The sequence below is a fragment of the Maribacter spongiicola genome (assembly GCF_004364165.1).
Taxonomy (GTDB): Bacteria; Bacteroidota; Bacteroidia; order Flavobacteriales; family Flavobacteriaceae; genus Maribacter; species Maribacter spongiicola.
In genome coordinates this window covers 1,614,528-1,672,198 of record NZ_SOAY01000010.1, presented here as the reverse complement: position 1 = coordinate 1,672,198, position 57,671 = coordinate 1,614,528, and the positions used below count along the sequence as shown (strand labels likewise).

Below are 57,671 nucleotides of genomic sequence, written 5' to 3'. Positions count from 1 at the left end.
AAAGCATAATCCATTAAATGCACACCCCAATCTGTCATTAATCCGCCTGCATAATCCCAAAACCATCTAAAATCGAAATGAAATCTATTCTTGTTAAATGCTCTATCTGGCGCTGGACCTAACCACATTTTATAATCTACTCCCGCAGGAACGGATGAATCTGCCACCACAGGCACAGGTTTCATCCACCCTTGGTATGCCCAAGCTTTAGCCAAACGTATTTCGCCCAATGCTCCCGAATGAACATATTTAATAGCGTCGACAAAATGTGGCTGACTACGTTGCCACTGCCCTATTTGCACCATTCTATCGCGAGTCTGCACAAAGTCTAACATAATGTTCGCTTCTTGCACAGAGTTGGCAATTGGTTTCTCACAATACACATCTTTACCTGCCTGTAAAGCATCCGTTAATTGAAGGCAATGCCAGTGATCTGGTGTACCAATGATAACGACATCAATATCTTTATTCTCGTACATTTTTCGATAATCGCTATACCATTTTGGCTTTTTGATTCCTGCTTTTTCCAAATCGGAAGTTCTCTCTCTTAGAACATTCTCATCAACATCACACAAAGCGATAACATTAATTTCGCTCATTTTAAGGAAAGAAGTCAAATCTGAAAACCCCATTCCTTTACAACCTACCAAACCAACATTAATAGTATCGTTGGCTCCTACACTCTTTCGCATCATTGATAGTAATTCCATAGGTAACATAAACGATGCACCTGTCATAACTAAACCTGCGGTACCTTTTCTAATAAAACTTCTTCTGTTGTGTGGCATATTGTTGATTTCAAGTGTACTTAAATATACCAAATTTGGGCATAAAAAAACACCGATGTTTCCATCGGTGTTTTTTATATGAATTCAGAAAAAATTATTTCTTTTCTGGAGCGTTTAATTTAGCGCTCATTTCCATGGATATGGCAGATCTATCAAACTTTAACTTCCCGGCCATTGTTTCCAACACACAAGAAAAATCATTATCGTTCAAATCTACTACTTTACCGTGCAGACCACTTTTGGTAATTACACGATCACCACGTTTTAATTCTGCCGAAAATTTCTTTTCATCCTTCTGTCTTTTCATTTGAGGTCTGATCATAAAAAAATATGCGACCACAAAAATTAAAATCATCGGAAGAAACTGCCCTATATCACCCATTTTTGGTATATCTGTTATTTATAATTATTTAACAGGTCCTAATGGAGCTGCTCCTTTTGGGTTAACGAAAGCTTTAATTCTTAAAAGCTCTGAACCTTTTTCAGTATTTGCTGTAACTGTAATTGTTTTAGTTACTTGATTTTGACCAGAACCATTAAAGTTTACTTTTAACTCACCGGTTTCACCTGGCGCAATAGGATCCTTTGGAGGATTAGGTACTGTACAACCACAGCTACTTTTTGCATCGGTAATAATTAATGGAGCATTACCTGTATTGGTAAAAGTAAATACGGTCTCTTGTGGAGTACCTTGCTCAATTGTACCAAAATCATGCTCTGCTTTCTCGAAAGACATTACAGGTACTGCTTTAGCAGCCTCATCTCTTACCGCAGCCTCTGCTACATTATCAGTTTTAATCTTACTTGATGCATTGTCTTTACAAGAAGTAAAAGCTACCATTGATACAAGACCAACAATTAGAACTATTTTTTTCATACTATTTAGATTTATCAATTATTTGTAAAATTATAAAATATTTTTATAATAGACCTCTTCCCATTTTATTAAGCTTTCCTTCTGACTTGTATTCTTTAGTAAGCTTATCAAGAATTCCGTTTATAAATATGCTACTTTTTGGTGTAGAGTATTCTTTAGCAATTTCTAAATACTCATTTATGGTTACCCTTTCTGGTATAGAAGGAAAATGTAATAACTCGCAAATAGCCATTTTTAATAGAATACTATCAATACCGGCGATACGATCTTTATCCCAATTCGGCGTTTTACCTTCAATCTCTTTTTCTAAAGCATCGTTTTTTAATAATGTTCTAGATAGCAATTGCATGGCAAAAGTCATATCATCATCATCTTTTAATAGACTTGGCAAAAAGTAAGATTCTGGGTGTACCTGTTTCGCTTTCTTTAAATGCTTTAAGATAAAGGTATTGACAATAGGTATATCATCTACCCAAGTTAACTTATCATCTTCAAAGTAATCGTAAATTTTATCGTTAGGCGCTATAATGTTCTTGAACAAATTCAGTACTAATTCTTTATCTGCTGCATAGTCGCTTTCTGGTGTAGACATGTATTCTTGATATGCCTCGCTCTCAATAATCTCTTTATAGATGAGTTTTACATACTCTTCGTTCAAGTACCAGTTATCTAACTTTCTATGTGTAATTTCTTCCTCTAAGGTCTTGTTCTCAACAATTTGCAACAGCAATCTGTTTTGAATAAACTTTTTAGGATTTGGGAAAGCTGCCTTCTTGTCGCTAATGTATTTATTGGCAGATAAAGAAATTTGGTCTGCAGCTCTTTTTTGTAACTCTACAAAAAGACTTAGCCACAACAAGTATAGCGTATAGGTATTCTCTATGCTTACCTTTAAAAACTTCTCTTGTTTTTGTAATGAATCGTCCTTAGACTGAATTAGAGCGTAAATACTCTGCATTACCTTAACCCTAATGTGCCTTCTTGTAAGCATTTGAAAGAACTTATTTAATATATTAGTAAATAACCTCGGGGCAAGCCCTTGGAGCATTAAATCTCGATTATCGAATAAATAAAGCCGCAAAGGTAAGTATCTATTTAAAGGGTCACAATAGCAATCGTATTTATCTTAGCTTATTTATAACATATCGTTTTAGGTCAAAAAACTATCTTTGCCCATAAAAATTTACACTATTACCTTTTCTACCACTTATGAAAGAACTTAAGCATCTAAATAAATACTTTAAAAAATACTGGCTTAAGCTTTTTTTCGGGATTATTATTACTGTTATAGCCAGGCTATTTCAATTGATCATGCCTTCTTACGTCAATAATTCTATTACCGTAGTTGAGCAATATATAAAAGCTGAAATAGAAAAATCTACCGCGCAAGATTTGTTGATGGAGTATATTCTTATAATTATTGGTGCCGCTTTTCTCTCTGGGTTCTTCACTTTTTTAATGCGCCAATTAATTATCAATATTTCTAGATATATAGAATATGACCTTAAAAATGAAATATTCGATCACTACCAAAAACTAAGTCTGAACTTCTATAAGAAAAATAGAACAGGCGATTTAATGAACAGAATCAGCGAAGATGTAAATGAAGTACGTATGTATGCGGGTCCGGCTATCATGTATGGCATACAGACACTAACATTATTTGCCTGCTTAATTCCGTTAATGTTCATTAAAGCACCAACCCTGGCAGCATATACCTTACTACCATTGCCTTTTCTATCAGTTTTAATATATCAAATAAGTAAGGTAATACACAAGAGAAGTACTATAGTACAACAGTATTTATCTACGTTATCGACTTTTACACAAGAAATATTTTCAGGTGTATCGGTTATAAAAGCATATGCGTTAGAGCCACAAACAAATAAGGACTTAGAAAAACTTGCCATTGAAGGCAAAGAAAAGAGTGTTAGTTTGGCTAAAGTAAATGCTTGGTTTTTCCCTCTAATGATACTCTTAATAGGTATCAGTAATATTTTAGTCATTTATATAGGAGGAAAACAATACTTGGCGGGTGAAATTGAAGTTGGATTGATTGCGGAGTTTATATTGTACGTAAACATGTTAACATGGCCTGTTGCAATTGTAGGATGGCTTACATCTATTGTACAAAGAGCTGCTGCCAGTCAAGAACGCATCAACGAATTTTTAAATCAGGAATCGGAAATTAAAAACATGCCCACCCACGAGCATACCGTAAAAGGTAAAATTGAATTTAAAGATGTAGATTTTACTTATCAGGACACCAACATCAATGCCTTAAAACATTTATCATTTACCATAAATGAAGGGGAGACGACTGCTATTATTGGCAAAACTGGTTCGGGTAAATCTACTATTCTAGATTTAGTAGCTAGATTATACGATACTACATCAGGCGAAATTTTAATAGATGACGAGCCTATTAAAAATATTGACCTAACTAGTTTAAGAGAATCTATTGGTGCCGTACCACAAGATGCTTTTCTGTTTTCCGACAGTATAAAGAACAATATTAAATTCGGAAAAGAAGACGCTACAGACCAAGAAATCATGGACATTGCCAAAGATGCCGTTGTTCACGAAAACATAATGGGTTTCTCTAAAAAATACGATACTATTTTAGGCGAAAGAGGTATTACCTTAAGTGGCGGACAAAAACAACGTGTTTCAATTGCGAGAGCATTAATAAAGAAACCACAAATTTATTTATTCGATGATTGCCTTTCTGCGGTTGATACAGAAACGGAAGAAGAAATTTTAAGCAATCTTAAAAAAGCATCTAAGAATAGAACTACATTAATTGTAAGCCATAGAGTTTCTTCGGCTAAAAATGCAGATAAAATATTGGTGTTAGATGACGGCAGACTCATTCAAGAGGGCACGCACGACGAATTAAATACCCAAGAAGGGTATTATAAAGACCTCTATAGCAAACAGCTCTCAGAGAAAGAAAGTTAGAAAATTGTTGTCGGATAACGATTTTTTTTTCATTTTTGATAGCATAACGACACTAAACATTAGAAATGAGCGAAAGAGATTTATCAGATCAGGAAGAAATTCACTCCAAAGTTTTACGCGCAGGTAGAAGAACGTACTTTTTCGATGTAAGAAGTACAAAGGCCGGGGACTATTATTTAACGATTACAGAAAGTAAGAAATTTACACATGACGATGGTTCATTCCATTACAAAAAGCATAAAATTTATTTATACAAAGAAGACTTCGACGCCTTTAAAGAAAATGTAGAAGAAATGATGGATTTCATCATTAACGAAAAAGGTTCTGAAGTAATTTCTGAAAGACATCAAAAAGATTTTAAGAAAGAAGATTCTGAAACAGAAGTTGAAATGCCCGTAGAAAATACCACTACTTCTTCTAGTTTTACAGATGTTAGTTTTGAAGACATTTAATTTTAAAACTATCTTTTTAAAAATTAACGACTCTTTTTAAGGGTCGTTTTTATTTTGTGGATATATGATCATTACCGAAATGCATATTTCACCAACACTAAATTCAATAAAGTCAAAATACAGATACTTATTACTGCGATATATGGCGTAAATACAAATGCTATCACTGTAAACAAGAAGAGTATATAAATAGGATAAGATATCATCGCAAATGCAAACCTAAACGTACCCATAAACTCATCTTCTGGTACTTTTGACTTCAACCACAATTTCCAAATTAATACAATAGGGAAATTTAGTAATATGAATATCCACTTGAATATATTGAAACCTTGCGTTTCTGAAACAGTCTCAAATGAACTATCGACACCTTGTTTGGTCAACATCTTTATCTTTTTGTTGACAGCGGTAGGATTAAGAAAATCGACCTTTTCCGACTTCAACTTATTTAAAATGGCATCATAATCTTCATTACTTGGTATGTGGGTAGTTAGATCCTCTAGACTAGAAGCAACCTCATTTTTTATAGTATTGACAGATGTATTTAAATCATTCTCATCATATAAACTTCTTGCCGAAATTGGCTTTCCATAACAAATAGCCACCTCATCTGTAAAATGAGCTGCATGCTTATAATTAAACCCAACAGGAATCAACTGAACATCTAACGCAGGGTACATTTCAAAAGTTCTAAAGAGTATTCTGGTAAAACCCTTACTTAATGGTCTAACGCTACGTTTAAGACTATGATTTGCTTCGGGAAACAAAAGCAATGCTTCTCCCCTACTTAAAATTTCTGCACATGAGTTAAAAATGGCATCGTTATTAGAAAGCGTATCTCTACCATCTCGCATTCTGTAAATTGGTAGCATTTGAAAATAAGAGAACATACGTTTTAGCAGTTTGCCATTAAAAACGTCTGAACGGGTTAGAAAATAGGGTTTTCTATTACAATCTGTTGCAATTAGCAATACATCAATCAAAGCACTTTGATGATTAGGCAAAAACATTACCGGTTTATCTTTGGGTATATGCTCTAGCCCAGAAATATGAATTTTCTTATGATAGCTATAGAGTCCGGTTTTTATAACAAATTTTACCAATGAATATATAAATCCACTCACGCTATTGTTTCTTTAGCAACTGATTTTTTATTCCAAAAAGCAGCCAAAATTAAACCCGAAACAATATGCCAAATACCCCAAAAGGCAGCAAGAAGCGCCATACCGCCTAATCCATCGAAAAAAGTAAAAATCAATAATAATCCTAATCCAGAATTTTGTATTCCTGTTTCTATAGTTATTGATCGAAGGCTATCTTCAGGTAATTTAAAAATTCGCCCAAGGCTGTATCCCGTAGAAAATGCAACTAGATTATGAATTAAAACAATCCAAAAGACATAAAAAATATAGTCCATAAAGATGATGCGGTTATTATATAATGCAATAAAAACCAGACAGATAAAAAACACTAAGGATACCACTTTAAGCTTCTTAGCTATTTTCAAAGCTATTTTTGGTTTTTTATAATTGACATACATACCCAAAATTAAAGGCAGACCTAGTAATAGAAAAACCAATTTTATCATTTCTATAGGTGCTATGGAAATGTCTTGAATAAGATTAGAGCTTGGCTCATATAACATTGCATAAAAATGAAAATTTAATGGTGTCATTATCACCGCTAACATAGTAGCAATGGCAGTAAGGCTAATAGATAATGCCGTATTTGCTTTAGATAGGTAAGATATGAAATTAGAAATATTACCTCCTGGGCAAGCAGCCACCATAAACATACCCAAAGCAATGCTTGGTAAAGGTTCAATGATAAATACCAATAAAAAAGTCAATGCGGGTAATACAAGAAACTGACTACATAAGCCTACTATTAATGCCTTCGGTTTTGACCATAAAGGCTTAAAATCTGATATTGATATTTCTAAGGATACACCAAACATGACTAAACTTAGAACAATGTTCATAATCCATAATGAACCTGAATCAAAATTAATATGAATGCTATCTAAGATATTATCAGTCAAAAAATTAGGAAATTTTTAATCCGTTGGGCACTTTCATTTGAGGTTGAAGAAGCACCACTGAACTATTGTCTACAGCACCTAATATAAGACATTCACTCATAAAATTGGCAATTTGTTTTTTAGGAAAATTAACTACTGCAGTAACTTGAATACCTATAAGATCCTCTTTTTTATACCTTGCAGTTATCTGAGCAGATGTTTTTTTAATCCCAATTTCATCACCAAAATCTATATGTAACTTGTACGAAGGGTTTCGGGCCTCAGGGAAATCTAAAGCAGCTACTATAGTGCCCACCCTCATGTCAATTTTACTAAAATCTTGCCACGTAATTGTTTCTTCCATTAGCTCAATTTAAGCTTTTCTATCAAATCTTTAGGTACATTACCAGCATACATACCGTAAGCATCTACCAGTAGTCCCTTTTCACCGGTACTTGTTTCAATAACATATAAAATGGTATTATCATCAGGGTTGCTCATCCCTTCAAAACGATAGAATTTTACCACGTCTAATTCAGTAGCATTATGAATATGTTTCTTGCTTTTGTTTTCTACACCAGCGTCACATAAATTAAAATCTTCTGTGTAACCTTCTTCTTGTAATGCTTTAATTGCGGCGGATAAAGAAATATATGAATTTTCCATATTAGTATTTTTATAAGTTTATGAATACCATAAAGAAAAGGCAAGCTTAATATAATCGTTAACTTAGTACCATAAATTATTAGTTGATATGGCAAGAACAGAAAGCAAAATGTTAGCATTGGGTACAGTAGCTCCGGAATTTAGCCTGTTAGATACGGTCAGCAAAAAAACAATGAATCTTCACTCTTTAAATGGTAGTAAAGGAACAGTAATTATGTTCATTTGTAACCATTGCCCATTTGTTATTCATGTAAATCCTGAAATCACTAAAATGGCTTTAGAATATCAGAAGCAAGGTGTTCACTTTATCGCTATATCTAGTAATGATGTAGAAAAGTACCCAGAAGATGACCCTCAGTTCATGAGAATAAAAGCAAAAGCCGAAAATTATACCTTCCCTTATTTATATGATGAAGACCAATCGGTAGCCAAAAAATATGACGCTGCTTGTACACCAGATTTTTTTCTTTTTGACGAAGGATTAAAATTGGTTTACAGAGGTCAATTAGACGATTCTAGACCGGGGAACGGATTGCCGTTAACAGGTAAAGACCTTAGAGATGCCATTGAGAAGCTTATAAAGGGAGAAGAAATTAATCCTGTTCAAAAACCAAGTATAGGCTGCAATATTAAATGGAAATCTAACGCTTAATTATAGTAGTTTTTTTTTGAATTATGGAGAATAGTATTCAGTTTTTACTACTAAAGCCAGAAGATTACAACATCTATATTGAAATAGGTACAAAAGCCTATAATCAACATTACACACACCTCTGGCCTGATGGTGACACAACTACTTACATTAAAAATAGTTTTACCAAAGAAGTACTCTTACATGAAGAGAAAGACGAAGACACTACTTTGTATCTGATAAAATTAAATTCTGACTACGTGGGTATATTGAAAGTTACATTACACAAACAACTACAAGATTATAGCAAGGTGGATGCTTTATATCTTGATAAAATCTATATTCTTAACGAGTTTTCGGGCCAAGGCGTAGGTTCCAAAACCTTGAAATTTGTTGAGCAAATTGCTACAGATCATTCTAAAAAGGCAATTTTTCTAGAGTCAATGCAAAAAGGATTGGCACTTCCCTTCTATTTATCACACTCTTTCTTTATTGTTGCGAACACGCAAGTACCTTTCAACAATGTTATTGAAGAGGAAAAACCAATGTATTTGCTTAGAAAAGATGTATAAAATTTTACCAACCTTTACTTAAAGCTAAATTTTCTATATGTGCAAAATGGTGATTACTATGCCATGCATATTTACCAATATTTTCTGCCACAGAAACATTAACACTCCCCTCTGGGTGAATATAACTTTTTTCAAAATCTACCGATTCAATGTGATTTAATAAATAAACCAGCTTCGCATGCAAAGCTGTTAAATAAGAAAGTGATAAAGAAATTGGTGCTGTTTTGGCATCTATAAGTTCGCTCCATAACTTTTCTTCATAGACTTTTATAAGCGGTCTATTCTCAGTCAATGCCCATTTGAACCGCGTATAACTATGGTGATGACTATCTGCCATATGATGAATCACCTGCCTAACCGTCCATCCGCCTTCGCGATAAGGTGTATTTAATTGTTCTTCAGAAAAATTATGTACAAGGTTTGACAAACGTTTTGGCAATGTATCTAATACAGTTATCCAATTTGCAATATCATCTTTTGAAATCTTTTCAGGACATTCAAAATGCCCGATCGGATACTTTAATTTTTCTAAATCTTCCATATACTAAAAATAGAAAATTTTAATAGACTTTTAACCTAAAACCTATCCACAAGATTATATAATCTACTAATTTTATAGGATATTAAAATAAACAGACAAAATCATATTATTATGGCAACAATACGTTTAGGTGATAAAGCACCAAATTTTACTGCAGATAGCTCAATAGGCACCATTAATTTATACGATTACCTAGGTGATAGTTGGGGGATATTATTTTCTCACCCGGCAGATTTCACTCCCGTTTGTACTACAGAATTGGGCACTGCGGCAAAATTCAAAGATGAGTTCGATAAAAGAAATGTAAAGATGATTGCCCTAAGTGTTGATGGTGCAGCTTCACATGCAGAATGGATCAAGGATATTAACCAAGTGCAAAATACGGTCGTAAATTTTCCTATAATTGCGGATGAAGACAAGAAAGTATCTGATTTATATGATATGATCCACCCAAATGCAGATAATAATCTTACGGTACGTTCTGTATTTATTATTGCACCAGATAAATCTGTAAAGTTAACTTTGACTTACCCGGCATCTACTGGAAGAAATTTTTACGAATTGTTAAGAGTTATAGATTCTTTACAACTTACTGCATACCATAAAGTTGCTACACCGGCGAACTGGGAAAAAGGTAAAGAAGTGGTGGTAAGCCCTGCAATATCTACAGCTGACGCAAAAGATATGTTTTCTAAAGGTGTTACCGAGGTAAAACCATATTTAAGAATGACACCAGACCCTACTGCATAAGTCTAAAAACAAGTTCATCCTCAATACATTAGCCAAAAATTGTTAACCTTAAGATAACGTATAAGATTTTAAGTTTTTAAACAAAAAAAAACTATCTTCGTGCTTTAATTAATATTTAATTTTTCTATTATGAGTAAAGGAACAGTAAAATTCTTCAATGATTCTAAAGGTTACGGATTTATCACTGAAGATGGTTCAAACGAAGATCATTTTGTACACATTTCTGGCTTAATCGATGAAGTTCGTGAAGGTGATGTTGTAGAATTTGAACTACAACAAGGTAAAAAAGGATTAAACGCCGTTAATGTGAAAGTACTTGACTAGGTAACGATTTAACTTTTTTATAGTTTAAAACCCGAACCAATTGGTTCGGGTTTTTTTATGCATATTTTTTTTAAAAAATTTGTTCAATTAAAACGCAACCTTTTACCTAAATACATATCTATAGATTAAACAAGAACGGTTCCCCAACCTTATACCATGTATTTATGACCACATTTTTGACCGTATTTTTAGTATTGATGTTTGTTAACGTAGTATTGCTTTTAGGAAGTTTTATTACTCGTAAAAAATAAACATAAAAAACACCTATATTAATGCAATACAGGTGTTTATCTATAATTTTAAAGTGGTTTCTTAACCCACTTTCATTAACTCTACATCGAATATCAATGTGGCATCAGGTGGTATTACCCCGCCAGCACCTGCCGACCCATATGCTAAGTCTGAAGGAATTACGAAACGTGCCTTGTCACCAACTTTTAATAATGAGATACCTTCATCCCAACCTGGTATAACTTGACCGATACCCAATTGAAAATCGATAGGAGAATTCCGCTTGTAAGATGAATCAAAAACCTGACCATTTAAAAGTGAACCTTCATAATGCACAGAAACTTTTTTTCCTTTCTCAGCTTGCGCTCCACTACCTTTCTGAATCATTTTATAACGAAGACCAGTGGGTGTAGTTTCAAAACCTGCAGCAACTTTATCTAGCTCAGCCTCTTGCTTTGCTTTTTGTTTGGCTAATCTTTCTTCGCCAGAAGCGTTAAAATCTTTATATGCTTTTAATGCATCCCATTTTTTGGCAGCATCACCAACTCTTACAATTTCTAAAGATTCTATAACATCATCTTGTGCTATAGCATCTACTACATCTTGGCCTGACTCAACTTTGCCAAAGACAGTATGTTTATTATCTAACCAAGGTGTTGGCACGTGCGTAATAAAAAACTGGCTACCATTAGTACCAGGACCAGAATTAGCCATTGAAAGCACACCAGGTGCATCATGCTTTAATTCTGGATGAAATTCATCATCAAATTTATAACCGGCGTCACCAGTACCTCTACCTTGAGGGCAACCACCTTGGATCATAAAATCAGGAATAACCCTATGAAATTTTAAACCATTATAATAAGGCTCTCCCTTACCTTTGGCACTATTTTCTTTATTACCTTCTGCTAAGGCTACAAAATTCCCAACTGTACCTGGAGTTTTATCGTGAGTTAATTTTACTAGTATTTCGCCTTTATTTGTAGTAAACTTGGCGTAAATTCCTTCTTCCATTTTAGTATTTTTAATTATGCAGTAAAGGTAAAGAAATTTAACGATTTGTACATTTCGTTAAGTTCAAAACCCAAAAACTGCTGCAGAAAATTATTTAATTAGAATCCGTATTTGTCTACCAAGTATACCAAACTTGCCATAGAAGCAGCACCTAATTGTAGTTCGCGTCTATTTACATGTTCAAAAGTATCGTTCTCTGCATGGTGATGGTCAAAATAGCGTTGAGAATCTGGTCTTAACCCAGCAAGAACTAATCCTTCTTGTTTCAATGGACCAATATCTGCACCACTAAATCCTTTTTCAAAAGAGTGAATTAGGTAAGGCTCAAAAAGATTTTTCCAGGTCAATATTTTCTCAAAGTTCTTATCCGAACTATCTATAGTGAACCCGCGAGGTGTAAATCCCCCAGAATCACTTTCTAAAGCGAATATGTGTTTCTCGTTATTGGCATTGGCAACTTCGGCATATTTATTTCCACCTCTTAATCCGTTTTCCTCATTCATAAATAGAACAACCCTAATGGTATGTTTAGGTTTATATCCGGTTTTTTTGAAAAGGTTTAAAACCTCCATACTTTGAACACAACCTGCACCATCGTCATGAGAACCATCGCCTAAATCCCATGAATCTAGGTGTCCGCCAACAACGATTACCTCTTCAGGGTTCTGGGTACCTCTAATTTCTGCGATAACGTTAAATGACTCTACATCACTAAATTGCTTACAGTTCTGCTTAAAATAGAAGTTAATATTTGGATTAAGCTTTAACGAAGTACTCAATAATTCAGCCCCATTGGTACTAATTGCAGCAGCGGGTATTCTTTCTGATTCAGGCTGTTCCCCATAACCCATTGAACCCGTATGCGGGTAATCATCTAAGCGTAGATTCAACGAGCGTACGATTACACCCAATGCACCGTATTTAGAAGCTTCTTCTGCACCGGCATAACGCTGATCAACACAATTAGAATATGCAGTAAAGGTATCTATCTGAGTGGCATCCATCGGTTTATTGAAGAATACGATTTTACCAGAAATCTTATCCTTGCCTAAAATAGCCAACTGTTCTATACCATCAACTTCAATAATATTTGCTTTAATACCTTGTTGCGGAGTAGGTACTGAACCACCTAACGCACAAATAGCCACGTTTGTAGTTGCACCTGGGGAAGTTTCGTAATAAGCAAATTCAGGTGTACCCCTAACCCACTTTGGTACCATAACAGGTTGCAACCAAACTTTATCAACGCCTAAAGAATCTAATTGAGACTTGGTATAATTGACAGCTTGTTGAGCCTGTATAGATCCCGATAGTCGCCCACCAATTTGATTCGATAAATAATTCAACCAATTATAACCAGCACCTTCTGTCAATGCTACATCATAAAGTTTCTTTATCTGTTCTTGATTTGTATTTTGTGACGATCCCACATATGTGAAAGCGATAACAAATAATAGCGCAAGTTTACTATTCACTTTGTAGTTGTTCTTCATAGCTGTCTAAATTAGCCATTATTTTTTCGCTCAACATAGGCTCTTTGATATCTTTGTATTTTTTTAACGATTCTAATAAAATTGAAGCGATTATTATTCTTGTTGCTTTCTTATTATCTGCAGGCACTACAAACCATGGCGCATGATCGTGGGTTGTTTTAGAAATAGCTTCTTCGTAACAATGTTGGTACACGTCCCATAGTTTACGCTCTTTCAAATCTCCTGGAGAAAATTTCCAGTGCTTTTCTTTTAAGGCAAGCCTTCTTAATAAGCGTTGACGTTGCTCTTCTTTAGAGAGATTAAGAAAGAACTTAAATATTAAAGTTCCGTTTTCGGCAAGATGGCGTTCAAAATCATTGATCTGTTCAAATCTTTTATCCCAAAATTTCTGATCAATATCTTCTACTGTATGTATACCCGGTATATGTTCGTTTAAAATATATTCTGGGTGCACTCTAGTTACCAATACATTTTCGTAATGTGTTCTATTAAAAACGCCAAATTTACCTTTTGCAGGTAATACTAAGTAATGACGCCAAAGATAATTATGGCTCAGTTCTAATTCAGTGGGTACTTTAAAACTATGCACCTCTACACCGCTAACATTGAAATCTTTAAACACCTCTCGTATTAAACTATCTTTACCAGCGGTGTCCATACCTTGTAAACATACAAGAATACTATATTTGCCATGAGCATAAATAATATCTTGAAACTCCCCTAGTTCTCTTCTAATTTTTGATAATTCTTTTTTCAGTTCCTTTTCAGACTTACCAAAATCTTCAAAAGTCTCATTATCAGAGATTTTAAAGTTCTTATTGGTTCTATAATTGTCTACTTTTATTTTATCCATTCTGAAATATAAAATTTAATAGTTACGAATACTAATTTGGCAACAAAAGCTAAGTAATATAATTCTCACAATTTCCGTTCATCCTAATTGATGTGTATTGTATCGAAAATAATATTTTCAACAAGGTAAAGGATATAAATTTATCGGTGTAAGATCCCAAATTTTACATCTAAATTACCTACTTATGAAGAAAAATATCTTTTTTTTCTGTGCTATTGCACTATTATCCTTATCCTCATTCAGCTCAAATGTAGAGTGCGAATATGCAAATTCTAATATGGGTTATGCTAAATCACAAATCAACGCAGCATTACAAACACAAGATATTAATCAAGCACGGTTTTATGCTTACAAAGCGCTGAGTGCTTTAGAAAAATCTAAGAATCAATTAAATGTTTGTGGTTGTAAGTATGCAAAAGAAAGCATGCTTGAAAATATAGAAGTATTATCACTAGCTACAAAATCTACTACATTAGAAGGTACAATTAATTATTTGAACGCATCTATAGAACTTACTAACAATACTATTTTGGTATTAGAATCTCACGATACACATGAAAGCGCCTATGCTAGCGACGCACTTTCGGTGAACACAAATTCAACATCAATTAGTAAAGCATCACATAACAAGAGCTTGTTCGAAACTATTGATCTTTCCTTAGAAAAATATCGTATTTCACTTGATAAGGTAGTTGAGAGCGTAAATTGTAAAGATGCAACCGCATTCGCCCGTAGAATTCACGATGAATGTGAAGCCCAATTATTAAAACCGAATATTTCGGAAGGAAGCAAATATTACAACTTACGCACCAAAGAAATTACCCAAAAAGCATTGAATAAAATTGGTAATTGCACTGCTACTAAATAATCATAAAAGACTACTTACTGGCAAACAATTTTACATCATCTTCTGATACCACTTGACCGCCAAGTATAATTAAACGTTCTACAACATTTCGAAGTTCACGAATATTACCTGTCCAATCATAGGCTTTCAACAATTTAATTGCCGGATCAGAAAAAGTTTTGGCAGCCATACCTTGCTCTTCAGTAATTTTATTTGAGAAATGTTCTATTAATAACGGAATGTCATCGCGTCTATCATTAAGACTTGGTACTTGAATAAGAATAACCGCCAACCTGTGGTAAAGATCCTCTCTAAAATTACCTTCTTCAATTTCCTTTTTTAAATCTTTATTGGTCGCTGCTATTACACGCACATCTACTTTAATATCTTTATCTGAACCTACACGCGATATTTTACTTTCTTGAAGCGCTCTAAGTACTTTTGCTTGGGCAGATAGACTCATATCACCAATTTCATCCAAGAAGATGGTTCCTTTATTAGCAGTTTCAAATTTACCTGCTCTATCTTTTACCGCCGATGTAAATGCACCTTTTACATGCCCAAACAACTCACTTTCTATTAATTCTGATGGTATAGCAGCACAGTTCACTTCAATAAATGACCCTGAACTTCTAGGGCTTTTTTCATGCAACCAATGTGCCACAAGTTCTTTACCCGTACCATTTGATCCTGTAATTAGAACACGAGCATCTGTTGGCGCAACTTTCTCGATCATATCTTTGATAGTGCCTATTTCGCTACTCTCGCCAATCATCTCGTAATTCTTACTTACTTTTTTCTTCAAATTTTTATTCTCTACAACAAGAACTTTTCTATCTAAAGCATTTCTAACCGTAGTAAGCAGTCTATTTAAATCTGGCGGTTTTGAGATATAATCGAAGGCTCCTAACCTCATAGTATTTACCGCAGTATCTAGATCACCGTGTCCGGATATCATTATAAACGGAATTTCAGGTTTAATCTTTCTGGCAGCTTCAAGTACCTCTACGCCATCCATCTTTGGCATTTTTATATCGCAGAGCACTAAATCATAGTCATTATTCTTAATAGTTTCAATCCCTTTTAATCCGTCTTCAGCCTCCTCTACAGCGTATGAATCGTTTTCTTCGGATAAAATTTTGACCAATACCCTTCTAATTGCCGCTTCATCTTCTATTACTAATATTTTTGACATAACTGCTTTTTAAATTCCTATTCTTATTCCTGTTCTAAAATAAAGACCCGATGCATCGTTTAAGGTAAAAATATCATCTCTATCTTCATTTCGTAATGCACTATTTTGATAAATAGACCGGCCACCTATAAAGTAAACGGACATATCTTTAGTTATCTTATACTGATACCCTAATGTCAATAATAATGCCGTAGAAGATACATCGGTAGATAAATTGTTACCCGGCAATAAAATATCGTTTTGAATATTCACATAATACCCATCTAAAAATATTTCGGTCTGAAAAAAATGACCTTTTTTGGTAAAGTACTTCATACCCGATTTTGGAACCCCTAACGTGTAAGACCAGTTAGGATGAAATCGTTTCTCGAAATACACAAACGGCAAAGGAACATCTATTGGCGAAGTTCCGTTATATGAAATACCTAAAACCAACATATAGGGTTTGTCTACATCTTTTATATTTTTATATGCCCCAGCGGTATAGTTCATATTAAAATCTTCTTTCTGTAATTCTTGTACAAAATTCGAAGACCATCTTGGCGTTACAACACCTATTAATCGCCAAGTTTCAGTCAACTTATACATGTATGCCAGGTTTACATCTAGTACATGAAACTTATTTAAATCTCCTGAATTTGGAAAGAGATTATCTGGCACTTCAAAGTTGTATCGATTATACTCTGCACCCAACACCAAAAAATCTTTTTTATCTCGAACCGCAATAGGCACGTTTAAAACCAATTTTATTCGTGAAGTTTCAACATCGCCACTATTTTCTGGCATTAGCATATATTCCAACCTAAAAACATCTGGAGTTTGCGCTACTATTGAACTTATAGAAACGACCAACAAGCCTATAAACAGAAATAGTCTGCTATGCTTTATCATTATTCTTTGCATTTGAAACATTGCTATGTTGAAAAGGACCTTGTTGAAACAAATGAATATCTCTTTGAGGAAATGGTATCGAAATATTATTTTTTCTAAAAGCGGCATCAATTTTATACCGCACTTCACTTTTTACACGTGGATCAGTAAAACTATCTGTGATATAAAAGTTCACCGCAAAAATTAAAGCAGAATCTCCAAAATCTTCAAAAATGACAAATGGTTTCGGACTCTTTAAAATATTTCTTTGCGATTTAACAACTTCTAAAAGCAAGTTAGTCACCAATTCAATATCGCTACCATAAGCCACACCAACACGCACCAATTCTCTTGTCGTTTTATGATTTTGGGTATAATTATAAACGATATCACTAATAAACTTATGATTTGGTATAATGATTACCTTATCATCTCTGGTAATAGCTCTTGTAGTACGTAATTTAATTTCAAAAACCTTACCTACCTTATTATCAATTTCTATGATATCACCTACCCTTAATGACTTATCTACAATAATGAAAATACCACCAATGATATCTTGAAAAATTTCTTGTAAAGCCAATCCAAGACCAACGAATAATGCTGCCGATGCGGTAATAAGAATGGTAATATTTATACCAGCCGCACTCATTGTAAAAAGAATAACTATAACATAAACCAGGTATTTAATAAATTTAAAGATGCTAATAAACTTGAGTTTATCATCAGCTTCCATTTTTCTTGTAAAAAATCGGCGTATTGCCTGTAGAATAGTACTGGTCAATAAAAAAGCTACAGTAAGTAATAAAAGTAGCCCTATAGTTATGTTAATGGACTTTTCACCTTCGCCAAAATGATAACCTAGGTCTAAAAATCTCTTTATAGTCCCCCAAATATCATCTTCTATTATTTCTTTTATTTTCTCTGTACTTTCTTGGATCATGACGAATATTTAAGCCACTTATATAATTCTTTATAGCTTGGTTTTTTACCATACATTAAAATACCTACGCGATATATTTTTGCTGCTACCCAAACAATTCCAATAAAAGTACCTATTAATATTAAAATTGATGTAATCAATTGCCAAACCGGTACGCCACCTTCACCAATACCCCAAGGCAAACGCATTAACATTACAATAGGTGATGTTAAAGGAAAAAGGGAAAATGCAACAGCTATAGGTCCGTTCGGATTACTAAATACAGAAAAGAACCCCACATAAATTGCCAGCATCAGTGGAAGAATTACGGGGAAAATAAATTGTTGTGTATCGGTTTCGTTATCCACTGCAGCACCAATAGCCGCGTAAATAGAGCTATAAATTAGGTAACCTAAAACGAAATAGACAATGAAAAAAAACAGCATCGCAAAAATGGGCAAATCAAAAATTTCTTGAGCGTATAATTGAATATTTTGAGTAAGGGCATCAACATCTACGTTTGCACCATTAGCCACGCCCGGTGTCATACCGCTACCTTTGGTTAAACTAGCAGGATCAATATCGAAAATAGCCAGACCGATAAATAGTAGCATAGCGCCAGAGACAATCCAAATTGCAAATTGGGTAATACCAGCCAAAGAGGTACCTATAATTTTACCCATCATTAAATGAAATGGTTTTACAGAAGATATAATCACTTCAATAATCCTACTTGTTTTCTCTTCAATAACACTTCGCATAACAAAACCCCCATATATAATAATAAACATCATTATTAGATACCCAAAAGCACCACCGATTATCGCTTTAATTTCATTAATACCCTTTATGTTTTGATTACCATCAAAGGTTTCAATATTAATATTGTACCTGCGATCCATTTCAGCATATTCTTTTGGCGACAACCCCATTTCTCGCAGTCTTTCTTGCCGTAACCTACCGGTAATCGAATTTTCTAATTTATCTAGAATTGTAGCACTTGGTGCATCTTTACTATAAAAGAACGCACGTTGAGCAACTTGCTCTAAATTAGGTTCGTCCGGTAGATAAATAAGTCCGTAAAAGCCTAAACTAAGGGTAGAATCTTTTGCAGCCGCTAATGAAATATCTTTGAAGTTTATATAGGATGTGGCTTCTGATGTTACAAATTCATTTGAAAAATAACTACTATCGTTCAATACACCAATTACCTTTTTATCATTATCATTTAACTGGGTAAGGTATGCGATCAACAAAATCATACCAACCATTAAAAAAGGACTCAAAAATGTCATAACGACAAAAGACTTATTTCTAACCTTCGCGATATATTCCCGTTTTATAATTAGAGGTAACTTATTCATTGTCCAGATTTTTATTTTGGATGGTCTTAATAAAAATATCATTTGCAGAAGGTATTGTTTCTACAAAACCATTTACATTGGCTCTTGAACCTAAAAAAGATAAAATTTCGCTAGACTGATTAGAAGGTAATTGAACGGTTATGTTCAATTGTTTTTCAATGCTATTATACTCTTGGGCAAGTACATCAAACTTATCTTGCATTTCACGCACAAGTTCTTCTTGATTATCGGTCTCTAAACCAATTTTAAAAATATTGTTCTTATATGCTTTCTTAATATCTGATAGTCTGCCGTCCAATATTTTTTCAGACTTATGAATCAAAGCGATATACTCGCATAATTCTTCTACAGATTCCATCCTATGTGTAGAAAAAATTATAGAGGTACCTTTTTCTTTTAAACTTAAGATTTGCTCTTTTATAATATTGGCATTAATAGGATCAAAACCACTAAACGGTTCGTCAAAAATTAACAGTTTTGGCTCATGCAGTACAGTAACCACAAACTGTATTTTTTGTGCCATACCTTTAGAAAGCTCCTGTATTTTTTTGTTCCACCAATCGCCAATTTCCAATCTTTCAAACCAATACTTTAGGCGTTTTTTCGCTTCATCTTTAGATAAACCTTTTAGCTGAGCAAGATAAAGTGCCTGCTCGCCCACCTTCATACTTTTATACAAACCACGTTCTTCGGGCAAATATCCAATCTGTGCAATATGTTCAGATTTCAGTAGTTCGCCGTCAAAATAAACGGACCCCTGATCAGGATATGTAATTTGATTAATAATACGTATTAACGTAGTTTTACCAGCCCCATTGGGACCCAGTAAACCATAAATACTATTCTTAGGAATTTCGAGGGAAACGTTTTTCAATGCGGTATGGCTCCCAAACTGTTTGGTGACATCTTTAGCGACCAAAATGTGACTCATGTACTGAATTTATTCAAAGATATTGAAATGTTTCGACTAGCTATGCTCTTTATGATTCCTTTATAAAACAACATTTTAAATCAAAGGGAAGAGAAGTCAATTTTGACCTTAAAAGCAAAACCCACCCTTGATGACTCAAGGATGGGAAAAAAATTGCTATGAAAAAGAAAATTAATATTGGTTGCCCAATATTATCTCAAATATACGTTTTTTATTTAAAAACAAAATATTTTGGCCCTATGAGAACATATCTTTAACTTTTTCAAAAAATGACTTATCAGATTTCTCTGGTTTAGGCTCAAAATTATCATTGCCCTGCATTTTTTCAAAAAACTCTTTCTGTTCTTTATTTAATTCTTTAGGTGTCCAAACATTTACATGCACCAATATATCACCTGCACCATATCCATTTAAACTAGTAATACCTTTACCCCTAAGCCTAAGTATTTTACCAGATTGAATACCTGCTTCTAACTTAATACGAACCTTACCACCTACTGCATCAATTTCTTTAGAAGTACCTAGAACGGCTTCTGAAATACTTACATAAAGATCATAATGTAAATTATCACCTTCTCTTTTAAGTGTACTATGTTCTTGAGTTTCTATAGCAACCAATAAATCGCCTGGCACTCCGTTTCCTGGAGCATCATTACCTTTATTAGGCACCTTTAACTGCATACCTTCTTCTACACCTGCAGGTATATTGATAGAAACCGTTTCTTCGACAACCTTTAGACCTTGTGCATCGGAATCACCGGGTTTACCGTCTAAAATTTGACCACTACCACCACAAGTACTACAAACAGCAGCTGTTTGCATTCTACCTAATATTGTATTCTGAATTTTTGTAACCTGACCTCTACCATTACAGGTAGAACATGTTTTATAGGTCACCCCTTCAGCCTGAACTTTTCGTTTTACCTTAACTTTTTTCTCGACACCATTTGCAATCTCATCTAGAGTCAATGATACTCTAATACGAAGATTACTCCCTTTCACTCTTCGTTGACCGCCTCCACCGCCGAAGCCACCAAAGCCTCCGCCGCCAAAGCCGCCACCGAAAATATCACCAAATTGGCTGAAGATATCATCCATATTCATACCGCCACCGCCAAATCCGCCGCCACCGCCGCCCTCAAAGGCAGAATGACCGAACTGATCGTAACGAGCTTTCTTATCGGCATCACTTAATATTTCATAAGCTTCAGCAGATTTTTTGAATTTCTCTTCGGCAGAACTATCCCCCGGATTTTTATCTGGGTGATATTGCAATGCCTTTTTACGGTATGCTTTCTTTATTTCTGCAGCAGTTGCACTCTTACTGATGCCTAATATTTCATAATAATCTTCCTTCATTCCAATTTTTTAATTTCCTACTACTACTTTTGGATGCCTGATAATACGATCGCCCAACTTGAAACCTTTTTCAATTACGTCGATAATTTTACCTTTCATTTTTTTGTCAGGTGCCGGTATTTGAGTTATTGCCTCGTGAATTTCTGCATCGAAAACATCGCCTGCCTTAGCCTCAACCATCTCTAGACCTTTATTTTTAAGAGTCTCTCTAAGCTTAACGTTAATCAGTTCAATACCGGTAAAAGCATCTTTATCATCTGATTTTGCCAATTCTTTCATAGCTCTATCAAAATCATCTAAAACTGGTAACAATGAAACTATTACTTCTTGCCCAGCAGTCTTAAACAACTCCATACGCTCTTTAGAAGTACGTCTTTTATAATTTTCAAATTCTGCAAATAGTCTTAAAAACTTATCTTTTTCTTTTGCCAGTTCTTCGCCAAGCGTTTCTTCTGCCGACTTTTCTTCCTCTTCATTTTCATTCTCTAGCTTTTGTTCTTGACTTTCACCATCTAATAGCGCATCTTCCAAGAATTCATCATCCAAAGTGTTTTCTTTATCACTCATATTTTATTGTAATTTAAATCGCTGTTTAAAAGCAGGCAAAAGTACTGCCAATTCTTTAAAAATGTCAAAATGTCACAATGTCGCAAAAGAATAAAAAAAAATCCGCCAAAAGCGGATTTCATAACATCTGAATAAAAGATTAACTTTTAAGACACGTATTGTTTTGTCACGTTACCTTTAGAAGGTGTACATTCAGCATTGGTATCATAAATAGCCCCAAGTGCCTGACATATATTGGCATATTTAAAAATAAACCCTTCTTCTTCAATTTTTTTACTGCTTACACGCTGACTCGCGAATAAAATGTATGCCATTTCACCAAGTAGGGTATACATTACAAATTTGGGGACATTCGGTAAAATTAGCGGCATATCTAATGCCTTCGCAATTTCTTTGACCAGCTTTGCATTAGTTACGGGGTTTGGGGCAACTCCATTATATGTTCCTTTCAATTCATATTTAGCAATATGAAGAAATATGGCTGCTAGGTCTGTAATATGTATCCAAGATTGCCACTGTTGACCAGAACCAAAAGCTGCGCCAACATAATATTTAACCGGTTTTGCCATTTCTGGCAATGCACCACCGTCTTTTGACATCACCAAACCGATTCGAACTTTGGCAACCTTTAACCCTAAGGGTTTAAATTCGTTAATTTTTTTCTCCCAAACAGCAACTACCTCACCTAAAAAACTATCATCAATAGCAGCTTCTTCTTCCGTATAAAAATTACTTACCGAATCTGGATAAATACCTATCGCAGATGCAGAAATAAGTGATTTTACCGTATGATCTTCATTCGCTAAAAGAGTATTCCTAAGTAGTTCTAAAGTGTTGACCCTACTATTGATAATTTCTTTTTTATAACTAGTCGTCCATCGTTTAGAAATGCTAGAACCTGCCAAATTAATAATAACAGAAACTCCATCTAAACACTTAGCGTCTATTTCGCCCGACTTGGGGTTCCAGAAATAACCTTGGTAATTATCTTCAGAGACAATCTTATTTTTACGCGTGGTTAAGTAGTTAACTTTATAACCTTTTTCATGACATTGAGAGACTAACTCGCTACCAACTAAACCCGTCGCACCTGTAATCAATACTTTCATGGAATAAAGGTATCAATTTTGAATATTCTTGACGCACAATTTAATTCCGATTTAACATTGTCGCCGAACCTATTGATGTGCAACGCGTTAAAGTTATTTGAACAAGAAAATATTATTGTTTTTTTGCTCTCAGCATTTCTCGCTTACCTGGTGGGCCAGGAAGCCGCTCTACCAGAAAGCCAACTTCTAACATAGCTCGCCTTACACTGCCTTTAGCTGCATATGTAACTAAATATGCGCCATTTTTCATGGCATTAAACATGATTTGAAAGATTTCGACCGTCCATAATTCTGGTTGCACGCGGGCGCCAAAAGCATCAAAATAAATAAGGTCATATTCGGCGACCGCATCAATCTCTTTGAAAAACTTTTGTTCTTTAAGTAAACTGAAATTTGGACTAATTTCAACCACCTTATTCCATGGCGATGAATGCATTAAATTAAAATCTTCTTTTCTAGAAAGTGATTTTAATTCTTCTAAATAATTAAGCTGTTCTAGTTCTTCGTTTGAAACCGGGTACGCCTCTACACCGGTATACTTAATTTGTAAATTGCGTTTTTCAAATTCAATTAGTGTAATAAAGGCATTTAGACCGGTACCAAAACCAATTTCAAGAATTTGAAGTTCTCGGTCTTTGAATAAATCTAAGCCAGATTTTATGAATACATGGTAAGCTTCTTGAATAGCTCCGTGTTTAGAGTGGTACTGCTCTTGCCAATCCATGATCTGAATGGTTTTAGAACCATCGCCTGTAGTAATAACTTCTCTTTTCAAATTAATTTGGGACTATCACTCCTGATGCTTCAAAACTATATGTTCTTTTTGGAGCTGTAATTTTTGCTATCTCATCTTCTGTCTTACCACCATCTTTCGCATAATGCTTTTGATCATCAACACTCATTTCTTCAACAAATGCCAATCCGTTTAAAACAACTTCTTTATCTAGAATATCTACAGGCATAAAAAAACCGTAATCTTTAAAACGAACCATAGCCTGTTCGCCTTGTGGTAGCTCAACAATCATCCAACATCCTTTTACTTTACAGACCTCTTTCACCTTGGTTTTAAACTGAAGATTTAAAGAATCTGAGACTGGCATTGATGCAAATTGCTTCATTACATCATCTTTATTACTTAAAGAAGTGACTTTAAACTCATCGCCATAAAATTCAGCCGACCCGCTATTAGTTTCTTGCTGTCCTAAACACGAAAAAACGCCAAATAAAAACACAAGTAAAATGTTAAATCCTTTCATAAATCCTAAAAATGTTGATTTCCCTACAAAACTGATCAATTTAAAACTAAAAAAGAAGTGCTAGTATGGATATTTGTTTAATTTTAATCAACTAAAGTTACGTATTTCATGAGTATTTCAACTAAAGATATTATAGTAGAAAAGGTTAAAACTTCAAAAATTGATCAAATAGATTTTGACAATCTTGCTTTCGGATCAGTATTTACTGACCATATGTTAGTCTGCACCTATAAAAATGGTGCATGGGAAACACCAAAAATTACACCTTACCAACCAATTACGCTTGACCCATCGTCAAAGATTTTTCATTACGGTCAATCTATTTTTGAAGGTATGAAAGCTTATAAAGATAAAAATAATGATGTCTTTTTATTTAGACCATTGGAAAACCATAAGCGTTTCAATATTTCTGCCGAGAGAATGTGTATTCCACAAATTCCTGAAGATTATTTCATGGAAGGGCTAATTGCACTTCTAAATCTTGAAAAAGATTTTATACCAACACAAGATGGTAGCTCATTATATATAAGACCATTTATGTTCGCATCAGGTAATGGATTTCATGCATCGCCGGCCGACGAGTATAAATTCATTATAGCCTTTGCACCATCTGGAGCATATTTTTCTGGAAAAGTAAAAGTACTTATAGAAGAAAAATATTCTAGATCTGCCAATGGTGGGGTTGGCTATGCCAAAGCAGGTGGTAACTATGCCGGTCAGTTTTACCCAACACAATTAGCTGTAGCCAAAGGATACAACCAAGTAATCTGGACAGATGATACCAACCACGAATTCATAGAAGAGGCAGGTGCCATGAATATTTTCGTTAGAATTAACGATACCTTATTAACAGGGCCAACTAGTGATCGTATACTTGATGGTATTACCAGAAAAAGTATTTTAGAAATCGCAAAAGATTTAGGCATTAAAACAGAAGTTAGAAAAATTTCCGTAAAAGAAGTTGTTGATGCAGCTAAAGACGGATCACTAAAAGAAATGTTCGGTGCCGGTACAGCAGCGGTTATTTCTCCAATTGCAGGCTTTGGTTTTAGAGATACCGATTATGATCTGCCAGAGGTAGAAAATAGCTATGGTTTGCTACTTAAAAAGACCATAACAGACATACAATACAATAAGTCTGAAGACAAATACGGTTGGAGAGTTAAGGTAAAGGCATAAAAAAAGGGGCGTAACGCCCCTTTTTTTATTTATCTAATATGACACCAATATTTGGCTTAGAATAATTTGGCCCTTTTAACACCTTACCATCTTCACGATAAATAGGCTTACCATCTTCACCAAGTTTACTCATATTACTTCTTTGTATTTCATTGAATACCTCTTCAATCTTATACTGCATACCATGCTCTAAAATAGTACCACATAATATGTATAGCATATCACCTAGAGCATCGGCAACCTCAACTAGGTCATTATTCTGTGCAGCTTCTAAATACTCTTTATTCTCTTCATCCATTAAATTGAAACGCAACATATTCTTTGCCTCTCCTAAATCTGCTATCATATTTTCTGATACACCTAGACCAAATGAATTATGAAACTCTGCTACTGCTTTGATTTTGTTTTTCATCTTTATTATACTGTTTTCCGTTAGCTTTGCATAAAAATATAAAATATGTTTAGCACCGGACAAATCATTTTTGCAATCGCTTTTGCAGTGGTTTTCGCCATAATTATTGTCTTTACCTATAAAAAAGACTTCAAATTACACCAAAAGAATTTTAAAGGCGTTAAGTGGATTGGCATTTTCTTTGCACTATTCATAATACTTTTATTAATTATGAAGTATATCTTAAAAGAATAGTTAATTTTTTTCCTACACTACAAAAATTAACATTTTCACAACAAAACAGTGAATATCAGCGTTTAATATACCAAATACCGTAATTTTGCGTTATTCATCTATAAGGTGTAATATATTATGATGACATTTCTTACAATTTTCTTAGTATTAGTAGGTATTAACATTGCGTTAGTTGCAGTTAGCTTAATTAGTGTTTCGCAAAAAGCAAAAACACCATCTCAGAAAACAGCTAAACAACCAACATCTGTAATCTATCCGTTAGATTTACTTACTACAAGCTACAAGAAAGTAGTTTAGTTTTTACCTTTATAAGGTATGAAACAATTTTTACTGGTTTTTTTAGGTGGTGGTTTTGGTAGTATATTAAGGTATTATATATCTAAAAACCTCAACGCCTATTATTCAAATTTCTACTTAGGTACTTTTCTAGTCAATATTATTGGCTGTTTATTAATAGGTTTACTTATTGGTCTTACTCTTAAGAACAATTACATTTCAGAAAATCAAACATTATTATTGGCCACCGGTTTCTGCGGGGGCTTCACTACTTTTTCGACATTTGCATTAGAAAGTAACATATTACTCAAAGAATCTACTTTATTCCAAACTTCCCTATATATGGGTCTTAGTGTAGCGATTGGCATACTAGCCATATCCCTAGGGCTATGGATTTGTAAAATGTTATAGATTTAACATTCACTATCCACTATTTTATTTTTATTCATTTTTTTAAGTATTTGCAATTTTATTAAACAATCGTCAGATAATTACTCATTTTCCTGACGATTATTCTATGATGTAGCTCAAATCTACTTTTCCTCTTCTTGGTATCTTCAGTATTTTCATGTTTAAATAACGATACCCTAATTTTTTAGGGGTATATATTATCATACTGATAAAAATCAGTATTCAGACCCTATTATTTTTAGGGTATGAATGTTTTTAACATATATTTGGCAATATCAAAAACGTATTCAAATGAAAAAAATCGAGGCAATTATCAGAAAATCAAAGTTTGACGATGTCAAAGAGGCGTTGCATAATATTGAAGTTAACTTCTTCAGTTACTGGGATGTAACAGGGGTTGGAAATGAAAAAGAAGGTCACGTTTATCGCGGGATTTCTTATAGTACTACCGATATTCAGCGCAGGTACTTAACCATTGTAGTATCAGATGACTTTCTTGAAAAAACAGTCAACGCTATTCTTACAGCTGCCTACTCCGGTAATGTAGGTGATGGTAAAATATTTGTTTCTGAAGTACTTGAGGCATACAGAATAAGAACCAAAGAAGACGGCTTAGCAGGTATCAACTAAACCATAAAACTAAATAACTAAAAACTAAACGAAATGGACGCAGGATTATTTACAGCTAATAATATATGGATGATGTTGGCTACCGCATTGGTATTCTTCATGCATACAGGATTTGCCTTTTTAGAAATTGGCCTAACCAGACAAAAAAACACAATAAACATTTTATTTAAGAACATCTTCATTATTACAGGTGGTCTATTACTTTATTACGCATGGGGTTTCAATTTAATGTACCCTGGTTTCGAAGAAGGCGATATGGGAATTTTAAAATTTGCAGGCTTCGGTATTGCCGCACCAGAAGGCGGAATGACTCCAGAATATGCAGACGGAGGTTACACATGGTGGACAGATTTTCTTTTTCAAGGAATGTTCGCAGCAACAGCAGCAACAATTGTATCTGGTGCAGTGGCTGAACGTATGAAAATTGGTGCTTTCATGATATTTACCGTTATATACGTAGGTTTAGTATACCCTATAGTAGGCGCTTGGAAATGGGGTGGCGGATTCTTAGACTCATGGGGATTCTACGATTTTGCAGGTTCAACATTAGTACACTCAGTAGGTGGATGGGCTGCTTTAGTAGCAATATTCTTATTAGGTTCTAGAATTGGAAAATTCGGTAAAGACGGTAAGCCAAACGCAATACCAGGTCACAGCATACCAATGGCAACTGCCGGCGTATTAATACTATGGTTAGGTTGGTTCGGTTTTAACGGTGGTTCAGTACTATCGGCAGATCCAGAATTAACTTCTCTAGTATTGGTTACAACAAGTTTGGCAGCCGCAGCTGGTGGTTTTGGAGCGATGATTACATCAACAATACTTTATAAAAATTTAGATTTAACCATGTTCTTAAATGGTATTTTAGGTGGACTAGTAGGTATTACAGCTGGTGCAGATTTAATGTCACCTAACGAAGCTGTCGTTATTGGTTTCATTGCTGGTATTATCATCGTTGGTGGTGTAGCATTAGTAGATAAAATTAAATTAGATGATCCTGTAGGTGCTGTAGCAGTTCACTTGATCTGTGGTATTTGGGGAACATTGGCTGTTGGCATCTTCGGAAGCATGGCTAGTGGAGCACAATTTATGACGCAACTATACGGTGTATTAATCGTAGGCGGGTTCTGTATCGTAACCTCTGGTATCATCTTAGGCGTACTTAAAGCAACAATGGGACTTAGAGTTTCTAAAGAAGAAGAAGTTGAAGGTCTAGATATTCATGAGCACGGTATGGATGCTTATGCAGATTTTAGAATGAATCAACACTAAAAAAATACGGAGCGTTTTGCAGAACGCTCCGTTACATAACCTCTCAATAAATTACTCAAAATTAATTCATCCCAAGAGGGACAAAAATCAAAATTTATGAAAACGATTATTAATACAAAGTACGTAAAAAATATTTTCGCAACAGGTCTTATGCTTTTTGCAGCTGCTGGTGTAGTAGCACAAGAAGAGGAAGAAGAGAAGAAATTCACCCTAAGTGGATCAATTGATGCTTACTGGAGAACAGCTTTTAAAGATGGTGGTGCTGCAACAACAGCAACAGGAACATCTTTTGCTAATCAAACCGGTTTTGCATTAGGTATGGCCAACATTGTAGGTAGCTATGAAATGGAGAATACTGGAGTTGTTGTCGATTTAGTTTTTGGACCTAGAGGAACAGAGGCTACTTTTGAGAACGACGTTTTAAATGGTGTTATAAATCAAGCTTATGCTTATTGGAATGTCTCTGACAAAGTTACACTTACAGCTGGTCGTTGGAATACATTTTTAGGTTACGAGGTAATAGCACCTGCTGCCAATTTTAACTACAGTGTTTCTTATTTATTTTCAAATGGACCTTTTTCTCACTTAGGTGTTAAAGCTGATATCGCTTTATCAGATGATGTTAGCTTAATGTTATCGGTTTCAAATCCTTGGGATGTTAATGACACAAGTACCACAGGTGAATACGCGTATGGCGCACAGCTAGGTGTTTCAGGACAGTACCTTAATTTATACTACGATAATGGTACTAGCGGTGGTCTAGGATTTGAAATAGATTATACGGGTGGATTTGATATTTCTGAAGATTTCTTCTTTGGCATCAATGCAGCTTACAATGACAACTCAGAAACTGGAACTGGTTTTTATGGAGCAGCGATTTACCCACAATTAACAACTTCAGAGAGTTTTGCTATTGGTTTAAGGGGAGAATATATTGCATTTACTGATGATTTACTTGATGATGATGTTCCTGTTCTTGGATTAACTCTTACAGGAAGCTTCACAAAAGATAATTTAATTATTAAGCCAGAAATTAGATTAGATAGTTTTGGTAACGATGTTGAGCCATTTATTGAAAGTGACGGTATCGGTACAACTAATAGCCTATCTACTTTTGCAGTAGCTGCTATCTACTCTTTCTAAGTTGAAAATTAAAATTAATGGTTGATTTTATAGTTTAAGTTTTAAAACCTCGGCAATACCTGCCGAGGTTTTTTATCATCTATTATTAATGTTCAAACGCCTTTACCCCTACTTTAATTTCAGTATCTAAATTATTTACGGCAGGTACAAGAGGGCAACTAAATTTCTTGTTATATGCGCAGTATGGGTTGTATGCTTTATTAAAATCAAGAATAATTGTATTGCCATCAGGTATTCTTAAATCCAAATATCTCCCACCACCATAAGTTTCTTCGCCATTTGTATTATCTGTAAAAGGCAAAAACAAATAATCCTTATATTTTTCTTGAGTAATTAAATCTGGAGATTGGTAAATTTCCAATTCATAAGCTTTACCATTAATAGAAAACTTAGCAACACCATAAACAACCTCTGTAGATTCTCTACCAGTAGTAGTTGGCATTGAAAACGGCAATGCTTCGGGTGTTCTTACCAACTGTGCTTCAATTACATAATTAGTATCTGGCGCAAAGAAATCTAAAGTTTCAAATTTTATTCTGAAACGATCCGCTAATGGAGAAGTTTCTGGATCTTTAAATTCAGCATTCAATTCCTCTTGAAACAATAAAATATCGGCTAATTTATCTGATGTTACGTTAGCTGCAATATCGTTCTTTACATCATGATATTTCTTTTCTTGTCCGCATGAAACCAACATACCTAAAACCAAAACCGCAATACATAATCTCATATCTCTTACTTTAAACTTCAAAAATACAATTTATTCATTGTACCTTTTTTACTTATAATCGTACTTTAGAACCTTATACTTCAAGAACATGAAATTTACCTATATTTTACCGCTGTTTCTAATCATCTTTATCAGCTGTCAAGAGAAAAAATCCACAGTAGAAAAAGAAATAATTACTGAAGATATTAGAATAATACCAGAGCTAAATCCTGAAAGCTACAATGTTGCTTTCCTTATTATGAATGGTACTTTCAATACTGAATTTACAGCACCTTTCGATATTTTTCAACATACAAAATATAGAGAGAATATAAAGGCAATGAACACTTTTATAGTTGCTAACACCTTAGAACCTATAACCACTTTTGAAGGGGTGCGTATACTGCCAGATTATGATTACACGCAAGACGATCTACCTCAAATAGACATATTGGTAGTACCCAGTGCAGAGCATTCAATGGATAGCGATTTAAAAGACACAGCTATGTTAGATTTTATCAAAAAGGTCGACAAAAGTGCGCTATATATGACCAGCCATTGCGACGGTGCTTTCCCTCTGGCAAAAGCGGGAATTTTAGATTCGGTTGCATCGACGACTTTCCCCAGTGATGTGGAGAATTACAGAAAGATGTTCCCTGATCTGAATATAAAAGATAATGTATTATTCGTTCACGACGGAAAGTATATCACCTCTGCAGGTGGAGCAAAAAGCTTTGAAGCTGCACTATATTTATGCGAAGTTTTATATGGAAAAGAGATTACCAAATCTCTAGCAAAAGGTTTGGTTATAGACTGGGATTTAGAAAAGGTGCCACACCTTACTGTTCAATAACATCATATCTAGCACCTTTCAAGTACTTTTCGACCACCTCGTTAAACTCTGGCATAATTCTAAATAAAGCTGTATGCTCTATACTATATAAAGTTTGCGTATCTGTGTACCCATTTTTTAATAGTTCTTCCAAGTAAAATAAGGCAGTACCATAATCTTCCATTTTTGAGCTCGTAGAAATTACTTTCAAATAACTGGTATATTCATTTGGATCTGTAATAGTCTTAATCATATACAACAAATTCAGAGCCTCTAAATCTGGTTCTCTATCAGCAGCTAGATAATCGATATTATCAGAAATTAAAGCATTGATATACCCTCGAAGCCTGCTAGACATTTGTTTTTCGAACAAAATGGCACTTCTATCAAGTTTGTTCAATTCTTGCATCTGATAATTCCACCAGCCTAAATTAGCATAGTTATAAGAAATAATATCTTCTTCTAAATAATAACTATAATCTTCTTTCGTAAATGACTCCTTTAAAAAATAGCTGTTTTGACTTCTATTTGCTTGTCTAAAAGAAGTGCTTCGTTTTAGTGTTTTTTGAGATTCCTTTAATGAATCTAGCTTCATCAATGGATAGAAAATCTTTTCCATATCAGACATTTGATAGGTAGCCAATAGAGGTTTTTGGTTTGTAACATTGGCATTCGCATCAACAAAGAAATCATTATAAGAAGACCTAATTAAACTATCATTCTGCACTAAATAACCTTTCGCCATACTGGTCAATGTTAACATTCTAAATGCTTTCGATACCGTTTCAATTTCTGGCAGATTTCTATCAGCGTCAAAAACTAATAATTGGTTCGGAAATTTCAGTTTATTTAGCACCTGTTTTGTATCATACATAGACCTAAAATTAAAATCTGACCTATTTACAATACCTACAAACTGAAAAGGTTGCTTAGCATTTAAGATTTCTAAATTACCTATAGACGCCCCAATTGAAATGACTCCTTTAATCTCATTGATGAATGTAGGTAAAATTGATGCAAACATTGCACCACCGCCAAAACCAATAGTATAAGTGCGATTTTTTGCCGTTGGAACAGTATTAAAAACAGAATTGAACATCCTATTCGCAATAAGAACATTTTGAGAAATTGAGAGTGAATCGCTAATATTATTAGAACTTGCCAATACATAGCCCTCTTGCTCCGCAGCATTCATTAACATAGCCACCGCAGCTTTCCCCTTACCTTCCAAATCCATAACAAAAGCTAAAGGCCAAGCCCTATCTACGCTAAAAGAAGTTGGCAAATAAAGTGAATACGTTTCATTTACAGTATCGTTCACTATTAAATTTTCCGTAATCGCACCTCTTAATAGTCTCAATTCTTGAGCATAAAAAAAAGTAGAATTCAATATAAGTGCAAATAGTAGTATTTTTTTCATCATATATTTTCCATCAAAAATCTAGCCAAAACAATTTTTTAGAAAATGTCTTTTATAAATTAAATGTAACTGATTAAAATGAATTTTTAAATCAATGATTTAAAGCTAATCAAAACTAGGATACAAAACAGCTATAATATTTTATGCATTGGTGCATTAGAAATTACCTGCGATAGCACTATATGCGTTCTAGTTTCTCCGTATTGAATTAACTGATCAATAAACCTTTCTAAATGAAACTGGTCTTTTAAAACCACTTCCATAACAATATTCTCGTTACCGGTAATTCTATAGCAATTAACAACTTCTTGCAGGTTTGGCACAACCGCTAAAAAGGGTTTCAATTTACCCATAAAAGCCCTTAATGTAATAATCGCTTTTAACTGGTGACCTGTAAGCGCATGAGATACTTTAGCCTTATAACCGAGTATAATACCAAGATCTTCCATTTTCTTTACTCGTTCGGCCACTGCGGGTGCCGTAAGACCTACGTTGCGACCAATGTTGGCAAAAGATTCCCTTGCATTATCTTGCAATTGTTTCAATATTTTCCAGTTAAGCTCGTCTATCTTTGGATTCAATAGTATTTACGTTTAAATATTTATTATCAAAGGTAAAAATACAAATTACGTTTCTAATCAATAGAAAATTTTCATATAACTAACGTAATTTTATATAACATTAACAGCACCCCACACAATGGCATATAGAAGTCTTAGACATTTGCCTATTTATAGGAAAGCACTGGAACTTTGCACAATGAGCAGAGAGATTGCTTCTTACGTATCTTTCAATAAAGATTTAATGCGACTTTGCGAATCTAAAAGTTTAAGAGATATCATGGCAAATTCAATTTTAACAGATTCTATTCTTATACCTCAAAAAATCGCTCAGGTAGAATATTCTCAATGTAGTAATGAACGTCTAGAAACAATTTCATATATCAATATTATCATTAGAAACATCAACTCTTATTGTATGGGATTGGAGAAACATGGTGTAAAAGAAACGGAGTACATTAATTTACTTAGAAAAGAGATAAAGAGTTTTAGAAAATCATATAAAGCTTGGAAATCTGACCACTTATAATCTCTCTATTATCTCCCTTATTTACTGATAACAAGTACGATTTTAAAAATTATGGTCTATTTTTGGAGCCATAATAATTTTTGAATTGAAAACAACTATCCTAGTCAATTGCCCAGATCAAGCTGGCATTATAAGCACCGTCACTGGTTTTATTCATAAAAACAAAGGTAACATCGTATACCTTGATCAGCATGTGGACAAACCTGCTAATGTATTTTTTATGCGAACTGTTGTAGAATTTGAAGAACACTTCTCTGAATTAGACCATTTTAAAAGCCTTTTTCAAAAAGAGTTGGCTTCTACATATCATATGAAATGGAGCTTACACACCGACGATAAGTTACCAAAAATGGCAATTTTTGTATCTAAGTACAACCACTGCCTTTACGATTTACTAAGCAGATACCGTTCTGGTGAACTCGCAGTAGAAATACCTTTTATTCTAAGCAACCATAACGATTTAAAACACATAGCAGACCAGTTTGAAATTCCTTTTTTTCACGTTCCTTTTTCAAAAGAAAATAGAGCTAAGGCAGAAAAAGAGCAATTAGACCTGTTAGAAAAATATAAAGTCGACTTCATTGTATTGGCTAGATATATGCAAATTGTTAGCGGAACACTTATCAATAAGTTCCCAAATAAGATTATAAATATTCACCATTCTTTCTTACCTGCGTTCGCCGGAGCAAAACCATACCATGCAGCCTTTAAAAGAGGTGTGAAAATTATAGGTGCCACGAGCCACTATGTTACCGAAGAATTAGATGCCGGTCCTATTATTGAGCAAGATGTAACGACCGTAACCCACTCCCACTCCATTGAAGATTTTATTACCAAGGGGAGAGATTTAGAAAAAATTGTACTTTCAAGAGGAGTAAAGCTTCATATTGCGCGTAAAACAATGGTGTACAACAATAAAACGGTAATATTCTCGTAAGTAAAGTAAACCCAATATAAATTATATTCTAATGATTAAAAAAGTAAGCTTAGCCATATGCATGTTACTAGCTGTTTCATGTGCAGAGTTACAACAGGTAGTAAATCAATTACCAACTTCTACAGAAGGGGTTTTAAGTAACGATGCCATTGCCAACGGATTAAAAGAAGCTCTGGACCAAGGTATAGAAAAGCAAGTAAGTAAATTAACCCAAACAGATGGTTTCTATAAAAATGAATTAGTGAAAATTTTTTTACCTGAAGATTTACAGAAAGTAGATAAAACATTACGTGATATCGGTTTAGGCAATTTAGCCGATGAGGGACTAAAAGTTTTAAACAGAGCTGCAGAAGATGCGGTTTCTGAAGCGACGCCTATATTTGTAAATGCAGTAAAAGAGATGTCATTTGCAGATGCAAAGAATATTCTTTTAGGTAGTAACGATGCAGCAACAACTTATTTAGAGACAAAAACCACTTCTGAATTATATGCAAAATTCAACCCGGTAATAAGCAACTCGTTCCAAAAAGTAGGTGCCGATAAAATTTGGAGTTCTATTATTACAAAATATAACGCTATACCACTTACCAATAACATTAATCCGGATTTAACTGATTATGTAACCGGAGAGGCTCTGGCCGGTGTTTATAAAATGATCGCTGTAGAAGAGGAAGAAATTAGAACAAAATATTCATCTAGAACTACAGATGTACTCAGAAAAGTATTTGCGCTTCAAGATAAAAAGTAGATTTTTAACAGGCGCTACAATAACTTAAAAAATTATGCGTTAAAAACTAAGAACATGTATTAAAACATTCATTTTCAATTTTTTGAGTTAGTTATTTTTTGAGTTAGTTAGTTAGTTATTTAAAAACCGGTGGGAGCACCGGTTTTTTTGTTTTATAATCGTAAAAAAAACAATAGTTTTACAATTAATATAAATTTTGAACTCTAGTTTTAAACTTTCTAGAGTATCCCCCGTCTTATTACCCGCCTTTATTATTTGATTTATTAGTATCCTAAAACGTTATTGGTGCCTACAAAAAACTATTTATTAGTAACCATATTATTCTTAATCATCTCTGCAACTCCGCAATTAGTAGCAGCAAATTTAATAGATTGCAATCAAGCATCTGTTACCCTTTCTACTATTCAGGTTAATGAATATTCCGCTGAAGACTTCTACATTTTAGGTGTATGTGAATACAAAAGCAAAAATTTTGAAAAAGCTTATAATTATTTTATTTCCGCAAAATCATTAGGTTTTGCGAATGTAGATTCACTACAGACATATTTAATTGAGTGTAGAAAACAAATAAATAATATACCAGTAAATGAAGACTCTGTTTTAGAAAATGACGATCAAGTAGCTGTTAACAATTACAAACATAAAGTTCAAGTATATTTACTAAATATTATATTCATTCTAATAGCTATTATTGGGTTAATAACGTCGGGTTATATTTGCTATAAACATAGGGCAACCAAAAGTAATATTTTCTTATCCATCCTTCTTTTCGCCATATCACTAGCATTGATTGAACTAGTATTATACTGGCAAGATTTTTTTGCATATTCACCGTCCGTTTCCATTTATAGAGTTCTATTTTTCTTATGGGCACCCTCATTATATTTATATCTTAAAACGAAATACCTCGGTATTTCTATCAAAAGAAAAGAACTTATTTTTCATTACTTAGCCTTCTTTTTGGTTTTGATTGCACTTGTCATATTCGGTAATTTTTATGATAGCGTAAATGCTGAGACCAATCCCCTCTTAAATGCCCTAGATATAATAATGAACGATAATTGGATAAAAACCATTCACCTATCTGCCTATCTAATACTTATAATTGCCGAATTTCAACTTAATAAAAAGCTGCTAGATCATAGTTTTAAAAATTGGATTCTAACCTTAATTGTATTTGTTGCTATTTTAATAATATTCTTAATAGCTAGAGCCACTTTCGAACATATTTTTGTTTTTGATTACATATCAAAATACTTTATTGCCGTTTACCTTATTCTGTTTATTGCTGTTTTAGAAATTCTTTTAGTTGTACAACCAAATGTCATTCTTGGTATCATCGACATTCCGCAAGAAAATCAAACAGATAATAAATATAAAAATTCTGGTCTTACAGAAAATATGAGCGTCCAGGTAAAATCTCAATTACTTGATTTACTAAAAAATGATAAAATCTATTTAGATAACACACTTACACTATCCAAACTAGCACAAGTAATTAATGTAGATAAGTATAGTGTCTCTCAGGTTATAAATCAAGACTTAAATAAAAATTTCTATGAACTAATCAATGATTACAGAATAGAAGAAGCTGTTAACATAATTGAATCGAATCCAAAAAAACAGGTACTTGATTTAATATATGAATGTGGCTTTAATAACAAGGTTTCCTTTTACAAAGCATTCAAAAAAAGAATGCACATGACCCCTAAAGAATACATAGAAAAACAATTTTCTAAGGTATAATTGTAATATTTACTTAATTCTACTAAAACTTTCACAATTCTACTTCCCGTTTTACAAAACATTTAATTACAGTTACTTACAAAAGTAGTAAAGGTAAATTTCAATCGGACCGCCATTAACTTAGGTCGGAATCTACCCTTTTAACACCCAACCCCATCTATTTTCGCACAAATTGTAAAGAGTCGGTTGACATCAAAGAAATTTCTTTTTTTGATCTCATTTAATAAGGATTAGCTGTCTAAAAAACCGACCGGCTCTTCTACATTTTTTACTAACCTTTTCTAACTAAAACTCAAATTAAATTTATGAGAACAAACGCGAGAAATTTTCTTACTCTGTTACTTTCTTTTGTAGCGTACATTAGTTTTGCGCAAGACAAGAGTATTACGGGTACAGTTATTGACCAAAACGGAATACCACTGCCAGGTGTATCCGTTTTAATTGTTGGCACAACAACAGGTGCACAAACAGATTTTGATGGCAAATATGGAATTAATGCTTCCGAAGGGCAGAAATTACGATTTAGCTATATCGGGCAAAAGACAACTACAGTACTAATTGGAGCTTCATCAACTATAAATGTAACCTTAGAAGAGGATGCACAAGCTTTAGAAGAAGTTGTTGTAACTGCTGCATTAGGTATTACACGTGAAAAGAAATCATTAGGTTACGCAACGCAAGAAGTTTCTGGCGATCAACTTTCTGAAACAAGAAACAGCAATGCCTTAAACGCTTTAAGTGGTAAGGTTGCAGGTGTTCAAGTTTCAAATGCCTCTGGTAGTTTAGGTGGATCTTCGCGTATTCTTATTAGAGGTGCAGGTTCTATCACACAAGAGAACAGACCTTTAATCGTAGTAGATGGTATTCCTTTAGATAATTCTAACTATAACACTACAAGCGCCCAAACTGGTGGTGGAGGTAGAGATTATGGTGATGCAGGTTTTGATGTTAATCCAGATGATATAGCCTCAATGAACGTGTTAAAAGGCGGTGCTGCATCTGCCCTTTATGGTTCAAGAGCGAGTAACGGGGTTATTTTAATTACTACAAAATCAGGTAAAAAAGGTAAAGCTGAAGTTGTTTTTAACTCTGGTATAACCTTCGACCAAGTAAACATTTTACCTAAAGTACAGAAATTGTATGGTGGTGGCGCAGGTGATGCTACTACTATTGGGCAATCTGGTTTTGGTCAGGCAACCATAAACGGTGTTACTTATGATGTAGCTGATTATGGTACTGATGAATCTTGGGGACCAAGATATGACTCTAATAGTAGAGTTCTTCACTGGGATGCTTTTGACCCGGAATTCGCAGAAGATTATTTACAGCCTAGAGCTTGGGTTTATCCTGATTACGATAAAGATGACTTCTTCAATACTGGTATTAGCTATAATAATGGTATTGCATTTTCTCAAGGTACTGAAAAGTCAACCATGAGAATGTCTTTAAATAATACTCAATCTACCGGTATTGTACCAAATTCAGAATTAAGCAAGACTACCGTAAACTTCAATGGTACTTCTCAATTAACTGATAGATTAAAAATGGATGCTTCTGTAAACTTGACAATAACCGATGGTTTTAATAGACCTGCAGTTGGCTATACAGGTGAAGGGGTAATTCAACAACTCTATCAGTTTGGCCAAACCCAATTAGATTACGAAAGATTAAAAGAATATAAGTTAGCCGATGGTGCTCAACGTACTTGGAACAGGGTTTCTGCTGCAGACGGATCTGTTAGATATTCTGACAATCCATATTGGACATTGAATGAAAACACAGCAACAGACAAGAGAACTAGATGGTACGGTAACGTAGGTCTTCAATACAACATTACAGACAATTTATATGTTGTTGGTAAAATGTATGGTGATACGTATGATTTTAGAATTAACTCGCAAGTAGCAGTTGGATCTCAAGCTCAACCGTTCTATACTGAAATCGATAGAGATTTTCAAGAAATCAACTACGAAGGTCGTTTACACTTCGACAAAAACATATTTAATGACAAATTGAGCATCAATACTTTTGTTGGTTTAAACAGAAGAGATAATGAGCTTCATAGAATTACCGGCGAAACTTCTGGTGGGTTAGTAGTTCCTGGTTTGTACAACTTAAGTAACTCTGCAGACCCTGCACAGGTAACAGAGTTCGATTCCAGAAAAAGAGTAAACAGTTTATATGGTTCTGCTTCTTTTGGATACAACAATTTTGCATATTTAACGGTAACCGGTCGTAACGATTGGTCTTCTACCCTACCTGCAGATAGCAATTCATACTTCTACCCTTCTGTAAGTGGTAGTATTGTATTCTCTTCATTTGTAGACGCAAACTGGCTATCATTTGGTAAAATAAGAGGTGGTTATGCCGAAGTGGGTAGTGATACCGATCCATACCAATTAGCGAATACCTATACTGGTTCTATTCCATTTTTAGGAAATGTACCTTTCGATTTGGGCAACACCAACAGAAACCCGGCACTATTGCCAGAGCAAAAGAAAACCTATGAAGTAGGTTTAGAAATGGCTTTCTTTAAAAATAGATTAAGTTTTGATGTTACTTACTACAACGAAGAAACTAGTGACCTAATTACACCTGTACAAATTGATCCTGCCACGGGCTTTACCGCTACGTTTACAAACGCAGGAAAACTACAGAACAAAGGTATAGAGGCATTGGTAACGATATCTCCGATAGAAACAAAAGATTTCTCTTGGGATGTGATTTGGAATTTCGCAAAAAATGACAATGAACTTTTAGAGATATTAGATGGTGTTGAAACACTTCAAATTGGTAGTTTCCCTTTTAACTCTGTAACTGTCAATGCGGTTGTTGGTCAACCTTATGGCATAATTAGAGGTACTAATTATGTTTTTGACGATCAAGGAAATAAAGTAGTTAATTCAAACGGAAGCTATGCTGAAACTCAGAATGTAGAAAACTTAGGTAGTGTTTTACCAGACTACACTATGGGATTCAGAAATAATTTCAAGTATAAAAATTTAAGCTTCGGTTTCTTAGTAGATGTTCAACAAGGTGGTAAATACCGATCATTAACCAACATGTGGGGTAACTATTCTGGTATTCTTGAACAGACTGCTGCAAATAACATTCGTGAAGAAGGTATTGTTCTACCAGGTGTTACAGGTACAGTAACTTATGATGCAGATGGTAATTACACAGTAAGTAATACCGCTACCAATACTCAAGTAATACCTGCTCAACAATATGGTACAGACTTCTTCTTTGGCAATGATGCACAAAATGTCTTTGATGCTGATTACATTAAATTAAGAGAGGTTTCTTTAGCGTATACGTTACCAACAGATTGGTTCGAAGATTTTGCTGCTATAACCGTATCTGCATTTGGTAGAAACTTAGGTGTTTGGGGCTTGGACAACGAAAATTTTGACCCAGAAGTTGCTACATCAGGTAGTGGTAACATACAAGGTTCTGAAGGTGGTTCTCTACCTTCAACTAAAAGCTACGGATTGAATGTTCAATTAAAATTCTAAAAAAAATGAAAAATAAATTTATCATATTATGTATGTCATTATTGGTTTCAGGATTCTATTCCTGCGATGATGGCTTAGAGGATCTAAACAGTAATCCTAATGAACCTGAGGTAGTACCTACCAACAATATTTTTGCATATTCTACAAAAAGATTTACTGATTTTAGTAGAGACGCATTTAATACAGGTAGATTAACCTTACCATGGATGCAATATTGGGGTCAAACGGCATACGCCGATGAGGATCGTTTCCTATACAGAGAAACGGCAGCGCAAAGTATTTACCAAAACACGTATTTAGTAGCGACCGATTTGAAAGCAATTTTAGATCAGAATACAAATCCTGAGACTAGAGATGGTGCGGCTGCTTACGGTAATAACGACAATCAAATTGCCGCTTCTAGAATTATGCTTTCATATATGTTCTATGAGCTTACCAATTTCTTTGGCGATATACCTTACTACTCTTACGGTACAGAAAATGAAAGTTTTCAAGCTTTATCGGTAAACAATAGTTCCTCTCCGGTATTTGCATCTCAAGAAGATATATATACCGATATTTTAAAAGAGTTAAGAGAATCAGCCGACATGATCAACCCTAACGAGCCTGCCTTCATTAGTGGAGACAATATTTTCAATGGGGATGCTGAAAAATGGAGAAGATTCGCAAACTCATTAAGAATGAGAGTTGCCAATAATCTTAGAGGTGTTGATCTAGCGACTGCCAATGCTGAAATAGATGATGCTATTGCCGATGGTGTAATGCAATCTAATGATGACAACGCAGCGCAAACATATGCTACTGCAGATGACAATGCTTCTCCTTTATGGATCGCACATATCACTAGAACAGATTTTGCTGTTGCAGCACCATTTGTTCAGTTATTAAAAGGTGAGAAAGGAAATTTTGGTCCGGATCCTAGATTATTCGAAATGGCTGCACCTATTAGTGCTTCTATTGATGAAGTTAAAAACGGTACTTATGAAAGAAGCGTTAATTATGATGATTACCTTGGTATACCGTATGCTTTTAGAAATACAAACTTCTTAGATCGTACTACCTATTCATTTATGAGTAGCAAAGTACTTAAACCAGATTACAAAGAGGTTTTAATGGAGTATGCCGAAGTTCAGTTCATAATTTCTGAACGTAATGGTTTTGCTCAAGAAAATTATGTTAACGGAGTTACTGCTTCTATGGAAAGATGGGGGGTTGACCCTGCTGAAATTACTAGCTTTGTTTCTAATCTTCCTGCAGCTTCTCAAGAAACTGTATTAAATCAGAAATACATTGCTTTGTACATGCAAGCTCACCAAGCGTACGCAGATTACAGAAGAACTAGTTTCCCTAATACTATAGTATTGCCTGGCGAAACTGTTCAATTACCTGCAGAGCAGATTGCTGGTTTAGCACCTGATAACAGAGTGGAATCGTATGTATTCGAAGCAGGACCGGTTGATCCTTCTGTAACAGAGATACCATTTAGATTAAGGTACCCACAAATTCTTCAAACTTTAAATGGAACGAACCGTAGCGAAGCAGTTGCAAAATTACCGAATGGCGATTTAATTACCAGCAAGTTATTTTGGGACGTAAATTAATTAATAAATTAAGTAAAGTTGAGTTAATTGTTCAAGGCCGGTATCTACCGGCCTTTTACTTTTATAACAACTGAGGGAGGAAATTATTTTTTAATGAAATGAACGACTATCAAGTCAAAAAAGACATTTAATATTAGCCTTTTAAATATTTAATTACCTGTTCATTAAAAAACATAGGTTGTTCTACATTAACTACATGACCACAGTCTTCAACTACGATCAACTGAGAATGCTGATGAGATTTTGCTATTTTACGTATGCTAGGTAAAAACAAGTAATCTTCTTCACCCATTACATATAAGGTTGGAATTTTAATATCGGCAGAACGAAAAAAACGTAACAAGGGGTTTATCTCTGACGTAAGCTTAAACCAACGAATAAATTCTTTTTGGTACAATTTCTTTGCTTCGCGAACAAATAGCAATCTAGACTCCCTATGGTTCTTATTCGGCATTATAATAAATGCAAAAAACTTATACAACCATAAATAAGGTATCACCGTTTTAAATACGACACCAAGCTTTATTAATATTTGAGAGCGTAAATTCAATTTCATAATTGCACCGCCCATTACCATACTCTCTACTCGCTCAGGGTGATTCTCTGCTAAATTACGAATAAGTATTGTCCCCAACGAAATACCAACAAAATGCGATTTTTCAATCTTTTCATGATCGATTACCTCAACAATGTCATTTGTAATAACATCGAAAGTATACTTCTCATCAAAAACATTCTTTAAACTAGGTTTAGAATTACCATGACCTCTTAAATCGAGCAGCAATACATTAAAATGCTTTTTAAATTCACGTATTTGTTTGTACCAAATAGAAGAGCTACCACCAGCGCCATGAACAAACGTGACCCATTTAGAAGATGTTTTATGCCGGTAAGTTATATAGTGAAGCAAGTTATTGTCTCATTAAAAAACAGTTAATCTACAATGTATTAATTCTTTTTCAATTAATAGTTCAGGATAATCAAAATTCACTTAAAAAGAATAGTCTTTTCAATATTCGCTTATAATACTGTTAAAAAAAAGACATATTACCTAATAATTAGTTGTATAGCTTAGTATACGAACGTCCAAAACTTAAAACTGAACGTATATTTGTAAGAACACAAATCTAGTATAATGAGCGAGCAGTATTGTAAAGTAGGATCAGTAACACCAATAGAGGCAAATAATGATATTATCAGCTTATTGGAGTACCAATATCAAATATTTTTAGAAAAAGCTTCTACTATTCAAACGAATACACAATTAGGAGAATTTTTTGAGTCTAAAGCACAGAAAATTAAAAGAACGTTAGAAGAATTAGTTTAATCTTTCTAGCTCTTTCTTCATTTCTTGCTGTAATTCTTTAGCCTTAATCTTGGCTGCATCTGCGAAATCTTCTTGATCAGAGGCATATATTATTCCGCGAGATGAATTAATTAGTAGACCAATATTTTTGGTCATACCATATTCACATACATCTTTTAGGCTACCCCCTTGTGCACCAACACCTGGCACAAGCAAAAAACTTTTAGGCACAATTTTTCGAATCTCCTTAAGATATTCTGCTTTGGTAGCACCTACAACATACATTAAATTCTCGGCACCTTTATAGGTTGTTGACACAGACAGTACTTCTTTATAAAGTTCTTTATCTTCTATCTTTTTTGTCTGAAAATCAAAAGCACCTTCGTTAGACGTTAATGCCAAAAGAATGGTATGCTTGTTCTCAAAAGCTAAAAAAGGTTCAACAGAATCGCGCCCCATGTACGGAGCGATAGTAATAGAATCGAAATTTAAATCTTCAAAAAATGCCTTCGCATATCTTGTAGAAGTATTACCGATATCTCCACGTTTTGCATCGGCAATGGTAAAAATATCAGGATAATTGCTATTTAAATATTTAATCGTTTTACGCAGAGCAGACCAACCTTGCACACCGTATGCTTCATAAAAAGCGATATTTGGTTTATATGCAACACATAAATCATGAGTTGCATCGATAATTGCTTTATTGAAGGAGAATATAGGATCTTCCTCTTCCAATAAAAAAGCTGGAATCTTCTCTAAATCGGTATCGAGACCAATGCACAAAAAAGATTGTTTTTTATGAATTTGGGCAACTAATTCTTGTGTGGTCATATATTAAAAAATCTCAGAAGCTTCCTTTAATCTCTCTGTATTATCTACAAAACTTAATTCATCTATAATTCTTTGAATATCACCATCAATAATATTAGACAAATCATATAATGTTAATCCTACACGGTGGTCAGTTACCCTACCTTGCGGATAATTATAGGTTCTAATTTTTGCAGAACGGTCACCACTACTTACTTGAGAATTTCGTTTAGCCGCATCTTCTTCTTGCTTCTTTGCCAATTCCAAATCATATAATCTGGAACGTAATACTCTAAAAGCCTTGTCCTTATTTTTATGTTGAGATTTTTGATCTTGACACTGCGCTACCAATCCGGTAGGTATATGCGTTAAACGAACTGCCGAATAAGTTGTATTCACCGACTGACCACCAGGACCAGATGAGCAGAAAAAATCTATGCGTACATCTTTAGGTTCTATTTGCACATCGAATTCTTCGGCTTCCGGCAAAACCATAACCGTAGCAGCACTAGTATGTACTCTACCTTGAGTTTCTGTTTGTGGCACGCGCTGTACACGGTGTACACCAGCTTCAAATTTTAATGTACCATATACATTATTACCGGTAACTTCGAACTGAATTTCTTTATAACCGCCATTAGTACCTTCACTAAGGTCGATTACATTTGTTTTCCATCCTTTAGACTCACAATATTTTGTATACATTCTAAATAAATCACCAGCAAAAATACTTGCTTCATCACCACCTGTACCGGCTCTAATTTCAACAACTACATCTTTTGCATCTTCTGGATCTCTCGGTATCAACATTAATTTAATATCCTCTTCTAGCTTCGGCAAACCGCCTTTAGCCTCTTCCATTTGCATTTTTGCCATTTCTAGCATTTCTGCATCACTACCATCGGCAATAATCTCTTCCGCCTCAGCAATATTATTGGTAAGCTCAAGATATTCATCTCGCTTTGCCATTAAATCTCTAAGATCCTTATATTCTTTTGTAAGTTTTACATATTTTTCTTGATCAGATATAATATCTGGCTGAATTATAAGGTCTGAAACCTCATCAAAACGTTGTTTTACGATGTTTAACTTGTCTATCATATACTTACTTCACTTGTATGGCAAATTTACAATAAAATTGCGGACAGACTAAAGTGTTTATTATGGTATCAATTAAAAAATAAGAATGTATTTTTTTTAAAGAAAAGCTAGTTTAGTAAGATGCCATTGCTTTTATGCAATTTATTGATACTGTCTACAATGATAACCTCGGTGTCTCCCAACTGATTTATTAGTGCGAGCCCTGCATCTATGCCCATTACAAAAATAGAAGTCGCCAAGGCGTCTGATAACTCGGCACTTTTTGCAAAAACAGATACACTAAGAATTCCCGTGGCCGGATAACCTGTTACAGGATTTATAATATGGGTGTACTTTTTATTTTTTGAGATAATAAAATTACCGTCGCCACCAGAGGTTGCAACCGATGACTCAAGAATTGGTATCCAAGAAGATATGCCCCCTTTTTGATCTGGGTTCACGACCCCTATTAACCATTTATCGCCAGTTACTTTTGTACCCCATGTGGTAATATCGCCATCGATATTGATAATGCCTGCCTTAACCTCTTTAGATACCAATAATGACTTTGCCTTATCTGCGGCAAAACCTTTGCCGATACCACCAAAAGAAATACGCATTCCCTTTTTATTCAGATAAACGGTTTGCTCTTTGCTATCTAGAATGATATTTTTATACCCGATTTTGTGCTTTATAGATTCAACTTCGTTCGAAGTAGGCATTGCTTCCATACTACCATCTAATTTCCAAATATCGTTCAATGCCGTAAATGTGATATCAAAAGCACCGTTCGTAATTTCAGATATTTGAATAGACCTTTCTATTAAGTTATAAAGCTCCCAACTTACAGATACAGGTTTGATACCTGCATTTTTATTAATCAAACTAGTTTCAGATTCCGCATCCCAAGAAGAAATAAGTTTTTCTATTCTTTGCACTTCAGCCAATGCCTCTTGTATATAAATATAACCCAGTTCTTCATCTTCAGAAACAACTGTAATATCGAAATCGCCACCCATTACCTCGTACGATTTTTTTACCGTTACGTACTTTTTCTCCTGACCATATGCAAAGCAGGTCATTAGACATAGTATTAAGGCATAAATCTTTTTCACTTATTTCTCTAATTGGGGATACATATGGATATAAAGAATAAATAAGTTAGGTTGGTGTAGTTTTGGTTTATTGATATGTTACGTGATGTTTATTCAAAAACACGCAATATAGAACCCTCAAGGCTGGTATTATAAATTTTTAAAGTCTTAGATGTGCTGTTCGGAATTTCATTTAACGGCGTACCAGTTTGCGAAAATTTGGATCCATGAACATCACAATAGAAAATACCACCATCTTGATTTACAAAACGTACTTGATCATATTGCTCGTGACTACAAATTTGAGTTGCAGCAACAAATTCACCTTCTAGATTTTTAACTACAACAACTAAATTTTTCAGAATAAAGCCTCCATTATTTGCAAGCTTAGCCGCTTCGGCAGACTCAAGGTCAATTGTAAAATCTACATCTGTTGGCTGGGCTACGATATCACCTTCTACATCACTATCTTTTGAACAGCTTCCTAAACAAGGAAAAGTAATTGCAAAGGCAGCGCCCGCCCCAAGCGTTCGTAAAAATTCTTTTCTTTCCATAGCAAAATAGGTTTATACAAAAAGAACGATTTATTTACCCTAATCGTATGTATTAATACACAAAGGTGCCATACTTACTTGAAATTGTTAGTTTTTTCGAATCTGAAGCCTCTACCCTACCAATAATTTGAGCATTTACACCAAAGCTTTTTGAGATTTCAATAATATCATTTGCTATATTTTCTGGCAGATAAAACTCTAATCGATGACCACAATTAAAGACTTTATACATTTCTTTCCAATCTGTACCCGACTGTTCTTGAATCAATTGAAAAAGTGGTGGCACATTGAATAAGTTATCTTTTACTACATGTAATTCATCAATAAAATGAAGAATTTTTGTTTGTGCCCCTCCACTACAATGAATCATTCCGTGAATTTCTTTTGCACTATATTTTGATAGTATTTTTTTAACGATAGGCGCATATGTTCTCGTTGGCGACAGCACCAATTTACCTGCATCGATAGGAGAATTCTCTACAGAATCTGTCAACTTTATAGTACCGGAATAAACAAGATCTTTAGGTACTTCTGCGTCAAAACTTTCTGGAAATTTATCTGCCAAATAGTTTGAAAAAACATCATGTCGGGCAGAAGTGAGTCCGTTACTTCCCATTCCGCCATTATAGCCTTTTTCATAATTTGCCTGTCCAAAAGATTCTAGACCAACGATTACGTCGCCCGCTTTTATATTCGCATTGTCAATAACGTCACTTCTTTTTAATCTGGCAGTAACTGTAGAATCTACAATTATGGTTCTAACCAAATCACCTACATCGGCAGTTTCACCACCCGTAGAGTGAATTGTAATACCAAACTCCCCTAAATCATTAATCAATTCTTCCGTACCATTTATGATTGCCGATAGCACCTCTCCCGGAATTTTATTTTTATTTCTACCTATAGTAGAAGAAAGCATAATGTTATCGGTTGCACCAACACAGATCAAATCATCAATATTCATGATCAAGGCATCTTGAGCAATACCTTTCCATACAGTGATATCTCCGGTTTCTTTCCAGTACATATATGCCAAAGAAGATTTGGTACCCGCACCATCTGCATGCATTACCAAGCAATAATCTTCATCACCCGTTAAATAATCAGGGACTATTTTGCAAAATGCCTTCGGAAAAAGACCTTTATCGATATTCTTGATGGCATTGTGTACATCTTCCTTTGAGGCAGACACGCCGCGTTGCTGATATCTTTCACTGCTTGATGTGGACATAACTTAGATTTGTGGCAAAAATAAGGGAATCATTAAAACTGCCACTGATGTTCAGCTTAATATTCCCTCAAATTTTTTAATTATAAATTCAACTTACTCAATAAATAATAATTCTCTGTATTTTGTTAATGGCCATAGGTTATTATCCATCAACTTTTCTAATTTATCACTGTGCATTCTTATTTCTGAAAAATAAGGCTTTACATTATTGCAATAAGAATCTGCTTTCTTTTTAGTGTCTTTCAATGCATTTGCTTTTTTACGAGCATCTGCCATCGCATCTACCATTTTCTTGATACCGACCACATGTTCTGCAATTTCTTCGATCATTGTTAATTGACCCTCCGAGAATTTTTTATGTGCTGCTCCGTAAATTTCCTTTAAACCAGCAACATTTTTTATCAGTCTGTTTTGGTACTCTAAAGCTGCAGGCATAATGTAACCATACACCAATTCATTATACACTCTACCCTCTATTTGTACGTGCATAATATAATTTTCCAAATCTACTTCTTGGCGAGCGCTAATTTCAACCTCGCTCATTACATTCATGGTCTCAAAAAGTGCAATACTCTCTTTAGAGGTTAATATTTCAAGAGCTTCAGGCGTATTTCTATTATTACTTAATTTTCTTCTTTTCGCCTCATTTTCCCAATCTGCACTGTAGCCATCACCATCAAAACGAATACGTTTTGAAGTTTTTATATACTCACGAAGCACGTTGAATACCGCCTCATCTTTTTTCAAGCTTTTTTTATCGATTAATATATCGACCTCTTTTTTAAAATCTCTTAATTGCTTGGCAACTATAGTATTTAAGACGGTCATTGGCTTAGCGCAATTTGTTTTTGCACCAACACCACGCATTTCAAATTTATTACCTGTAAAGGCAAAAGGCGATGTTCTATTACGATCGGTATTGTCCATCAAAATTTCTGGAATCTTACCTACGACATTTAATTTCAGTTCTGTTTTTTCTTCGGGAGACAACTTACCTTTAGACACCCCTTCCAACTCATCGAGTACACTACTTAACTGCGTACCAACAAAAATGGAAAAAATAGCTGGGGGAGCTTCATTTGCCCCCAACCTATAATCATTACCTGCCGATGCGATAGAAGAGCGCAAAAGCTCTTCGTACGTGTCAACTGCTTTTATAGTATTAATGAAGAAGGTCAAAAATTGCAAGTTCTTCATAGGTGTAGAACCCGGACTCAATAAATTTACCCCGGTATCTGTAGCCAATGACCAGTTGTTATGTTTACCAGAACCGTTGATGCCCGCAAATGGTTTTTCATGAAACAGCACTTTAAAATGGTGTTTATCAGCAATTTTATCCATAACATCCATCAATAATAAGTTATGATCTATGGCAAGGTTGGCTTCTTCAAAAACAGGAGCCAATTCAAACTGATTAGGAGCCACTTCGTTATGTCTCGTTTTCACCGGAATACCCAATTTGGTACATTCCTTTTCCAAATCGCTCATAAAACTTAATACACGACTCGGTATTACTCCGAAATAATGATCATCTAGCTGTTGCCCTTTTGCTGGAGTTTCACCAACCAAAGTGCGACCTGTCATCATAATATCCGGTCTAGAATAGGCAAGCGCCTTATCGATCAAAAAATATTCTTGTTCCCAACCCAAGGTGGCATTCACCTTTGTTACCGTTTTATCAAAATACTTCGCAACGGCAGTAGCAGCGTCATCAACGGCACTTAATGCTCTCAATAAAGGTGCTTTATTATCTAAAGCTTCACCCGTATAAGAAACAAAAATAGTGGGTATACATAAGGTAGTACCGTAAATAAAAGCTGGAGAAGAAGGGTCCCAAGCGGTATAGCCCCTTGCTTCAAAAGTATTTCTAATTCCCCCACTCGGAAAACTAGAAGCATCTGGCTCTTGCTGAACTAATTGGCCGCCACCAAATTTTTCTAACGCCGTACCATCTGGCAAAAGATCAAAAAATGCATCGTGCTTTTCTGCCGTTGAACCTGTTAAAGGCTGAAACCAATGGGTATAATGTGTAGCACCCATGGTAATAGCCCATCCTTTAATAGCTTCTGCAACTTGATCTGCAATTTTTCGGTCAATCTTAGAACCCGAAACCATAGCACCTTTTAAACTCTCTAAAGCATCTTTAGTTAGATATTGCAACATCTTTTTTTGATTGAACACGTTGACTCCGAACAAGTCAGAACGTCTTCCTTTCTCCTCAACAGCAATACTAGTTCTCTTCTGGCTTTCGGTAATTGCAGCAAATCTTGATGATATCATATGTAAATACATTGTTAATTTGACAAAATTACGTTCTATAAATATAAATATGATAAAATACCCGATAAAAAACAGGGGTATAAAGCAAAAAATTTAATTTTTACACATTAACACCCTCAAAAATTCATACAGATTGATAAAAAACATATTTTTGTTTGTCTTTTATTAAAAAATAACGAGAATATTATGGCCAAAATTAAATTAGAATACATCTGGTTAGATGGATACTTTCCAACTCAAAACATGCGAAGCAAGACAAAGGTTGAAGAGCATGAAGATTTTAAAGGAACTCTTGAAGAATTAGGCAATTGGTCTTTTGACGGATCGTCTACTAGGCAAGCTGAAGGTGGATCTTCTGATTGTTTATTAGTACCCGTAGCAATATACCCTGACCCTGCTAGAACTAACGGTTATTTAGTAATGACGGAAGTAATGAATGCCGATGGAACACCTCACGTCTCTAACGGTAGATCTACCATTGATGATGAAGATGAAGATTTCTGGTTCGGTTTTGAACAAGAATATTTCATCATGGATACGAAAACACAATTACCATTAGGTTTCCCTATTGGTGGTTACCCTGCTCCACAAGGTATGTACTACTGCTCAGTTGGTGGTAAAAACACTCATGGTAGAGGCTTAGTTGAAGAGCATGCTGATCTTTGTATCGATGCAGGATTAAACTTTGAAGGAATCAACCAAGAAGTTGCTTCAGGACAATGGGAATTTCAATTATTCGCAAAAGGCGCTAAAAAAGCAGGTGATGAAATCTGGATCGCAAGATATCTTCTTGACAGATTAACTGAAAAATATGGTTACTATATCGATTACCACCCAAAACCATTAGGTAAAGACATGGATTGGAATGGATCAGGTATGCATGCCAATTTCTCTAACACTGCTCTAAGAACAAGTGGTAGCAAAGATGTTTATGCTGCAATATGCGAGTCTTTTAGACCATTTGTAAAAGAACATATTGCTGTTTACGGTGAGTTTAACGACCAACGTTTAACTGGTTTACACGAAACTGCCTCAATTAATGATTTCTCTTGGGGTATCTCAGATAGAGGTGCATCTATTCGTATTCCATTAATTGCTGTTGAAAAAGGATATAAAGGTTGGTTAGAAGATAGAAGACCTGCTTCTAACGGTGATCCATACAAAATTGCAGCTAGAATTATCAAAACTGTAAAAACAGCAAAAATTTAATACCAAATTAATTGTTGATTATACTAAAAACGCCTTGGATTTTTTCCATGGCGTTTTTTATTGACATTATTTTAAACATATTGGCTTATCCAATAGTCACATATATAAATGCTAAATAAATACTTATCAATATCAATCCATCTCTCCAACCCAAACGCAATCCTTTAGGTATGAAAACTAATGGTAGAATAAGAAAAGAGATACCTAACATCCAGAAAATATCATTTGTTAAAAGCCCCTGGTCCATAACGGTAATAGGGGTAATTATAGAAGTAATACCTAAAACAGCCAGTAAATTAAAGATATTGGACCCAATTAGATTCCCTAAAGAAATTGCTTTTTCTTTTTTTATGACGGCAATTATTGACGCTGCAAGTTCAGGAATACTAGTACCTACAGAAACTATTGTTATGGCTATTACACGCTCACTTACACCAAACATTGTTGCCATGCCAACCGCTCCAGAAATTAATAGCTCAGATCCGCCCCAAAGGGCTGCACCACCCAAACCTAAGAAAAGAGCGGTTTTATAAGTGGGCATCATAACATCTGGTTCATCTTCCTCATCGATAACCGCAGGCTTTTGAAAACGTAACAAATACACCAAAAACAAAAAGAGAAAAACGACCATTATTATACCTTCATATTGCTCTAATACTCCGTCAAAATATATAAAGAAGAAAAAGAGTAAAGAGGCGAGCATCATTACCGGCCAGTCTGTATTATAAAAACTTTTACTAACATCGATAGGGCTTAACAAAATCGTAATAGCCAATACAAGACCAAGGTTGGCAATATTAGAACCAACTACGTTACCTAACGCCAAATCTGGAAATCCGTCCAAAGCTGCATTTATACTAACAATAAGTTCTGGCGCCGATGTTGCAAAGGAAACCACGGTCATACCTATCACAATTTTGGGAATCTTTAATTTCAACGATAAATCTACCGCAGCTTTTAATAGCCAGTTTCCACCTGCTATTAATAGGATGAGTCCGCCAACTATAAATAAGAAATCTTGCATGAAAAGAATTTTGGCAAATATAATTAGAACATATCTCTTGGCATATGACAAATGTTGGTATAAATGAGTAACATCTCATTTTAATATCTAAATTTAATATGCTATTCTCAATAAACATTTTTATGATGACCGTACTAACATCTCAAAAAATAAATTCGCTAAAATATTTTATTGTACCTCTAGTACTTTTAAGCTTACTAAGTTTTAAAAACAACGCTATTTCCTTATTGAACAGCCCAGTTATTATCACCCAAGTAAAACAAACTATTGAGATAACTATAAACAAAAACACGACAGAGGTTGAGTTAATAACTATTAAAACTCGTCTCGCTAAAGAAAAATTCGATTTTTTATACACTACGGTCAGAAACAACAATTCGGAAATAAAAGATCTATCTATTGAAATTACTGGAGGCAATAAAACTATTGGAGAAGTTCGTAGTCGATATAAATCTGCATCTGATAATGATACTATTGACCCCATCAACATTCAAATTGACATTACTACAAATACTATATCAATTAAGAATGCCAATGGAAATCAAAAAATCACAACCTCTAGCAGCACTGAAAATGAAAAGAATAAAAAAATTTTAATTAGTACATCAACAACTGGCGATTATGACATTAAAATATCTGAAGAAGAAGAAAACGGATTCAAATTCTCTAACAACGAGGAAACTAAGGAGCCATTATTTTTTATTGATGGAATAAAGAGTGATTCGAAAACGGTTCATAATTTAAATGAAAGTACGATAGCTACCATGAATGTTTTAAAAGGAGATAGTGCCATGAAAAAATATGGAAAGGAAGCTAAAAACGGAGTAATTGAAATTATAACCAAAAAATAATTCTAAAACTCATTTTAAAACAATTTCACTTTCTAACATCGCCTAACTTTTATTTTTGCAAGAATGAAATGGTTCATTTCCACCATTTTCAGCAATATTGAGCCCTATAATTTTAAAAACCATCTAAAATATCACCTACAATTATGTTAATCTACAACCAAAATTATTGTAGTGATTCTAACATGTAACTCAACTGTAGACTATCGGTATAATAATGTAATTGATTCCATCATTACACTTACATATTAGTATTCAAATGCAATAATTTAACATATTTCATTTGTAAGAAGTACACCACAACTATACCTTTCCAAAACAATCAAATATTTAATTCAACCACTAAAAACTAACTACTATGATTGCTTTAATAAAATTAATAATTGTTTTGATTTTAAGTATAATAATAACCTTGGTATATCAATAACTATTTTGCAGAACTTTATACATAGGAGCTTAGCGACTTGATCAAATCGCTGTGTTATTTATATATATTTGATAAAACTACTACTTTGAAAACCAAATTATACAAACTAATCGCCAAGCTTAATAAAGCTTTATTACCCTCTTACAGCAAACAACGTTTAGATTTATCTAAAGCAAGTAAACTTCAAATGGCACTAATCGGCTGGCGGTATTTCATTACCAAAAAAGCATTAGACTAATATTTTATCAAAGATTTTACCGGGTAGGTACTTATTTTAGAATTGCCCTCAAGAAAAGTAAGCTCTAAAAGAAAATTACATTGCACTATTACACCTCCTAGTTTTTCAATTAATTTACAAGCTGCACTTGCAGTGCCACCTGTTGCCAAAACATCATCGTGTATTAAGACCCTGTCGCCCTTCTTGATGCCATCAATATGAATCTCTAAAGTATCTGTGCCATATTCCAGGTCATATGTTTCACTAATGGTAGTAGATGGCAATTTGCCTGGTTTACGAACTGGCACAAATCCCGCATTGAGCTTTTCGGCTAAAATAGGTCCAAATATGAAACCTCTACTTTCCATACCTACTACTTTGTCTATTTTTCGTCCTTCCAATAAATGAAACAGTGCGTTAGCAGTTTGTTTAAGAGCAGATGGGTTTTGTAATAACAACGTGATGTCTTTAAAAATGACTCCTTCCTTCGGGAAATTAGGTACATCTCTAATTAAGCTTTTAAAATTCATTTAATATTGTCTTCTTTATTTTGTGGTAAATGTAAAAAGAAATATATTTGCACCCCGTTAAGGGAAAAATCAAAATGGCCTCGTGGCGCAACTGAATAGCGCACTTGATTACGGCTCAAGAGGTTACAGGTTTGAATCCTGTCGAGGTCACAAAAATACAAAACCTGCAAATTTTTAAATTTGCAGGTTTTTTTTGGTTTTATAAAACTATTAAAAGCCCAAAAGCTACTAAACTTAGCAAGCAATGCACTTAGGCTCTATCGTTTAGTTCACAAATTCAATCAACAAATCTCATTTAAGCATCATGGTTCACCCATAGAAAAATAAAATATTCAAAACAACAAATCAAGTAAAATCACATATTTTTATTTCCAATTGTAGATATTTCATTAGAATTAAATATAATAAGCTCATTTTGAAATCGTGATTCTTAAATTATTTAAATTGCATCTTTCAAAGCTTAAATGACATGGGATTTTTAAAGAAGTTGAATAGCAAATACTTAAAACTTAAATTAAAACATTCTCCGCAACAAAATTTATTTTACGGTTTTCTGACCTATATAGTAGTTGGGTTTATTTTACTTTCATTACCGATTTTTCAAAAAACATCGGCACCGTTTTTAGATCATCTTTTTACAGCAACATCTGCTGTATCGACAACAGGTCTCGTTACTATCAGTATTTTCGATAGTTATAATTTTGGCGGTCAATTTATAATAATGCTACTATTTCAATTAGGGGGTATAGGTTATCTCACTTTTACTACCTTCATGCTACTTTCAACTACTAAACGAATTACAAGATGGCATAAGGCCATTCTTAACTCAGAATTTACACTACCCATCTCCATAAAAATTAAAGACTTTCTAAAATCGGTAGTTATATTTACTACAATTATGGAGGTGATAGGTGCCATATTATTTTTCATTGCATTTAAAATGGATGGCATGGATAATTACCCCGCCATATGGAATGCTATTTTTCATAGCGTTAGTGCCTTTTGCACTGCCGGTTTTAGTCTATTCAATTCTGGTTTTATCGATTACTTAGACAACGGCTTTATAAACTTTATAATTTCTTTCCTGGCCATTGGGGGCTCACTTGGCTTTATTGTAGTGACCGACTTTGTACTTTGGTTTAAAAACAAAACCCACAAACTTAGCTTCACTACTAAAATAATTTTAATTGGTCTTTCAATTTTATTAAGTATTGCCTTTTTATTCTTCTATTTTTACGAACCATCAATTACAAATTTAGATGGTTCAACAAGGACTTATGCTGCCTTTTTTCAAGCGATGTCAGCAATGACTACTGTTGGCTTTAATACTTTAGATTTTGGTTCTTTTACAACTCCAATACTAATTGCTACAGTTTTTTTAATGTATGTAGGAGCATCACCATCTGGTACAGCAGGCGGACTTAAAATAACAACATTAACAGCGGTATTTTCAATAATAAAAAGTCGTCTAAGAGGTAGTCAACAAATAACCTTTTTTGGCAGAGTTATACCATTAGAGCGTTTATACATTGCAACCTCTTCTTTCATATTTTACACCTCATTAATTTTTTTAGGAATATTTGTTCTCACTTTTTCAGAGGATTTTAATTTAGAAAAAATAATTTTCGAAGTCGCGTCTGCCTTAGGCACCGTTGGAATTAGTATGGGAATAACCGGCGATTTAAGTGCAGTTGGCAAAATCACAATTATTCTTTTAATGTTCATTGGTAGATTAGGTGTTCTTACTTTTGGTCTTGCAATTTGGTCTAGAAGTATTTCTGAAAGTGAACATATGGTTATTGAAGGAGATATAGCTGTTTAAATGTATAGTTAATTTGTACCAGATTAAATCGGGTGATTTTTGCAGAGATATGAAGAGTTAACTGCGCTATAAGGAAGACTAATTACTCATATTGATATACACTAGCAATTGTAACCTAAGTCAATCAATGACTAATAATTTAGCGTGTTATATTCAACCACATTGTTAATTTCTTAAACATTTTTGTTTTTATCAAATCACAACTTAGCAATTGACAAAAGTATTTGGCAAAAAATACAATTACTCATCTCAGTACAGTACAGGATGCCTATTCGCTAAAACTCTAATATACTTGTGACAAGCCCATTATTATTTTTTAGGGCATCTTCATAATTGTATAACACATTTCAAATGAAAAGAAAAGAATTCATTGAACTCTCTGCATTTGCTAGCTTAGGGTTAACTGTCCCTTTATCTAGCATACTTAGTTCTTGTAAAGACAAAATTGTTTTAGAACCACATTCTAAAGAATTTAGAACACTTACATAT

At 34.2% G+C, this 57,671-nt stretch carries 61 protein-coding genes and 1 tRNA gene (2 of these 62 cut by a window edge); 27 read left to right on the top strand and 35 right to left on the bottom strand.

Annotation, left to right across the window (positions count from 1 at the left end):
- From CLV90_RS07480 to nusB, 4 genes are all read right to left on the bottom strand, one after another.
- Positions 1-788, bottom strand: partial view of a Gfo/Idh/MocA family protein gene (locus CLV90_RS07480; RefSeq protein ID WP_133686837.1) — the 5' portion only. Its footprint begins 562 nt before the window's first position; 788 of the gene's 1,350 nt are visible here — the first part of the coding sequence; it begins with the start codon at positions 786-788; its stop codon lies off the left edge, out of view.
- A gap of 94 nt (positions 789-882) precedes the next feature.
- Positions 883-1,170 carry a preprotein translocase subunit YajC gene (gene yajC / locus CLV90_RS07475; RefSeq protein WP_068486194.1) on the bottom strand — a complete coding sequence of 96 codons (288 nt, stop codon included), beginning with the start codon at positions 1,168-1,170 and terminating at the stop codon, positions 883-885.
- Between the two features lie 24 nt (positions 1,171-1,194).
- Positions 1,195-1,665, bottom strand: coding sequence for a DUF1573 domain-containing protein (locus CLV90_RS07470; protein ID WP_036152838.1), 471 nt, complete (start codon positions 1,663-1,665; stop codon positions 1,195-1,197).
- Positions 1,666-1,708: 43 nt separating this feature from the next.
- Positions 1,709-2,656 (bottom strand): transcription antitermination factor NusB, encoded by a 948-nt coding sequence (nusB, locus tag CLV90_RS07465; protein ID WP_133686836.1) that lies wholly within the window; start codon positions 2,654-2,656, stop codon positions 1,709-1,711.
- Positions 2,657-2,874: 218 nt separating this feature from the next.
- Between nusB and CLV90_RS07460 the strand changes: the two genes are divergently transcribed.
- Together CLV90_RS07460 and CLV90_RS07455 are read left to right on the top strand one after the other, a co-directional pair.
- Positions 2,875-4,626 carry an ABC transporter ATP-binding protein gene (locus tag CLV90_RS07460; RefSeq protein WP_133686835.1) on the top strand — a complete coding sequence of 584 codons (1,752 nt, stop codon included), beginning with the start codon at positions 2,875-2,877 and terminating at the stop codon, positions 4,624-4,626.
- A 65-nt stretch (positions 4,627-4,691) separates the two neighbouring features.
- Complete coding sequence (locus CLV90_RS07455; RefSeq protein ID WP_133686834.1) at positions 4,692-5,078, top strand: PUR family DNA/RNA-binding protein; 387 nt, start codon at positions 4,692-4,694, stop codon at positions 5,076-5,078.
- Positions 5,079-5,149: 71 nt separating this feature from the next.
- Here CLV90_RS07455 and CLV90_RS07450 read toward each other — a convergent pair whose 3' ends face one another.
- The 4 genes from CLV90_RS07450 to CLV90_RS07435 all read right to left on the bottom strand — a co-directional run bounded on the left by CLV90_RS07450 (position 5,150) and on the right by CLV90_RS07435 (position 7,764).
- Positions 5,150-6,202 carry a lysophospholipid acyltransferase family protein gene (locus CLV90_RS07450; RefSeq protein WP_133686833.1) on the bottom strand — a complete coding sequence of 351 codons (1,053 nt, stop codon included), beginning with the start codon at positions 6,200-6,202 and terminating at the stop codon, positions 5,150-5,152.
- On the bottom strand, positions 6,199-7,059 hold the full coding sequence (locus CLV90_RS07445) for a bile acid:sodium symporter (protein ID WP_166638552.1): 861 nt from the start codon (positions 7,057-7,059) through the stop codon (positions 6,199-6,201). Before CLV90_RS07445 ends, CLV90_RS07450 begins: the two co-directional genes overlap by 4 nt.
- A gap of 64 nt (positions 7,060-7,123) precedes the next feature.
- A complete protein-coding gene (locus tag CLV90_RS07440) occupies positions 7,124-7,462 on the bottom strand; it encodes a tRNA-binding protein (RefSeq protein WP_133686831.1) in 339 nt (112 codons plus the stop codon).
- Positions 7,462-7,764 (bottom strand): phosphoribosylpyrophosphate synthetase, encoded by a 303-nt coding sequence (locus CLV90_RS07435; RefSeq protein ID WP_133686830.1) that lies wholly within the window; start codon positions 7,762-7,764, stop codon positions 7,462-7,464. Before CLV90_RS07435 ends, CLV90_RS07440 begins: the two co-directional genes overlap by 1 nt.
- An 88-nt stretch (positions 7,765-7,852) precedes the next feature.
- Between CLV90_RS07435 and CLV90_RS07430 the strand changes: the two genes are divergently transcribed.
- Together CLV90_RS07430 and CLV90_RS07425 are read left to right on the top strand one after the other, a co-directional pair.
- Positions 7,853-8,416 carry a thioredoxin family protein gene (locus tag CLV90_RS07430; RefSeq protein WP_133686829.1) on the top strand — a complete coding sequence of 188 codons (564 nt, stop codon included), beginning with the start codon at positions 7,853-7,855 and terminating at the stop codon, positions 8,414-8,416.
- A gap of 23 nt (positions 8,417-8,439) precedes the next feature.
- The gene (locus CLV90_RS07425) at positions 8,440-8,967 is read left to right on the top strand and encodes a GNAT family N-acetyltransferase (protein WP_133686828.1); all 528 of its coding nucleotides are present in this window, start codon (positions 8,440-8,442) and stop codon (positions 8,965-8,967) included.
- A gap of 4 nt (positions 8,968-8,971) precedes the next feature.
- Here CLV90_RS07425 and CLV90_RS07420 read toward each other — a convergent pair whose 3' ends face one another.
- On the bottom strand, positions 8,972-9,508 hold the full coding sequence (locus CLV90_RS07420; protein ID WP_133686827.1) for a YfiT family bacillithiol transferase: 537 nt from the start codon (positions 9,506-9,508) through the stop codon (positions 8,972-8,974).
- 111 nt (positions 9,509-9,619) lie between these two features.
- Between CLV90_RS07420 and CLV90_RS07415 the strand changes: the two genes are divergently transcribed.
- Positions 9,620-10,258: a peroxiredoxin gene (locus tag CLV90_RS07415; RefSeq protein WP_133686826.1), complete on the top strand. Its 639-nt coding sequence runs from the start codon at positions 9,620-9,622 to the stop codon at positions 10,256-10,258.
- 129 nt (positions 10,259-10,387) lie between these two features.
- Positions 10,388-10,582, top strand: coding sequence for a cold-shock protein (locus tag CLV90_RS07410; protein ID WP_068486174.1), 195 nt, complete (start codon positions 10,388-10,390; stop codon positions 10,580-10,582).
- A 312-nt stretch (positions 10,583-10,894) separates the two neighbouring features.
- Here CLV90_RS07410 and CLV90_RS07405 read toward each other — a convergent pair whose 3' ends face one another.
- The 3 genes from CLV90_RS07405 to CLV90_RS07395 all read right to left on the bottom strand — a co-directional run bounded on the left by CLV90_RS07405 (position 10,895) and on the right by CLV90_RS07395 (position 14,173).
- Complete coding sequence (locus tag CLV90_RS07405; RefSeq protein ID WP_133686825.1) at positions 10,895-11,827, bottom strand: peptidylprolyl isomerase; 933 nt, start codon at positions 11,825-11,827, stop codon at positions 10,895-10,897.
- Positions 11,828-11,925: 98 nt separating this feature from the next.
- Entirely contained in the window at positions 11,926-13,320 is a 1,395-nt protein-coding gene (locus tag CLV90_RS07400; protein ID WP_133686824.1) for a M20/M25/M40 family metallo-hydrolase, read from the bottom strand.
- A complete protein-coding gene (locus tag CLV90_RS07395; protein ID WP_133686823.1) occupies positions 13,295-14,173 on the bottom strand; it encodes a PPK2 family polyphosphate kinase in 879 nt (292 codons plus the stop codon). Before CLV90_RS07395 ends, CLV90_RS07400 begins: the two co-directional genes overlap by 26 nt.
- 184 nt (positions 14,174-14,357) lie before the next feature.
- On the opposite strand from CLV90_RS07395, the gene CLV90_RS07390 reads away from it, so the two are divergent.
- Positions 14,358-15,041, top strand: a complete 684-nt coding sequence (locus tag CLV90_RS07390) for a hypothetical protein (protein ID WP_133686822.1) — start codon at positions 14,358-14,360, stop codon at positions 15,039-15,041.
- 10 nt (positions 15,042-15,051) lie between these two features.
- Here CLV90_RS07390 and CLV90_RS07385 read toward each other — a convergent pair whose 3' ends face one another.
- The 10 genes from CLV90_RS07385 to CLV90_RS07340 all read right to left on the bottom strand — a co-directional run bounded on the left by CLV90_RS07385 (position 15,052) and on the right by CLV90_RS07340 (position 24,593).
- Positions 15,052-16,215, bottom strand: a complete 1,164-nt coding sequence (locus tag CLV90_RS07385; protein ID WP_133686821.1) for a sigma-54-dependent transcriptional regulator — start codon at positions 16,213-16,215, stop codon at positions 15,052-15,054.
- Positions 16,216-16,224: 9 nt separating this feature from the next.
- The gene (locus CLV90_RS07380) at positions 16,225-17,106 is read right to left on the bottom strand and encodes a DUF6268 family outer membrane beta-barrel protein (RefSeq protein ID WP_133686820.1); all 882 of its coding nucleotides are present in this window, start codon (positions 17,104-17,106) and stop codon (positions 16,225-16,227) included.
- Positions 17,093-18,028, bottom strand: a complete 936-nt coding sequence (locus CLV90_RS07375) for a mechanosensitive ion channel family protein (protein ID WP_133686819.1) — start codon at positions 18,026-18,028, stop codon at positions 17,093-17,095. The genes CLV90_RS07380 and CLV90_RS07375 overlap by 14 nt, the downstream gene beginning before the upstream one ends.
- On the bottom strand, positions 18,025-19,371 hold the full coding sequence (locus CLV90_RS07370; RefSeq protein WP_133686818.1) for an ABC transporter permease: 1,347 nt from the start codon (positions 19,369-19,371) through the stop codon (positions 18,025-18,027). Before CLV90_RS07370 ends, CLV90_RS07375 begins: the two co-directional genes overlap by 4 nt.
- A complete protein-coding gene (locus CLV90_RS07365) occupies positions 19,364-20,302 on the bottom strand; it encodes an ABC transporter ATP-binding protein (RefSeq protein ID WP_133686817.1) in 939 nt (312 codons plus the stop codon). Before CLV90_RS07365 ends, CLV90_RS07370 begins: the two co-directional genes overlap by 8 nt.
- Positions 20,303-20,539: 237 nt before the next feature.
- Positions 20,540-21,661 (bottom strand): molecular chaperone DnaJ, encoded by a 1,122-nt coding sequence (gene dnaJ / locus CLV90_RS07360; RefSeq protein ID WP_133686816.1) that lies wholly within the window; start codon positions 21,659-21,661, stop codon positions 20,540-20,542.
- Between the two features lie 9 nt (positions 21,662-21,670).
- Positions 21,671-22,228 (bottom strand): nucleotide exchange factor GrpE, encoded by a 558-nt coding sequence (locus CLV90_RS07355; protein WP_133686815.1) that lies wholly within the window; start codon positions 22,226-22,228, stop codon positions 21,671-21,673.
- Positions 22,229-22,374: 146 nt separating this feature from the next.
- Positions 22,375-23,337 carry a TIGR01777 family oxidoreductase gene (locus tag CLV90_RS07350; RefSeq protein WP_133686814.1) on the bottom strand — a complete coding sequence of 321 codons (963 nt, stop codon included), beginning with the start codon at positions 23,335-23,337 and terminating at the stop codon, positions 22,375-22,377.
- A gap of 112 nt (positions 23,338-23,449) precedes the next feature.
- Positions 23,450-24,112 (bottom strand): tRNA (5-methylaminomethyl-2-thiouridine)(34)-methyltransferase MnmD, encoded by a 663-nt coding sequence (gene mnmD, locus CLV90_RS07345; RefSeq protein ID WP_133686813.1) that lies wholly within the window; start codon positions 24,110-24,112, stop codon positions 23,450-23,452.
- A gap of 1 nt (position 24,113) precedes the next feature.
- The gene (locus CLV90_RS07340; protein ID WP_133686812.1) at positions 24,114-24,593 is read right to left on the bottom strand and encodes a DUF4920 domain-containing protein; all 480 of its coding nucleotides are present in this window, start codon (positions 24,591-24,593) and stop codon (positions 24,114-24,116) included.
- Positions 24,594-24,701: 108 nt separating this feature from the next.
- Between CLV90_RS07340 and CLV90_RS07335 the strand changes: the two genes are divergently transcribed.
- Positions 24,702-25,772: a branched-chain amino acid aminotransferase gene (locus CLV90_RS07335; protein WP_133686811.1), complete on the top strand. Its 1,071-nt coding sequence runs from the start codon at positions 24,702-24,704 to the stop codon at positions 25,770-25,772.
- 25 nt (positions 25,773-25,797) lie between these two features.
- Here CLV90_RS07335 and CLV90_RS07330 read toward each other — a convergent pair whose 3' ends face one another.
- Positions 25,798-26,184 (bottom strand): pyrophosphohydrolase domain-containing protein, encoded by a 387-nt coding sequence (locus CLV90_RS07330; protein WP_133686810.1) that lies wholly within the window; start codon positions 26,182-26,184, stop codon positions 25,798-25,800.
- 351 nt (positions 26,185-26,535) lie between these two features.
- On the opposite strand from CLV90_RS07330, the gene CLV90_RS07320 reads away from it, so the two are divergent.
- From CLV90_RS07320 to CLV90_RS07300, 5 genes are all read left to right on the top strand, one after another.
- Entirely contained in the window at positions 26,536-26,715 is a 180-nt protein-coding gene (locus tag CLV90_RS07320; protein WP_133686808.1) for a hypothetical protein, read from the top strand.
- Positions 26,716-26,733: 18 nt separating this feature from the next.
- On the top strand, positions 26,734-27,105 hold the full coding sequence (gene crcB / locus CLV90_RS07315; protein WP_133686807.1) for a fluoride efflux transporter CrcB: 372 nt from the start codon (positions 26,734-26,736) through the stop codon (positions 27,103-27,105).
- Between the two features lie 291 nt (positions 27,106-27,396).
- A complete protein-coding gene (locus CLV90_RS07310) occupies positions 27,397-27,735 on the top strand; it encodes a P-II family nitrogen regulator (protein WP_133672409.1) in 339 nt (112 codons plus the stop codon).
- A 33-nt stretch (positions 27,736-27,768) separates the two neighbouring features.
- Positions 27,769-29,007, top strand: coding sequence for an ammonium transporter (locus CLV90_RS07305; RefSeq protein ID WP_133686806.1), 1,239 nt, complete (start codon positions 27,769-27,771; stop codon positions 29,005-29,007).
- Positions 29,008-29,103: 96 nt separating this feature from the next.
- Complete coding sequence (locus tag CLV90_RS07300; RefSeq protein ID WP_133686805.1) at positions 29,104-30,150, top strand: outer membrane beta-barrel protein; 1,047 nt, start codon at positions 29,104-29,106, stop codon at positions 30,148-30,150.
- Positions 30,151-30,235: 85 nt separating this feature from the next.
- Here CLV90_RS07300 and CLV90_RS07295 read toward each other — a convergent pair whose 3' ends face one another.
- Positions 30,236-30,880, bottom strand: coding sequence for a DUF1684 domain-containing protein (locus tag CLV90_RS07295; protein ID WP_133686804.1), 645 nt, complete (start codon positions 30,878-30,880; stop codon positions 30,236-30,238).
- A gap of 88 nt (positions 30,881-30,968) precedes the next feature.
- Between CLV90_RS07295 and CLV90_RS07290 the strand changes: the two genes are divergently transcribed.
- On the top strand, positions 30,969-31,712 hold the full coding sequence (locus CLV90_RS07290; RefSeq protein ID WP_133686803.1) for a DJ-1/PfpI family protein: 744 nt from the start codon (positions 30,969-30,971) through the stop codon (positions 31,710-31,712).
- Here CLV90_RS07290 and CLV90_RS07285 read toward each other — a convergent pair.
- Both CLV90_RS07285 and CLV90_RS07280 read right to left on the bottom strand, forming a co-directional pair.
- Positions 31,699-33,114: an alpha/beta hydrolase gene (locus tag CLV90_RS07285; protein ID WP_133686802.1), complete on the bottom strand. Its 1,416-nt coding sequence runs from the start codon at positions 33,112-33,114 to the stop codon at positions 31,699-31,701. The two genes, CLV90_RS07290 and CLV90_RS07285, sit on opposite strands and share 14 nt — an antisense overlap.
- Positions 33,115-33,242: 128 nt before the next feature.
- The gene (locus CLV90_RS07280; RefSeq protein WP_133686801.1) at positions 33,243-33,692 is read right to left on the bottom strand and encodes an Lrp/AsnC family transcriptional regulator; all 450 of its coding nucleotides are present in this window, start codon (positions 33,690-33,692) and stop codon (positions 33,243-33,245) included.
- Between the two features lie 178 nt (positions 33,693-33,870).
- On the opposite strand from CLV90_RS07280, the gene CLV90_RS07275 reads away from it, so the two are divergent.
- The 6 genes from CLV90_RS07275 (at position 33,871) to CLV90_RS07250 (ending at position 42,747) form a co-directional block, all read left to right on the top strand.
- Positions 33,871-34,200, top strand: a complete 330-nt coding sequence (locus CLV90_RS07275; protein ID WP_243835295.1) for a hypothetical protein — start codon at positions 33,871-33,873, stop codon at positions 34,198-34,200.
- 85 nt (positions 34,201-34,285) lie between these two features.
- Entirely contained in the window at positions 34,286-35,137 is an 852-nt protein-coding gene (gene purU, locus CLV90_RS07270) for a formyltetrahydrofolate deformylase (RefSeq protein WP_133686799.1), read from the top strand.
- A gap of 31 nt (positions 35,138-35,168) precedes the next feature.
- Entirely contained in the window at positions 35,169-35,885 is a 717-nt protein-coding gene (locus CLV90_RS07265) for a DUF4197 domain-containing protein (protein WP_133686798.1), read from the top strand.
- 285 nt (positions 35,886-36,170) lie between these two features.
- Positions 36,171-37,631: a helix-turn-helix domain-containing protein gene (locus CLV90_RS07260; RefSeq protein ID WP_133686797.1), complete on the top strand. Its 1,461-nt coding sequence runs from the start codon at positions 36,171-36,173 to the stop codon at positions 37,629-37,631.
- A gap of 305 nt (positions 37,632-37,936) precedes the next feature.
- Positions 37,937-41,146, top strand: coding sequence for a SusC/RagA family TonB-linked outer membrane protein (locus CLV90_RS07255; protein ID WP_133686796.1), 3,210 nt, complete (start codon positions 37,937-37,939; stop codon positions 41,144-41,146).
- A 5-nt stretch (positions 41,147-41,151) separates the two neighbouring features.
- The gene (locus tag CLV90_RS07250; RefSeq protein WP_133686795.1) at positions 41,152-42,747 is read left to right on the top strand and encodes a SusD/RagB family nutrient-binding outer membrane lipoprotein; all 1,596 of its coding nucleotides are present in this window, start codon (positions 41,152-41,154) and stop codon (positions 42,745-42,747) included.
- Positions 42,748-42,880: 133 nt separating this feature from the next.
- On the opposite strand, the gene CLV90_RS07245 is transcribed toward CLV90_RS07250, so the two are convergent.
- Complete coding sequence (locus CLV90_RS07245) at positions 42,881-43,657, bottom strand: alpha/beta fold hydrolase (RefSeq protein ID WP_133686794.1); 777 nt, start codon at positions 43,655-43,657, stop codon at positions 42,881-42,883.
- Between the two features lie 225 nt (positions 43,658-43,882).
- On the opposite strand from CLV90_RS07245, the gene CLV90_RS07240 reads away from it, so the two are divergent.
- Positions 43,883-44,074: a hypothetical protein gene (locus CLV90_RS07240; RefSeq protein WP_133686793.1), complete on the top strand. Its 192-nt coding sequence runs from the start codon at positions 43,883-43,885 to the stop codon at positions 44,072-44,074.
- Here CLV90_RS07240 and pyrF read toward each other — a convergent pair.
- The 6 genes from pyrF to CLV90_RS07210 all read right to left on the bottom strand — a co-directional run bounded on the left by pyrF (position 44,066) and on the right by CLV90_RS07210 (position 51,105).
- Entirely contained in the window at positions 44,066-44,887 is an 822-nt protein-coding gene (pyrF, locus tag CLV90_RS07235) for an orotidine-5'-phosphate decarboxylase (protein ID WP_133686792.1), read from the bottom strand. The two genes, CLV90_RS07240 and pyrF, sit on opposite strands and share 9 nt — an antisense overlap.
- A 3-nt stretch (positions 44,888-44,890) precedes the next feature.
- Entirely contained in the window at positions 44,891-45,967 is a 1,077-nt protein-coding gene (gene prfA / locus CLV90_RS07230) for a peptide chain release factor 1 (RefSeq protein ID WP_133686791.1), read from the bottom strand.
- A gap of 107 nt (positions 45,968-46,074) precedes the next feature.
- Positions 46,075-47,028 carry an FAD:protein FMN transferase gene (locus CLV90_RS07225; protein ID WP_133686790.1) on the bottom strand — a complete coding sequence of 318 codons (954 nt, stop codon included), beginning with the start codon at positions 47,026-47,028 and terminating at the stop codon, positions 46,075-46,077.
- Positions 47,029-47,150: 122 nt separating this feature from the next.
- Entirely contained in the window at positions 47,151-47,594 is a 444-nt protein-coding gene (locus tag CLV90_RS07220; RefSeq protein WP_133686789.1) for a QcrA and Rieske domain-containing protein, read from the bottom strand.
- 52 nt (positions 47,595-47,646) lie between these two features.
- A complete protein-coding gene (locus CLV90_RS07215; RefSeq protein ID WP_133686788.1) occupies positions 47,647-48,825 on the bottom strand; it encodes an AIR synthase related protein in 1,179 nt (392 codons plus the stop codon).
- Positions 48,826-48,918: 93 nt separating this feature from the next.
- Complete coding sequence (locus CLV90_RS07210; protein WP_133686787.1) at positions 48,919-51,105, bottom strand: glutamine synthetase III family protein; 2,187 nt, start codon at positions 51,103-51,105, stop codon at positions 48,919-48,921.
- A gap of 186 nt (positions 51,106-51,291) precedes the next feature.
- Between CLV90_RS07210 and CLV90_RS07205 the strand changes: the two genes are divergently transcribed.
- A complete protein-coding gene (locus CLV90_RS07205) occupies positions 51,292-52,314 on the top strand; it encodes a glutamine synthetase beta-grasp domain-containing protein (RefSeq protein ID WP_133672388.1) in 1,023 nt (340 codons plus the stop codon).
- Between the two features lie 85 nt (positions 52,315-52,399).
- On the opposite strand, the gene CLV90_RS07200 is transcribed toward CLV90_RS07205, so the two are convergent.
- Positions 52,400-53,338: a calcium/sodium antiporter gene (locus CLV90_RS07200; RefSeq protein WP_133686786.1), complete on the bottom strand. Its 939-nt coding sequence runs from the start codon at positions 53,336-53,338 to the stop codon at positions 52,400-52,402.
- A 122-nt stretch (positions 53,339-53,460) separates the two neighbouring features.
- On the opposite strand from CLV90_RS07200, the gene CLV90_RS07195 reads away from it, so the two are divergent.
- Both CLV90_RS07195 and CLV90_RS07190 read left to right on the top strand, forming a co-directional pair.
- Positions 53,461-54,189 carry a hypothetical protein gene (locus CLV90_RS07195; protein WP_133686785.1) on the top strand — a complete coding sequence of 243 codons (729 nt, stop codon included), beginning with the start codon at positions 53,461-53,463 and terminating at the stop codon, positions 54,187-54,189.
- A gap of 509 nt (positions 54,190-54,698) precedes the next feature.
- Positions 54,699-54,851 (top strand): SsrA-binding protein, encoded by a 153-nt coding sequence (locus tag CLV90_RS07190; RefSeq protein WP_133686784.1) that lies wholly within the window; start codon positions 54,699-54,701, stop codon positions 54,849-54,851.
- On the opposite strand, the gene CLV90_RS07185 is transcribed toward CLV90_RS07190, so the two are convergent.
- On the bottom strand, positions 54,848-55,360 hold the full coding sequence (locus CLV90_RS07185) for an adenine phosphoribosyltransferase (RefSeq protein WP_133686783.1): 513 nt from the start codon (positions 55,358-55,360) through the stop codon (positions 54,848-54,850). The two genes, CLV90_RS07190 and CLV90_RS07185, sit on opposite strands and share 4 nt — an antisense overlap.
- 76 nt (positions 55,361-55,436) lie before the next feature.
- On the opposite strand from CLV90_RS07185, the gene CLV90_RS07180 reads away from it, so the two are divergent.
- From CLV90_RS07180 to CLV90_RS07170, 3 genes are all read left to right on the top strand, one after another.
- Positions 55,437-55,510 (top strand) — tRNA-Arg (locus CLV90_RS07180).
- A gap of 319 nt (positions 55,511-55,829) precedes the next feature.
- Positions 55,830-57,182 (top strand): TrkH family potassium uptake protein, encoded by a 1,353-nt coding sequence (locus CLV90_RS07175; protein WP_133686782.1) that lies wholly within the window; start codon positions 55,830-55,832, stop codon positions 57,180-57,182.
- A 351-nt stretch (positions 57,183-57,533) separates the two neighbouring features.
- Positions 57,534-57,671: the start of a hypothetical protein gene (locus CLV90_RS07170; RefSeq protein ID WP_133686781.1), read on the top strand. The gene runs 1,785 nt beyond the window's last position; 138 of the gene's 1,923 nt are visible here — the first part of the coding sequence; it begins with the start codon at positions 57,534-57,536; its stop codon lies beyond the right edge, outside the window.

What these genes read in the sequence shown, in the direction of transcription:
- yajC (WP_068486194.1), bottom strand. Translation starts at nt 1,170, where the DNA reads ATGGGTGATATAGGGCAGTTTCTTCCGATGATTTTAATTTTTGTGGTC.
- CLV90_RS07470 (WP_036152838.1), bottom strand. Translation starts at nt 1,665, where the DNA reads ATGAAAAAAATAGTTCTAATTGTTGGTCTTGTATCAATGGTAGCTTTT.
- nusB (WP_133686836.1), bottom strand. Translation starts at nt 2,656, where the DNA reads ATGCTTACAAGAAGGCACATTAGGGTTAAGGTAATGCAGAGTATTTAC.
- CLV90_RS07460 (WP_133686835.1), top strand. Translation starts at nt 2,875, where the DNA reads ATGAAAGAACTTAAGCATCTAAATAAATACTTTAAAAAATACTGGCTT.
- CLV90_RS07455 (WP_133686834.1), top strand. Translation starts at nt 4,692, where the DNA reads ATGAGCGAAAGAGATTTATCAGATCAGGAAGAAATTCACTCCAAAGTT.
- CLV90_RS07445 (WP_166638552.1), bottom strand. Translation starts at nt 7,059, where the DNA reads ATGAACATTGTTCTAAGTTTAGTCATGTTTGGTGTATCCTTAGAAATA.
- CLV90_RS07440 (WP_133686831.1), bottom strand. Translation starts at nt 7,462, where the DNA reads ATGGAAGAAACAATTACGTGGCAAGATTTTAGTAAAATTGACATGAGG.
- CLV90_RS07435 (WP_133686830.1), bottom strand. Translation starts at nt 7,764, where the DNA reads ATGGAAAATTCATATATTTCTTTATCCGCCGCAATTAAAGCATTACAA.
- CLV90_RS07430 (WP_133686829.1), top strand. Translation starts at nt 7,853, where the DNA reads ATGGCAAGAACAGAAAGCAAAATGTTAGCATTGGGTACAGTAGCTCCG.
- CLV90_RS07425 (WP_133686828.1), top strand. Translation starts at nt 8,440, where the DNA reads ATGGAGAATAGTATTCAGTTTTTACTACTAAAGCCAGAAGATTACAAC.
- CLV90_RS07420 (WP_133686827.1), bottom strand. Translation starts at nt 9,508, where the DNA reads ATGGAAGATTTAGAAAAATTAAAGTATCCGATCGGGCATTTTGAATGT.
- CLV90_RS07415 (WP_133686826.1), top strand. Translation starts at nt 9,620, where the DNA reads ATGGCAACAATACGTTTAGGTGATAAAGCACCAAATTTTACTGCAGAT.
- CLV90_RS07410 (WP_068486174.1), top strand. Translation starts at nt 10,388, where the DNA reads ATGAGTAAAGGAACAGTAAAATTCTTCAATGATTCTAAAGGTTACGGA.
- CLV90_RS07405 (WP_133686825.1), bottom strand. Translation starts at nt 11,827, where the DNA reads ATGGAAGAAGGAATTTACGCCAAGTTTACTACAAATAAAGGCGAAATA.
- CLV90_RS07400 (WP_133686824.1), bottom strand. Translation starts at nt 13,320, where the DNA reads ATGAAGAACAACTACAAAGTGAATAGTAAACTTGCGCTATTATTTGTT.
- CLV90_RS07395 (WP_133686823.1), bottom strand. Translation starts at nt 14,173, where the DNA reads ATGGATAAAATAAAAGTAGACAATTATAGAACCAATAAGAACTTTAAA.
- CLV90_RS07390 (WP_133686822.1), top strand. Translation starts at nt 14,358, where the DNA reads ATGAAGAAAAATATCTTTTTTTTCTGTGCTATTGCACTATTATCCTTA.
- CLV90_RS07385 (WP_133686821.1), bottom strand. Translation starts at nt 16,215, where the DNA reads ATGTCAAAAATATTAGTAATAGAAGATGAAGCGGCAATTAGAAGGGTA.
- CLV90_RS07380 (WP_133686820.1), bottom strand. Translation starts at nt 17,106, where the DNA reads ATGATAAAGCATAGCAGACTATTTCTGTTTATAGGCTTGTTGGTCGTT.
- CLV90_RS07375 (WP_133686819.1), bottom strand. Translation starts at nt 18,028, where the DNA reads ATGATCCAAGAAAGTACAGAGAAAATAAAAGAAATAATAGAAGATGAT.
- CLV90_RS07370 (WP_133686818.1), bottom strand. Translation starts at nt 19,371, where the DNA reads ATGAATAAGTTACCTCTAATTATAAAACGGGAATATATCGCGAAGGTT.
- CLV90_RS07365 (WP_133686817.1), bottom strand. Translation starts at nt 20,302, where the DNA reads ATGAGTCACATTTTGGTCGCTAAAGATGTCACCAAACAGTTTGGGAGC.
- dnaJ (WP_133686816.1), bottom strand. Translation starts at nt 21,661, where the DNA reads ATGAAGGAAGATTATTATGAAATATTAGGCATCAGTAAGAGTGCAACT.
- CLV90_RS07355 (WP_133686815.1), bottom strand. Translation starts at nt 22,228, where the DNA reads ATGAGTGATAAAGAAAACACTTTGGATGATGAATTCTTGGAAGATGCG.
- CLV90_RS07350 (WP_133686814.1), bottom strand. Translation starts at nt 23,337, where the DNA reads ATGAAAGTATTGATTACAGGTGCGACGGGTTTAGTTGGTAGCGAGTTA.
- CLV90_RS07340 (WP_133686812.1), bottom strand. Translation starts at nt 24,593, where the DNA reads ATGAAAGGATTTAACATTTTACTTGTGTTTTTATTTGGCGTTTTTTCG.
- CLV90_RS07335 (WP_133686811.1), top strand. Translation starts at nt 24,702, where the DNA reads ATGAGTATTTCAACTAAAGATATTATAGTAGAAAAGGTTAAAACTTCA.
- CLV90_RS07330 (WP_133686810.1), bottom strand. Translation starts at nt 26,184, where the DNA reads ATGAAAAACAAAATCAAAGCAGTAGCAGAGTTTCATAATTCATTTGGT.
- CLV90_RS07320 (WP_133686808.1), top strand. Translation starts at nt 26,536, where the DNA reads ATGATGACATTTCTTACAATTTTCTTAGTATTAGTAGGTATTAACATT.
- crcB (WP_133686807.1), top strand. Translation starts at nt 26,734, where the DNA reads ATGAAACAATTTTTACTGGTTTTTTTAGGTGGTGGTTTTGGTAGTATA.
- CLV90_RS07310 (WP_133672409.1), top strand. Translation starts at nt 27,397, where the DNA reads ATGAAAAAAATCGAGGCAATTATCAGAAAATCAAAGTTTGACGATGTC.
- CLV90_RS07305 (WP_133686806.1), top strand. Translation starts at nt 27,769, where the DNA reads ATGGACGCAGGATTATTTACAGCTAATAATATATGGATGATGTTGGCT.
- CLV90_RS07300 (WP_133686805.1), top strand. Translation starts at nt 29,104, where the DNA reads ATGAAAACGATTATTAATACAAAGTACGTAAAAAATATTTTCGCAACA.
- CLV90_RS07295 (WP_133686804.1), bottom strand. Translation starts at nt 30,880, where the DNA reads ATGAGATTATGTATTGCGGTTTTGGTTTTAGGTATGTTGGTTTCATGC.
- CLV90_RS07290 (WP_133686803.1), top strand. Translation starts at nt 30,969, where the DNA reads ATGAAATTTACCTATATTTTACCGCTGTTTCTAATCATCTTTATCAGC.
- CLV90_RS07285 (WP_133686802.1), bottom strand. Translation starts at nt 33,114, where the DNA reads ATGATGAAAAAAATACTACTATTTGCACTTATATTGAATTCTACTTTT.
- CLV90_RS07275 (WP_243835295.1), top strand. Translation starts at nt 33,871, where the DNA reads ATGAGCAGAGAGATTGCTTCTTACGTATCTTTCAATAAAGATTTAATG.
- CLV90_RS07265 (WP_133686798.1), top strand. Translation starts at nt 35,169, where the DNA reads ATGATTAAAAAAGTAAGCTTAGCCATATGCATGTTACTAGCTGTTTCA.
- CLV90_RS07255 (WP_133686796.1), top strand. Translation starts at nt 37,937, where the DNA reads ATGAGAACAAACGCGAGAAATTTTCTTACTCTGTTACTTTCTTTTGTA.
- CLV90_RS07250 (WP_133686795.1), top strand. Translation starts at nt 41,152, where the DNA reads ATGAAAAATAAATTTATCATATTATGTATGTCATTATTGGTTTCAGGA.
- CLV90_RS07240 (WP_133686793.1), top strand. Translation starts at nt 43,883, where the DNA reads ATGAGCGAGCAGTATTGTAAAGTAGGATCAGTAACACCAATAGAGGCA.
- pyrF (WP_133686792.1), bottom strand. Translation starts at nt 44,887, where the DNA reads ATGACCACACAAGAATTAGTTGCCCAAATTCATAAAAAACAATCTTTT.
- prfA (WP_133686791.1), bottom strand. Translation starts at nt 45,967, where the DNA reads ATGATAGACAAGTTAAACATCGTAAAACAACGTTTTGATGAGGTTTCA.
- CLV90_RS07225 (WP_133686790.1), bottom strand. Translation starts at nt 47,028, where the DNA reads ATGACCTGCTTTGCATATGGTCAGGAGAAAAAGTACGTAACGGTAAAA.
- CLV90_RS07220 (WP_133686789.1), bottom strand. Translation starts at nt 47,594, where the DNA reads ATGGAAAGAAAAGAATTTTTACGAACGCTTGGGGCGGGCGCTGCCTTT.
- CLV90_RS07215 (WP_133686788.1), bottom strand. Translation starts at nt 48,825, where the DNA reads ATGTCCACATCAAGCAGTGAAAGATATCAGCAACGCGGCGTGTCTGCC.
- CLV90_RS07210 (WP_133686787.1), bottom strand. Translation starts at nt 51,105, where the DNA reads ATGATATCATCAAGATTTGCTGCAATTACCGAAAGCCAGAAGAGAACT.
- CLV90_RS07205 (WP_133672388.1), top strand. Translation starts at nt 51,292, where the DNA reads ATGGCCAAAATTAAATTAGAATACATCTGGTTAGATGGATACTTTCCA.
- CLV90_RS07200 (WP_133686786.1), bottom strand. Translation starts at nt 53,338, where the DNA reads ATGCAAGATTTCTTATTTATAGTTGGCGGACTCATCCTATTAATAGCA.
- CLV90_RS07195 (WP_133686785.1), top strand. Translation starts at nt 53,461, where the DNA reads ATGATGACCGTACTAACATCTCAAAAAATAAATTCGCTAAAATATTTT.
- CLV90_RS07185 (WP_133686783.1), bottom strand. Translation starts at nt 55,360, where the DNA reads ATGAATTTTAAAAGCTTAATTAGAGATGTACCTAATTTCCCGAAGGAA.
- CLV90_RS07175 (WP_133686782.1), top strand. Translation starts at nt 55,830, where the DNA reads ATGGGATTTTTAAAGAAGTTGAATAGCAAATACTTAAAACTTAAATTA.